Below are 54,772 nucleotides of genomic sequence, written 5' to 3'. Positions count from 1 at the left end.
GAGCGCCGGCGACGACATACGCGTAACGGCGAACAACGCGGCATATGAAGCCGGTGCCGTGCTGCTGACCGGCGAGTTCAACAGCCCGGGCCTTTATACGATCCGCAAGGGCGAACGCCTTTCCGAGCTCGTCGCGCGCGCTGGAGGACTCAGCGATCAGGCGTATCCCTATGGCGCGATATTCACGCGCAGGAGCGTCCGCGAACAGCAACAGGAAGGGTTTCAGCGCACCGCGCGAGAACTGAATACCTCGCTCCTTGCGCTTGCGGCGCAGGAGAACGTGAACGGACAATCCATTGTCGCTGCCGGCGAACTGATCCGGACCTTGTCGGAAACCCAGGCTGTGGGGCGCATGGTTGTCGAGGCCGATCCCCGCGTGCTCACGCAGCGCCCGGACCTCGATCCCATTCTCGATGGCGGCGACACGCTGCATATCCCGAAAAAGCCCACCTATGTCCTCGCGCTCGGCGATGTTTCCAATCCCGGCGCCGTTCAGTTCCAGCCGGGAAAATCGGTTTCCGAATACGTTTCCGAAGCGGGTGGGACGCAGTCGACCGCAGATGACGGCCGCGTCTTCCTGGTTCTGCCGAACGGCAGCGCGCAGCCTGTGAGGTCGAGCTTCTGGAGGCGGTCCAATGCCGTCGTGCCGCCGGGGAGCACGATCATCGTGCCGAAAAACCTGCAGCCGCTGCGAACGCTGGGGATTGTTCGCGATGTTGCAACCATTTTCGGGCAATTGGCGACAGCCGTCGCGTCCGTCGCGATTCTGGCGGACCGGAACTAGCCGCAGCGGGCACGTTGCCTGCCGCCAAACCTGTGGGAAAGAATGCATGAGCCTTGATGCTGCAACGAAAGTGGTCGTCGTCGGCCTCGGCTATGTCGGCTTGCCGCTCGCGGTGGCGCTCGCCCGTCATTTCGACACGGTGGGCGTCGATATCAATGCCGCCCGTATCGCGGCGCTGAAGCAGGGTCATGACGCGACACGCGAGATAGACAGCGAAACCCTGAAGGCCAGCAGCCTCAAATACGCGTCCGATGTGTCATCCTGCGCGGAGGCTGCATTCATCATCGTGACCGTGCCGACACCCGTCGATCGCGCCAACCAGCCCGATCTCGGGCCCGTGGAAGGCGCAACGCGCGCGCTCGCGGGTGCGATCAACGCGGCCTCGAAGCCCGTGATCGTTTATGAAAGCACGGTCTATCCCGGCGTTACCGAAGAGATATGCGGCCCGCTCATCGAAAAGGTCTCCGGTCTTCGGCAGGGGGAGGATTTTTTCCTCGGATACTCTCCTGAGCGCATCAACCCGGGCGACCGCGAACACACCGTAGACAAGATCATCAAGGTGGTTTCGGGCGAAAGCCCCGAAGTGCTCGAAAAGGTGGCGGCGCTCTACAGCAAGGTCACGACCGGCGGCGTGTTCCGCGCAGCCTCGATCAAGGCGGCCGAAGCGGCGAAGGTCATCGAGAATGCGCAGCGCGACATCAACATCGCGTTCGTCAACGAGATCACGCAGATCTTCCAGAAAATCGACCTGTCGGTATACGACGTGCTCGAAGCGGCGGGCACGAAATGGAACTTCCTGCCGTTCCGGCCGGGCCTCGTCGGCGGTCACTGTATCGGCGTTGACCCTTATTACCTCGCCTACAAGGCGCAGCAGCTCGGCCAGCTTCCGCGCGTGATCCTGGCGGGGCGTTCGATCAACGACAGCATGGGCGCTTACGTCGCGGACCGGGTGCACGACCGGTTGCGCAAGGCCGGCGATGTGCTCGTGATGGGGCTTACCTTCAAGGAGGATGTGCCCGATCTTCGCAATTCCAAAGTTGTCGATGTTATCGAGCGGTTGAAGTGGCTGGGCCACAACGTCACGGTGCATGACCCGCTTGCCGATGCCGAGGAAGCTGTTCACGAATACGGACTTACGCTCGATGTAGACGCCTTGACACGGCAATACAGTGCGGTGGTGCTGGCTGTTCCGCATGCCCAGTATCTCGCGATGGACCCGGCGGTGATCGGGGGGCTCGTGAAGGATGGCGGGCTTGTTGCCGACATCAAGGGAGCCTTGCGCGGCAAGGCCCTGCCGGCCGGTGTCGACCGCTGGCAGCTATAGGGCGCCCGTCAACCGATACCAGACAAACCCCGCGTATTCGTGAAGCGCGAGGTCTGCCTGCTCGACGTTTTCGTTGAAGGCGATGGACAGGCTGCGATCGCTGGCCTGGCGGTCCACGGGGTAGGGGATCGCATCGACGCCCGCCGCTCTCATGCAGGCCATTGCGCGGGGCATGTGAAAGCCTGACGTGACGAGCAGCACCCGCTTGCCGGGCAGGGTCTCGGCGATCCCGCGCGCGTTCTGGCAGGTGTCGAGCGTTCCGGCGATCTTCCCCACGCGGTGTTTCGCCAGACCCGCCCGCTGCCAATAGTCGGCCGTCCAGTCGATATCGCGGCGTCCGCCGTGCTCTATGCCGCCGACGATCCATATCTTCGTCTGCGGATAGGCCCGGGCGAGCGCGAGCGCTTCGCTGATCCTTTCACCGTGCGGTCCGAATTCCAGCGTGCCGGACAGCGCTGAGGCCCGCAGCCTCTCCGCGCCGGCGAGCACCACCACGGCATCGATCGGTTCCGGCAGCGCCGCGGCGCGCGGATACGCCGACTCCAGCCGCTTCATCAGCAGGTTCCCTGTCGGCAGGACCGCCAGCAGAACGACCCAGAGGGCAAGAAGCGCCACCGTTATGCGCGCAGGCCGCAGAGCGCCGCTAAGCAGGAACGCGGCGGCGAGAAGTGTCAGCCAAACAAACCAGGCCGCGGGGCCGAAAAGCGCCCAGAGCAGGTAGTTCAGCGACATCGCCCTTCAGACGCCGTGATAGGCGCGGAACCACGCGACGAACCGGGGCGCGCCCTCTTCGATCGACGTGGTCGGACGGAAGCCCAGATCGCGCTCGATCGCGGAAATATCGGCGAACGTGTCCTTCACGTCGCCGGGCTGCATCGGCTCGAATTCCTTGATCGCGGTCTTGCCCACCGCCTTTTCAAGCACCGCGATCATGTGCATCAGCTCTTCGGAACGATGGTTGCCGATGTTGTAGACGCGGTGCGGGCTGACCGATCCGCCTGCCTTGACGCTGCCGTCATCGGGCGGGGGATTGTCGAGACAGGCGACGATTCCCGAAACGATATCATCGACATAGGTGAAATCGCGGCGCATGTCGCCGCCGTTGAACACCTTGATGGGCTCGCCCTTCAGGATCGCGTCGGTAAACAGCCACATCGCCATGTCGGGCCGCCCCCAGGGGCCGTAAACCGTGAAGAACCTGAGGCCCGTCTGCGGCAGACGGTAGAGGTGGCTGTAGGTCTCGCTCATCAGCTCGTCGGCCTTCTTGGTCGCCGCATAGAGCGACATCGGCTGATCGACGCGGTCCTCCACCGAAAACGGCAGCTTCTCGTTCTTGCCGTAAACCGATGAGGATGACGCGTAGACGAGATGCTCGACGCTGTCCGTATGCCGCGCATACTCCATCACATTGAGGTGCCCCACGAGGTTCGAATGCACGTAGGCATGCGGGTTCGTGATGGAATAGCGGACCCCGGCCTGTGCGCCGAGATGCGCGATACGCTCGATTCGGTGCGGCGCGAGAGCGGCCTTCAGGCCGTCGAAATCCGCGAAGTCCTGTTCGATGAAGGTAAAACCGTTATGCCGCCGCTGGAGTTCGGCGATGCGGTCGCGCTTCAGTTTCGTGCTGTAATAATCGTTGACGTTATCGATCCCGATAACCCGCTCGCCGCGCGACAGCAGCCGTTCCGAGAGGTGGTAGCCAATGAAGCCGGCAGCTCCGGTCACGAGAAAAGTCATTGATTCATCCTGCATAAAGGCGAGCCGTTGCAGTTCGTCGCCGCATTGAGCGCAGTTAGCGTAGCGCTCGCCGGGCCGCAACGGTAAGGTCGGCGGGGGCTGATGGGAAAAGGGGCCACGGCACGATAATGACCGCGATGAGCTTGAATATGCTCTGCGCTGCCATGGGCATCGGCATTGCCTTTCTGGTCGGGCGCAACGCGGGCCGTCTCGGCAGCCTGCTGGGTCTGCTTGATTATCCCGATCCCTTCGGAGGCCGCAAGCGCCATGCGCGTGTCACGCCGCTGGTCGGCGGGGTTGCCGTCGTCGTGGCGTTCGAAGTGTCGGCTTTGCTGCTTTATCACCTGCTGGCGAAGGATTCGGCGCTGCTTGACTGGCAGATCATGTGGCTGGGCTTTGCGGTCGGCGCGATGGCGCTTGTCGGCCTCGCCGACGATCGCATGGGCTTGTCGCCGATCGTCAGGCTGGCGCTGACCGCGTTCGTTCTCATCCTGACGATCCTTGAAGTGCCCGATCTGCGGGTGAGTTTCCTGCGCTTCGCCGGGGTCGATGACCTTGTTCTGCTGCCGGCGTGGGCCTCCGTGGCGTTCACGCTCGTCTGTCTCATCGGGCTTTTGAACGCCGTTAACATGGCGGACGGCAAGAACGGCATCGTGCTCACGCTATCGCTTGTCTGGACGGCCGTGCTCTTCGCCCGCAATCCGCAGCCGTTCGATCCGCTGCTTTTCGGCATCGCCGGGAGCCTTGCGGTCATGCTCTGGTTCAACATGAAGGGCACGCTGTTCCTCGGCGACGGCGGCAGCTACGGGATTTCGGCCATTTTCGGCCTGCTCGCCATCTATGCGTACAACCACAATTTCGCGACGTTCGATGCAGGGCAGGTGGCGCTGCTGTTCCTCGTGCCGGTGCTCGATACGGTCCGGCTCATGGCCTGGCGGATCGGGCAGGGCCGAAGCCCGTTCGCGGGTGATCGCAACCACCTTCACCACTATCTGCACGCGCGCTGGGGGTGGCCTGCGGGTCTCGGCATCTATGCGACGCTTGCGGCGGTGCCGAACTTCCTCGGCGTGGCGTTCCCGGCCTACAGCCTTGCGCTGCTCGGCCTCGGCGCTTTCATGTACGCGGCGACGCTGTTCGCGGCGACGCGCGGCGGGACCGTTCGCCGCAGCATTCGCGCCTGAAACAAACGCGCGCGCAGCTCTTTCCAAAGCCGGGGCAGCGGTTATAAGGGCCGCCGCAAGCACGGCATTTGCCGTTTCAAGCATCGCATTGGGGCGTAGCCAAGCGGTAAGGCAGCGGTTTTTGGTACCGCCACGCGGAGGTTCGAATCCTCCCGCCCCAGCCAAGCGTTTCCAGGCACTTGCGCGCTTGTCTCCAGAATTATGGACATGACTGTCCGCGCAGGTCCGTGGGGGCGCTCTCGCGAATGCGAAGCGGCGACGCACTGCCCCGCTACAGCGCCTTTTCGTAGATCCGGTACGTCTTGCTGATCTTGGATTGGATGATCTCGGCGATGGATTTCATCGGGCCGTTGTCGTCGAGAACCCAACCGAGTTCGCCCTGCGTCGCGCCGTAGTCGCTCACGGCGACGCGGCGCACGTGTTCCACCATCATCAGCGCCATGAAGCTGGCGAGCCGGCTGCCCTGCAGCGTCTGGCGAACGCCCATCAGGGGCACGCGCATGCGGCGTACGCGGGGCTTGTGCAGCCGCCACAGCAGTTTCGCCCAGCCGAAGGGCAGCAATCTGCCGTCCAGATCGGCTGTCATCTCGTTGACGTCGGGCAGCGTGATCATGAACGCCACGGGCTCGCCGTCCACCTCGCAGATGCGGATCAGATCCTCGAAGACGATCGGCTTCAGCTTCTTGCCGACATACGCGACTTCCGACGGTGTCAGCGGGATGAAGCCCCAGTTGTCCGACCAGGCATCGTTCAGGATATCGAGGATCAGCGCCGCCTCTTCGGCGAAACGCGATTTGTCTACATTGCGCATGCGGATGCGGCTCGATTTCTCGGCTGCCGCGACGATGCGGTCGAACGCCGGCGGAAAGCCGGCCGCGATCGGAAGCTCGTAGGTGTAAAGATCCTTCACGCCCGCGTAGCCGCGGTTTTCGATCAGGCCTTCGTAATAGGGCAAATGGTGGCCCATCATCACCGTCGGCGGCAGTTCGAAACCGCTCACCAGAAGGCCGGGTTCGTCCCAGATCGACAGGCTGAACGGCCCGAGCGACCGGGTCATGCCCTTCGCCTTCAGCCACGTCTCGGCCGTGTCCAGCAACAGCGCCGCGACCGCCGGATCGTCGACGCATTCGAACATGCCGAACTGGCCCGTGCCCGCGCCCATGTGCTTCAGCACCAGCTGGTCGACCTGCGCGGAGATGCGGCCCACGGGTTTGCCATCCCGCCATGCCAGCCAGAATACGGCCTCGGCGTGTTCGAACCACGGATTGGATTTCGCGCCGCCGATCAGGCCTGCGACCTCCGATTTCAGCGGGGGCACCCAGTTGGGGTCGTGCGCGTACAGCGCCCACGGCAGGTCGATGAACGTCTTGCGGTCGGCCGCGCTCACGACCGGCCGGATCTCGATGCCGCCCCCCATCGCTGGAATCAGGCCGCTTTTTTCAGGCGCTGGCGAGGGTGCCCTTCGGCAACGCCGCCCGACATCTCGGATACCCACGGCCATTTCTCGGCGGCCTGCGGCGTGTAGCCCAGGTTGAACACCGTCTCGCTTTTCTCCGGGCGTTCGGCGCGCTGGTAATAGGTGCCGAGCAGCTTGTCCCACAGGAAGCTGGTGATGCCGAAGTTGCCGTCTTCGTCGTGGAAGTGGTGTTCCATGTGGCGGGTCTTCATCTCCACCAGCCACGGCATGCGCGGCTTGTAGGAGAGATGCTGGATGCAGTGGCAGAACTCGTAGAAGCAGGTGGTGAGCAGCCCGGCGCCGAAGCCCCATGCCGCGCCGCCGATGCCGCCGATCGCATAGCCCATCGGGATGGTGACGAGCGCGATGGTCGGCAGTGTCGTGTAAAGCGCGCCGAACAGCACCTCGAGGTGGTTGGGATCCTGATGGTGATCGTAATGGATGCGCTTCCACGTGCGCGCCGTCAGCGGCGACTTGAACATCCAGTTGCTGTGGAGGACGTAGCGGTGGAGCAGGAACCACGCCAGCGGATAGGCCGCAACGGCGATACCGGCGGCAGCCGCGCCGCGCAGCAGCGTCGTGGGATAGGCGACCGCGACATAAGCGCAGGCCACGGTCAGCAGCAGATACGCCTGGATCGCATAATACTGGAAATAGGCGACGACGAGCTCGCGGAACGTCATCTTCGACAGATTGTGGCTCTTGCTCCACATGCCGAGCCGATAGCCCTTGAGCACCTGCATACTGATTATCCTGCGCTTCGCGGTCTAACCGCCATCAGCTGTCTTTATTTCGCGGCAATGCGGCATATTTTGGACGGCACTGTGGTCGCCGCCGCTATTTGCCGCGCGATAGCCCGAGTCTGCGCCCGATCGCGCCGAGGCTTTGCCGTTCCTGCGCCGTGAGCACGACGCGAAGGCCGAGCCAGACCAGACTCAGGGCAGCGACGACCGGCAAGGCGATGTCGAGCCACAAGGGAAACGGCTGATGGCTGCCCAGCAGCGCCCAGATCAGCAGCGATGAACCGCCGAGGATCACGATGCCCCGCGCGAACGGCGCCGCGAACGGGTGGATGCGATCGGTGTGCCAGAGTTCCGCCAGCGCCAGCCACTCCATCACGAACGCCCCGCAGGCGACGCCCCACGCCATCGCGAGCGCGGGATCGCGGCCCCACAGCAGCCACGAGACGAGCAGCCATACGGCAACGCCGACAAGCGCGTTCGCCGTCGGCAGGATGCGGGGCCGCAGCATCTGGAGGATGCCGTTCGCCGGCCCCGCGATGGCGTTGACGCCGCGCGCGAGCGTCAGCACCACGATCAGCGCGGCCGCCGTTGCCGCTTCGGGCGGGAACAGCATCAGCATCGGCCCGGCGAGCAGCGCCAGAAGCAGCGACATCGGCAGCAGCAGGATCATCGAGAGACGGGAGGCGAAGCCGTAGACCGGGTTGATGCGATGCTTGTCGTGGATCGCCTGCTCCGCCGCGAGGGGCTGAATGACGTAATACAGGCTGTGACGCACGATGAGCGGGATCGAGGCGATCTTCCGGGCGATGCCGAAAAGGCCCGATGCGCTGGCGCCCGCAGCGCCCGGCAGAAGCATGTTGAGCAGCAGCGGCGGCATGTCGGAAAACGCCCGAACCGCGATATTGGCGGGCAGAATGCCGAGACCCGTGCCGAGCAGATCGCGCAGCACGTCCCTGTCAAACGGCGCGCGGATCAGCATGGGGACATTGTAGTAGCGGGCGAGCAGCCGCCAGCCGAGCGCCGCGGTGATCGCGAGCGAGGCGAGGTGCGCGACGACGAGGCCCATCGTCATCCAGCCGGCGAGCCATGCGGCCCCCGCCATCAGCAGGCGCACGATCTGTTCCCAGAAGATCCTGAGCCGCACTTCCGGCCCGAACGCCTTGCGCGCCCGCGAGGCGGATGTCGCCAGTTCCACGAACGTCCAGAGCGGCAGCGCCCAGGCGAACAGCGCGACGGCCAGTTCCAGCGACGCCGCATCCCTGGGCGCGGCATTGAACAGCGCCGCGACGGGCGCCGCGAAGGTGCTGACGCCGAGGGCGATGATGATGCTCGGCACCATGCCGATAACGAGCGCGGTCTTCAGTGCGCTGTGCGCGCGTTCTTCGGTTTTCGCCTGCGGGATGGTGCGCTGCATCGCGCTTGTCATGGCAAGGTCGGCGACGTTCGACACGATGTTCACAGCGGCCCACAGCGCCATGTAGATGCCGTAGGTGGCAAGGCCGAACATCCAGACATAGGCGGGCTGCGCGACCGCCTCTATCAGCGCGCCGAGCCGGGCCATCGCAACGACACCCGCGCTTCTCACCACCGTTTTCTTGCTGATTCCCGTTTTGCCCGAATCGTCGGGGCGCGTCATTCCTCGGTCCTGAACAGCACGGCTTCGCCGACCAGGAAGAACAGCACGAACGCCGCCCAGCCCGCCGCCAGCGGCGGTATGGTGCCGAATTCGCCCATCGCGACCATGAAATTGTCGGCGACGAAATACGCAAAGCCAAGCACCATGCCCACGACAGCGCGCGCGAACAGCCGCCCCGACCGGGCGAGCCCGAACGCGGTGACGGCGCCGAGCAGCGGCATGAGCACGGCGGAAAGCGGCAGCGAAATCTTGTGGTAAAGCGCGACGCGCAGCGAATCCGTGCCGCGCCCGACCGATTCGAGAAGGCGTGTCTGTTTCCAGAGCGCGATGATGTCGGTTCGGTCGGGGTCCGGCGCGCGCATGGTGAAGCGATCCGGCTCGATGCCCGCGCCGAGCCGGATCTGCGCCGCGTTCGAAAGCGCACCCGTCCGCACGGTGAAGATGCGCACGTTGTCGAGGCGCCACGCATTGCCGTCGGGGCGCGCGCTTTCTGCGTTGATGATCTGGCGCAGGCGGCTGCCGTCGCGCCGATCGACGCGCACGCCGTGGAGCCGCGTTTGCGCGCCGCTTCCGGTCACGCTGTCGGCGTGAATGATCTCGCGGCCCTCGCGCACCCACACATCGGAAAGCGGATTGGTGTCGATCGTCGCGTCGTTCCGGTACTCCGCCTTCTCCCAGGCGATGAGTTCGGCGTTGGTGCGGACGAGAACGAGTTCGTTGAAGGCGAAGTGGAACAGCGAGACGCCGAGCGCGGCCGCCATCATCGGGTAGAGAATCTGGTGAGCGGAAAGCCCGGAGGCGCGAAAGATCGTGACCTCGCTGTTCTGGCTCAGCGTCGTCATCGTCACCAGCGCGCCGAGCAGCACCGAAAACGGCAGGAACTGCGAGACGAGCTGCGGCAGCCGAAGCTGCACATAGCGCAGCAGTTCGGGGTTGCCGTTGCCGTCGACGGCGAGAATCGTGTTCGATTCGGTCAGCAGATCAAGCGTTTGCAGGATCGCCACCAGGCCGATCGCGAAGGCGAGCGTCCGCAGCATGAACATGCGCGCGGTGTAGGTCGCGATGGTCGGGGAGGGCCAGAAGGTAAGCGCGCCGCTCATGCCGCCTGCGCCTTTCCGAAGCGCCGGCGCAGCAGACGCCACAGGCTGACGACCCATTTGGCGGCAATGCCCGCGCCGCGCTCGATCACGGCGATCGGCTGCCCGCCCGGCACGTTCGCAAGCACGTGGAAGAACCAGGCGCAGAGCAGGCTGAACGCGATGAAGCTGCCCCACTGGCTCAGGATGATGTCGGCCTTGCCTGCGGCGCCCGCGCGCTCCGCCGCCTCTGAAATCTCGTTGTAAACGATCAGAATCGTAAGCGCCGCGAACACGCCGACCGCCGATGTCGATCGCTTCGGCGGCACCGCGAGCGCAACCGCAAGCAGCGGGATCACCAGCACCGCGAACACCTGCACCAGCCGCCGGTGCAGGTTGGCGCGCACGGCGTTCCGGCTTTCCTCGGTGGCGGCGCCCTGGCCGAGATAGCCGACGCGGTAGAGTTCCGGGAGGGTCAACTCGTTGTCGTCGGCCTGTGCGCCGCGAATGCGGAACAGCTCGATCTGCGGAAGGTCGATCGGCAGGTCGTGCATGCGGAAGCTCAGCACGCGGGGCTGCCTGTAGCCCGGCGCGTCGTGGACGAGCGTGCCGTCGGTGAGCCTCAGCAGGATGACATCGGGGTCGTCGGTCGCCAGAAAGGTGCCGCGCGCGGCGGTGACGGAAACCGTCTTGCCGTCGCCGCTCCGGCCGCTGACGAAGATGCCGCGCAGGTCGCGGCCCTGGCTGCGGCTTTCCTCGACGCGCAGCGTCGTATTGCGCGCCACCTGCACGAACTCGCCGACGTCGATCGTCGCGCCGAGCGCGCCGGAGCGCAGCTCGAACTCCAGCCCCTCGTAGGCATAGCGGCTGATGGGCTGGATGAAGCCGACGATGATCAGCGTGAGAAGGCCGAGCAGCAGCGCGTACATATAAGGCACGCGCAGCATCCGCATGTAGCTAATGCCGACCGCGCGCATCGCATCAAGTTCGCTCGAAAGTGCGAGGCCGCGGAACGCCAGCAAAATACCCAGCAGCAGCCCGACCGGGATGCCGAGGCCCAGATACTGCGGAATCAGGTTGCCCAGCATGCGCCAGACGACCGATGCCGGCCCGCCTTCGTTGACCACGAAGTCGAACAATTTCAGCATCTTCTCCAGCAATAGCAGCATGGCCGCGATCATCAGTGTCGCGAACAGCGGCACTGCGATCAGCCGCGCCATGTACCTGTCGAACCGAGCCAGCATCTCTTGGTTTTGTCGATCCTTGGTCAAACTTTGGCCGCAAGCGGACCCGATACCACGGGAGAGCAGCGATGCATCAACTATTTGGTGATTCGAAAAAGGGGGACGATCGAGGAGAGACATGGTGCTGAAAAATTCAAATGCGTTTTCTCGGGGGCTGATCCGTTCGCTTGTGGCGACCACGGCGGTTTTCGGCGCGTTTTCAGCGTCCGCCTCGGCTCAGACGATCATCGGCCCCGATGCGGCGGCCTGCGCTCCGGGCGCGAAAGGCCCTGCCGCGCTGATCCGCGTTTACGGATTCAAGGATCGCGAAGGCAATCTCCGCACCCAGGTTTACAGCGATAAAGCCCACGAGTTTCTTGAAAAGGGCAAGTATCTCAAGCGGATCGAACTGCCGATGACGGCATCGGGCGACATGAACATCTGCATGGCGCTGCCCCGCTTCGGCGAGTTTTCGATGGCGGTGCTCCACGATCGCGACATGAACGGCAAACTTTCCGTTTCAAAGGATGGCGTGGGTTTTTCGGGCAATCCCAAACTGGGGCTTGCCAAACCCGACTATGAAGAATCGATGTTCGTCGCGCGCAGCGGCGTCACCGTTGTCGATGTGATCCTGAACTATCGTCAGGGTCTGCTCTCCGTGAAACCTCTTGTGGCAAGGCGCGACTGATATGGCTTGTGTTGCGCTTCTTTCCAATCCGCGCTCGACCGGCAACAAAGCCGCGTTGCCGCGCATCCGTGAATTCGTGGCGCAGCATCCCAACATTTTCCACTACGAGGTGGGAGACATTTCCGAAGTGCCCGACGCGCTCGCCATGATCGCGCGCGTCAAGCCTGCCGTTCTCGTCATCAACGGCGGCGACGGCACCGTGCAGGCGGCGCTCACCGAAATCTACAACGGCCACCATTTCAAGGGTGCGGTGCCGCCGCTCGCGGTGCTGCCGAACGGCAAGACCAATCTCATCGCGCTCGATCTGGGTGCGGGCGCCAATCCGGTGGAGGCGCTCGCCAATATCCTGAAGATCGTCGAGACGGGGGTTGATCCACACGTCGTGGCGCGGCAGCTCATCGCGCTGAGCGACGGCCTTGCGGCGCGCCCCGTGTTCGGGATGTTTCTGGGTGGTGCGGGTCTTGCCGAGGCGATCCTGTTCTGCCGCAACAAGATCTACCCGCTCGGCCTGCCGAACTGGGTGAGCCACCTGATCGCCACGTTCGTGGTGCTGGTAAGCGTGCTCCTCGGCGCGGGCGCGCGCTGGAACCCCGTGAAGACGAGCCCGATGCGCGTCTCGCTGCATCGGGGCGGCGTGCCGGTCGAGGGCAGTTTCCTCGTGCTGATGGTGACGACGCTCGAACGCCTGCTGCTCAATTTCGCCACGCCGTTCAGCGACCGGGCCGGTCCCCTGAAGCTGATGGCGATCGAGCAGCGCCGGACGACCGTGCTGATGGCCCTCGTGTCCGCGCTCGCCGGGCGGCTCGGCAGCGCGCGCTTCAGCGGACTGCATCTCAGGCGCGGCGACGAGATCCGTATCGAGGGCAAGCGCGCCAGCGTGATTCTCGACGGTGAACTTTACGAGGCCGGAGAGGGGCGCTCGATCGTGCTGACGCCGACAGCACCGGTGTCCTTCCTCAACCTTGCGGCATGACGGCGCTCGTGCCGCTGGTCGCGGACGAGCTGGAAACGCCCGCCGCCCCTGAAGTCGCCGATTTTGCCAGGGCCATCGCCGGGCGCTGCGGCGGCGCGGCGCAGGCCGTGCTGTACTACGGCTCGTGCCTCAGGAGCGAAGACCTGGCGGATTCGCTGCTCGATTTCTATCTGCTCGTCGATTCCTATGATCGCGCCTACACGCGCCGGTGGATGGCGGTGGCGAACCGGCTGATTCCGCCCAATGTTTTTTATGCCGAACATGAAGGTCTGCGCGCAAAGTTCGCGGTGATGACCGTTGATGATTTCGCGCACGCCTGCTCGCCGGATTGCGACAACGCATCGGTCTGGGCGCGGTTCGCGCAGCCTTCGCGGCTTGTCTGGGTACGCGGGGATGCGGCGCGCGCGCGCGTGATCCGCGCGGTTGCCGCCGCCGCGCCGACGCTGCTCAAGACCGCGCGGCCGATGCTGGACGATGATCTCGGTGTCGAGGCGCTGTGGACCGGCGCCTTCGCGCTCACCTATGCCTCCGAACTCCGGTCCGAGCGTTCCGGGCGCGGGCGGTCGATCTTCGAAGCCGATCCGGCGCGCTACACCGCGTTCACCGCCCCCGCCATCGCCGACAGCGATCTTGCAGCGGAGCTGCGCGGCGGGACCGTGCATTTTCGCGCCGATGCCGACCGCGCGCACGGCAGACGAACGTGGGGGAAGCTGCGCCGCCGGGGCAAGCTGCTCTCCATGCTGCGGCTCGCCAAGGCCAGTTTCACGTTCAAGGGCGGCGTCGATTACATCGCGTGGAAGGTGAACCGGCACGCGGACGCCGGGATCATCGTGAAGCCGTGGCACCGCCGCTTTCCGATACTTGCCGGGCTGGTGTTCCTGCCCCAGCTGATCCGCAAGGGCGCGATACGGTAATCGCGATCGAAGGTCTCGCAGCCGCAAACCGAAGCTCGACTTCTGTTACGGCTTCGTCAAAAAAGCCGGATACATCCGTTCGGGTGATTTTTCGAAGGGAGGCCCCTATCCATACGCGAACCACCGAGATCGCTCCGGGCATCCACCGCCTGTCGACGCATGTCGCCGATGTTGCGCCGCCTGCGGGGTTCACGTTCAATCAATTTCTGATCGTGGCGGATGAACCGCTGCTCTTTCATTGCGGCCCCCGGTCGCTCTTCCCATCGGTGTCGTCAGCCGTCGCGGCGCTCATTCCGCTCGATCGCCTCCGCTGGATCAGTTTCGGGCATATCGAGGCCGATGAATGCGGCGCGATGAACCTGTGGCTTGAAGCCGCGCCCCGCGCGCAGGTCGTCTACAGCCCGCTCGGGTGCAATATCTCGGTGAGTGATCTCGCAGACCGTGCGCCCCGGTCGCTTGGCGAGGACGCGGTGATGGATCTCGGCGGCAAGCGTGTCCGGCTTGTTCCCACGCCGCATGTTCCGCACGGCTGGGAGGCGCAGATGCTCTACGAGGAAACGACCTCCACACTCTTTTGCGGGGATGTGTTCACGCAGGTCGGGGACGGCGAGGCCGTAACAGAAAGCGACATCATTCCGGCCGCCATGGCCGCAGAAGACATGTTCGGGGCAACCAGCCTGACGCCCGATACCGCGCCGACGCTGCGCCGACTGGCCGAATTGGCGCCCAGCCTGCTCGCCGTGATGCACGGCTCATCCTTCCGCGGAGACGGCGCGGAGGCGCTTCGCAGGCTGGCCGACGAATACGAGCAACGCCTGAACGTCGCCGCTACGCGTTGAGCGGAATCCCCGCGATCCCCGCCGCCTGCACGAAGCGCGCGATGATGATGTCCACCTGCTCCGCCGTGTGCTCCGCGCAGAGCGAGCAGCGCAGCAGGAACATGCCCGCAGGCGTCGCGGGCGGGCGCGCCATGTTGACGTAGATGCCGAGTTCGATCAGCGCGCTCCACATGCGCGCGCAGGCTTCCTGGCCGGGCATCAGCACCGCGATGATGGCGCTTTCCGCCGTCTCGGTGGCGATGGTGAAGCCCTTGGTTTTCAGCCCGCCATGCAGCTTGCGGCTGTTTTCCCACAGATGCTGGCGCTTGCTCTCTGCGTGCTTCAGCTTGCGGATCGACGTTGCGGCGGTCGCGACGACGCTCGGCGGCAGCGAGGCGGTGAACACGTAGGGGCGGCAGACGAGGCGCAGCACTTCGAACTTCGGGTGGTTGGAGACGACGAAGCCGCCCACCGTACCCACCGATTTCGAGAAGGTGCCGACGACGAAATCGACGTCCGCCTCCACGCCTGCGGCCTCATAGACGCCGCGCCCGTTCGGGCCGAAGAAGCCCATGCCGTGCGCTTCGTCCACCACGGTCATCGCGCCGTGTTTCTTCGCGACCGCGACCATCTCCTTCAGCGGTGCGATGTCGCCGAGCATCGAATAGACGCCTTCGAGCACGACGAGCTTGCCCGCCTCCGCAGGCAGGCGGCCGAGACGCTTGTCGAGATCCTCGACGCTGTTGTGGCGGAAGCGCACGATGTCGGCATTGCCCATCGCGCAGCCGTCGTAGATGGAGGCGTGGCTGTCCGCGTCGAGTATGATGTATTCGCCGCGGGCCGCCATCGTCGCCATCAGCCCCAGGTTCGCCTGATAGCCGGTGGAAAACACCATCGCGTGGTCGGTGCCGTAGAAATCCTTCAGCGCCTCCTCGACATCGCGGTGGCCCTGATACGTTCCGTTCAGCACCCGGCTGCCGGTGGTGCCCGCGCCGTATCGGTCGAGCGCCTCCTTGCCCGCCGCGATCACGTCGGGGTCGAAGGTCATGCCCATGTAGTTGTAGGTGCCGACCAGAATGGTCTCGCGCCCGTTCACCGTCGCCTCGGTCGGCGAGTGGACCTGCTCCATCACCAGGTTGAACGGGTCGTTGACCCCGGTTGCCAGCAGCGCGGCCTTTTCGGCGATGATGGGGTCGAATTTGTCGAAGAGGTCAGCCATCGTTCGCCTCAACCGTTCACGATACGGGCGACGGCGTCGGCGAGCTGGCCGATCGTTTCCAGTTCGGGGAGCAGGTTCATCGGCAGGATGATGTCGTATTCGTCCTCGATATTGGCGACGAGGTCCATCACCGTCAGCGAGTCCAGCTCAAGGTCGCTGGCGAAGCTCGTGTCCCCGGTAAGCGCGATGCCCCTGCGGTTCAGCGGCTCGATCAGTTCCATCAGCTTTGGAAGGATGGTCTCGCGTGTGTGCGCCATGCGTGTGTCCCGAAATGTCGTTGCGGTTCGATGCCAACAGATTGTGGCAGGGGATAGGCGGGCGGGCAGCCTAAATCCAGCCTGCATTCCTGTACCATTCCGCCGTGCGTGCGATGCCCTGCGCGGCGGGCACCTCGGGCGCCCAGATGCCGAGCGCGCGAAGGCGCGTGCTGTCGGCCACCCAATCGGGATGCGCGAGGTAGCGCGCGCGGTCGAAGCTGAGCGCGGGGAGGCGCCCGGAGAGCTTCGCGCCGAGCGTGTCGATCGCGGCGCCGAGCATCAGTGCCGCAGACGGCAACGGCACATAGATCGGCGCCTTGCCGAGCGCGGCGGCAATGTACGCGGCCATGTCGCGGTGGCTGAGCCCGCCTGCCGTCGCATCGTCGATCTCGAAGATCCCCTGGGCGGACGGGCTTTGGGCAAGGGCGAGCAGGGCGCTTGCAAGGTCCGAGACCTCGACGACGGAAAACCGCCCGCGCCCCGGCAGCAAGGCCCAGCCGCGCGCGACGAGCCTGTAGACGTTCGCCGTCTCGCGGTCGCCGGGCCCGTAGACGGCGGGCGGACGCACGATCGCGGCGTCGGGACGCGCGGTTTCGACGAGCGCGTCGGCGGCGGCCTTGGTGTTGCCGTAGATGGAGAGCGCCGGTTCGCGCGCCGCGAGCGAGGAGACGTGGACGAAACGCGGCACGTTGCGGCTCGCCTCCAGCATGGCGCGCGTGCCCTCGACATTGCCTGCCGCAAACGCGAGCGGGCTCCGCGCATTGATGACGCCCGCGACATGGATTACGGCATCTGCGCCTTCCGTGAGCCGGGCGAGCGCGCTGCCGTTTGCAAGATCGCCGGTCACCCATTCGAGCCCCGGCCGCGCCGGTTGCGCGCGGCGGGCGAGCGCGCGGACCCCGTGCCCCTTTTCGAGTGCAAGATCGATGAGTTTCGACCCGACGAAGCCGGTTCCGCCGGTGATGGCGAGCGTCGTCATACGCGGAGCGGCGTCAGGCCGCGATGTCGAACGGCTGGATCTGGCCGGAGAGGTACAGCGCGCGCGCCTTGGAGCGGCTGAGCTTGCCGGAGCTGGTGCGCGGCAGCGCGCGCGGCGGCACGAGTTCGACGATGCAGTTCATGCCGGTGATGGTGCGTACCTTGGTCTTGATCGTCTCGCGGAGTTCGGCGCGCTCTGCGGCGTCGCTGGTGCGGCACTGCACGAGCACGGCGGGCGCTTCCTCTCCGCCTTCCGTGGTGATCGAGAACGCGGCGATATCGCCTGCCTTGAAGCCCGGAAGCTGCTCGATCGCCCACTCGATGTCCTGCGGCCAGTGGTTCTTGCCGTTGATGATGATCATGTCCTTGGCGCGGCCCACGATGTAGAGCGCGCCTTCCAGCATGTAGCCCATGTCGCCGGTGTCGAGCCAGCAGCCCTGAAGCGCGGCGCGGGTGGAGATTTCGTCGCGGAAATAGCCGGTCATGATGCTGGGTCCGGCCACGAACACCTTGCCGATCAAACGGTCGCCGAGGCGGCGTCCGGCGTCGTCGCGGATCTCGATTTCCATGCCCGGAAGCGCGACGCCGCAGTTCACGATCTCGCGCATGCGGCCCGTGCCTGCGCCCCCATCTTCGCGCTCGCCCGAAAGCAGGCGCTCATCGACCAGGTCGGTCACGATACCGGCGCCCACGGGCGAGATGGTGACGGCGAGCGTCGCTTCGGCAAGCCCGTAGCTCGGCAGGAACGCGCCCGCCTTGAAGCCCGCAGGGGCGAAGGCTTCGACAAAGCTGTTCATCACGTCGGGACGAATCATGTCGGCGCCGTTACCCGCGACGCGCCAACGCGAAAGGTCGAAACGCTCGGCGACATCGGTCTGGCTGGAAACGCGGCGGGCGCAGATGTCGTAGCCAAAGGTGGGCGAATACGAGAGGCTGTGGCCTTCGTTGCGCGTGATGAGCGCCAGCCACGACAGCGGACGCCGCGCGAAATCCTCGGTGGCGAGGTAGTCGGCGGAGACCTGATTGGCGATCGGCGCCATCAGGCAGCCGACGAGGCCCATGTCGTGATAATAAGGCAGCCACGAAATGACACGGTCGTCGCGGCGCAGGTTCACGCCGACGGCATGGCCGTTCAGATTGGCGAGAAGCGCCTCATGCGTGATCTCGACGCCGTGCGGAAAGCGCGTGGAGCCGCTCGAATACTGAAGGTAGGCGATGTCGCTCTTGCGGGCGGACGGCAGCGGCGCGGGTTTCGCATCGCGCGCCGTGAAATCGAGCCAGTCGTGCGCGGTGCGGCAGCGCAGGCCTGCGGCGGCCTCCGCGACGATCGCGGAGAGGCCGGAAGGCGCAAGCACGATCTCGGGATCGCAGGACGTCAGCTGGCTGCGGATCTGGTCGACATACCCTTCGCGGCCGCCGAACGAGGTGGGCAGCGGCAGCGGCACGGGCAGCGCGCCTGCATAGATCGCGCCGAAAAACAGGCTGACGAAATCCGCGCCCGTCTCGGCGATCAGCGCCACGCGGTCGCCCGGCTTGATGCCCGCAGCAATCAGCCGGTATGCGTTTGCGGTGGCATCGGCCTTGAGGTCGGCGAAGGTCATGACCCGCGCAAGCCGCGCCCGCGCATCGAAGAAATTGAGGCCGCGCTTGCCCTGCGCCGCATAATCCAGCGCCTCGCCCAGCGTGTTGAAGTCCGCAAGGCGGCGCGGCAGATCATCGAGCGTCGGCGTTGGGGCCGTCACCGTGTCTTCCGCGCCGGACAGCGCCAATGCGCTTGAATCCGAAGTGCGATTCAGCAAGTCCCCGAACCTCCTCAGTTCTCTCGGCGCGGCGGCGGCTTCGCCGCTCATAAACCTCGCCAGATACACGACTCTTTGGCCACATGCAAAACAGGCCAGCGTCAGCCTTTGCAGGAATGTGACGTTCAAAATTGGGTCCGACTATGGCAGGAACATGGCGTGCGTAGCGAAAAAGACCGAAAACAGCCCCGGCCGCTGGATGAAGATGCGCTTCGCGCGCTCGCGCTGCGCCATGTCGAGCGTTATTCGACCTCCGAAGCGAAGCTCAGGACGTATCTCGCGCGCAAGCTGAGAGAGCGCGGCTGGGCGGGAGAGCGCCCTGCCGACGTGGACGGCATCGTCACGCGCTTCGCGGCGCTGGGGTATGTCGATGACCGCACGTTCGGGGAAGCCCGCGCGCGGGGGCTGGAGCGGCGCGGCTACGGCGCCCGGCGCATCGGGCAGGAGCTGCGCGCGGCGGGCCTTGCCGAGGATCTGCGCGGCGAAATCACCGATACGGTCGATGCGCACGGCGCGGCGCTCGCCTATGCGCGCCGCAAGCGTTTCGGCCCGTTTGCGCGCGAAGTGCCGGACCGGGCCGTGCGGCAGAAGCAATTCGCGGCCATGCTGCGCGCCGGCCACGATGCGCGCATCACCTCCGAAGTGCTGGACATGCGGGATATCGAACCCGATCAGATGTAGCGCGACCGCGCCGCTGCGAGGGCTTCTGGCGTGTCCACATCCATGAAGATCGCGTCGCTTTCCAGGGGCACCTCGACGATGTCGTCCGCGAACTCGGCAAGGAGCGCCTTGCCGCCGACGTCGCCGTCGATGCCGCGCAGCCGCGTGAAATAGCGCCGTCCCCACGCGACCGGGTTGCCGCGCTTGCCGTCATGCACCGGCACCGCAATACGGCCTGCGCCTGCGGCGGCGGCAAGCGTTTCGATGTGTTCCGCGGTCACGCCGGGCATGTCGCCGAGCAGCACCAGTGCCGCCGACCAGTCCGCGGGCGCGGCGGCAATTCCTGCCGCGAGCGACCGGCTCAGCCCCTCCGCGTAGCGCGCGGCGTGAACGCTCGGAAAACCGAACTGTGCTGCCGTTGCGGCAATCTCCGCCTCCGCGTGGCCGGTCACGACGATCGCCGGGAGCCCTGCGGCGCGCAGCGCGCCCAGCACATGCGCGAGGACCGGCTTGCCGCCGAGGTCCGCGAGCAGCTTGTTCGCGCCCATCCGCACGGACCGTCCGCCCGCGAGCACGATGGCGCCGACCGGGCCTCCCGCCGCCGGTTTCGGGCGCGGCTCGGGGCGGGGCACATCGGCCAGAAGCCCGCCCGCGCCCATGCGGGCAATGTCTGTCCCGGTCACGTCGAGCCCTGCCCAGAGCCGTTCCAGCACCCAGTCGAAGCCGTTGCGGCGCGGGCTTCGCGCGCAGCCGGGCAGGCCGATCACCGGCCGCGTGCCGATCCGGGCGAGGCAAAGCAGGTTGCCCGGATCAACCGGCATGCCGAGGCGCAGCACGCCGCCGCCTGCGCGTTCGATCGCGGCGGGAATCACGTCGCGCCGGTCGCTGATCGCGGAGGCGCCGCTGATGAGAACGAGGTCGGCATCCGCCGTTTCCGCCAGCACATCCGCGAGCGCGTCCGCCGTGTGCGCACAGCGCATTTCGCGCCATGCTGCGAGGCCGAGCGCGGCGCAGCGCGCTTCGGTCACCTCGGCGGTTTTGGCGAGCAGCTTGGCGGGCGTGCCGGGAAGCGTCGTCTGGATGAACGCGGCCCGCAGCGACCCGAACGGCGCCAGCCGCAGCACGCCTTCCGCGCTTGCCGCCGCGCTTTGGACGAGCGCTTCGGGAATCGCGAAGGGGATGATCTTCACCGTAGCGACGATCTCGCCCTGCGCGGCGGGTGCGAAGGGGGCGAGCGTGCCGAGCGTCACGCCCTCGTCGTGGGCGTTCACCGCATCGACGGCAGCGACGTCCACCACCAACAGCCCGGCGGCATCGGCGATGATGTTGGCGCGGCCGTGCGCGGGCGGCTGGGCGGTAAGGCCGGAGCCTGCCGAGGCGACCGCGAGCATGGCCGCCGCCGAATCCTCGTGAAGATCACCGCTTTCAAGCGCCGCCACAACCAGTTCGGAAAGCCCCGCCGCGCGGGCATCGGCGATGTCCGCCGCATCGAGGCGTTTTCCCTTGGCGATCCGCCGCCCGCCGACATGCACCGCGTGGGCGAGACAGGCGCCTTCCGCGCGTTCGAGGGGGACGGGGCCGAACTTCACGCGCCGCGCCGCACCGCGATCATCTGGGCGGCGATCGAAAGCGCGATCTCGGCGGGGTTCGCCGCGCCGATCGCAAGGCCCGCAGGGCCGTGGATCCGCGCCAGCGCAGCCTCATCGAATCCGGCGGCGGCGAGCCGTTCGCGGCGGATCGCCTGGTTCTTCCGCGATCCGAGCGCGGCGATGTAGAAGGCGGGCGAGCGCAGCGCCGCGATCAGCGCCGGGTCGTCGAGCTTGGGATCGTGCGTCAACGCGACAATGGCGCTCGCGCCGTCGGGCTTCCAGTCGGCGAGCGCCTCGTCGGGCCAGCGCGGATCGACCGCGATGTGCGCGAAGCGCTCGGCGGCGGCGAAGCTGCCGCGCGGATCGACGACGAGCGGCACATAGCCGAGCAGTTCGGCCATCGGCACCAGCGCCTGCGCGATGTGAACCGCGCCGACGATCATCAGCCGTCCGGCGGGCTCGTAAAGACGGGTGAAGCCTTCGTGTTCGCCCTCGCGGGAAACGCTATCGGCATCGGTGGTGACGCTGACGCTTTCGCCGCGCGCGAGCGCGTCGGCGAGTCGTTCGACGAGCGCGGGAGAGAAGCCCGCTTCGGAGACGGGCTGCACCAGAACGGCGATGCGGCCGCCGCAGGCCAGGCCCACCTCCCACGCGCGGGCATCGGCGACGCCGTATTCCAGGCGCCTCGGCGCGCCGTCGGCGAGCACGTCCGCAGCGGCGGCGATCACATCGCCTTCCACGCAGCCGCCGCTCACCGAACCTTCGAACAGGCCGTCGTCGCGCACGAGGAGATGCGCGCCCGTGCGGCGCGGCGCGGAGCCCCATGTCTCGATCACCGTCGCGATTGCCGCGCTGTGTCCGCCGGTGATCCAGCCGCGCAGGGTTGCGATCAGCGCGGCGGTGTCGTCTCCGCTCACAGCACGAGCCAGAGCACCAGCGCGGCGACGAGCGCGATCACGAGGCCGCCCCATATGGCGGGGGGCAGGCCCCGCGTTTCATCGGTTCCCTCGGCGAGATCGGTTTCGGGGGGTGCGACCGGCGCAGGTTCCGCCGTCGTTTCACCGCTCTCTACCCGCGCCTTGAACGCGGCAAAGAAGGATTCCGCATAAGCCTTTGCGGTGCCTTCGATCAGCCGCGCGCCGAGCTGGGCGAGCTTGCCGCCCACGGTCGAGCTTGCCTGCCAGGTGAGTCGCGTGCCTTCCGGGGCGTCGTCGAGCCGCACGGAGGCCTTGCCCTTGGCGAAACCCGCGACGCCGCCCTTGCCTTCGCCGGAGATCACATAGGCGTTGGGAGGGTCGATTTCCGAGAGCTCGACTGCGCCTGTAAACTTCGCGCGCACCGGCCCGACCTTGGCGTTCATCGTGCCTTCGAAACGGTTTTCCCCTGCACGCTCAAGCCGTTCCACACCGTCGATGCAGGCGGCGAGAACCTCGGGGTCGTTGAGCGCCGCCCAGACCCGTTCGCGGGGCGCCGCGATGAGGGTCTCTCCGTTCAGTTCCATGGGCGTAAATCCTTTGTCTTGTCGCTTTGAAAATTAACTATATAGTTCGTCGTTACGGGGTTTTGTGGTAGCGTTCTTTCTCGAAAAATTAAATGTGCGTCGGAGGGGGTAATGGCCGAGCACGCGTTGCTGCCAGAAGGTGAGCACGTGTCCGACCTTGCCGAAGTCGCCGAGGAATGCCGCGTCGATGGCACGGTAAAGTGGTTCGATGCGGTACGGGGATATGGCTTCATCGTTCCCAGTGATGGGAGCGGGGATGTGTTGGTACACTTTTCCACGTTGCGCGAAGTCGGTCGCCGCACGCTTCCCGAAGGTGCGACAGTCGTTTGCACGGCTGTCGCGCGGGAACGCGGTCGGCAGGCGCGACGTATCCTTGAGCTGGATCTGACGACGGCGATCGGGCCCGATCCCGAACTCGTCGTGCAGCGCGCGGCGTCGCGCGTCGATCCGATGCAGCTGATAGAGGATGCCGGCGATTACGAGCGCCTCGAAGTCAAATGGTTCAACCGCCTGAAAGGGTACGGATTTCTCACGCGAGGTGAGGGGTCGCCCGATATCTTCGTTCACATGGAAACCGTGCGCCGTGCGGGCATCATCGAGCTGATACCGGGCCAGCATGTGTTGGCGCGCATCGCGGAAGGCGACAAGGGGCCGCTCGCCGTTGCCATCGGGGTCGGAGAGGCATAGAGCCGCTTTTCATGAATGCTGTTCGTTATCGGTCGCTTCTCGCGGTCTTTCTGCTCGCGGGCACTGTCTGGGGCTGCGGGGGCGCGCCCTCTGCCGCCACGCGGGAACCCGTCGCCCAGGACGTCGCCGCCCAAGAACCCGCCGTCCAGAAACTGCCGACCGTTCCGCTCACGATCGTCACGAACGACGGCAAGCGGCATGTTTACACGGTCGAGGTCGCACGAACGCCGGACCAGCAGGCGCAGGGCCTCATGTACCGGCGCACGATGGCGAAGGATGCGGGCATGATCTTCCCGTTTCCCGCGCCGCGCCCGGCCGCGTTCTGGATGCACAACACCTACATCGCGCTCGACATGGTGTTCCTGCTTGCCGACGGGCGTATCGAGAGCATCCTTGCCGATGTCCCGCCGCTCAATGAAGCGCAGCGCCGCTCGCTCGGGCCGGTCGCCGCCGTACTGGAATTGAATGCCGGAGAGGCCGCGCGGATCGGCGCGACGCCCGGCGATCTTGTGGAATACGACCTTCGGGACTTGCAAGGCGGCACGGAATAAGGCTCTAAGGCGCCAACCGAAGTCAGCGGAGCCGGGAATGGGTCTGTTCAAATCGATTTTCACCTGGTGGGACGGCCCGACGTGGGGCACGCGCTATGTGACGCGTTTCCATGGCGAAGAGGTCGGCCATGATGCCGAAGGCAATCGCTATTTCCGCAAAGCCGGCAAACCGGGCAAGGGCATCGAGCGTCGCTGGGTGATCTACGACGGTCTCAACGAGGCGAGCCGCGTGCCGCCCGAGTGGCACGGCTGGCTGCACAAATCGACCGACGTTTTGCCGAGCGAATCGCAGCCGCGCAAAACGTGGGAAACGCCTCACCACGCGAACCTCACCGGCACTGCGGCAGCGTGGCAACGGCCCGGTACGCTCGCCAACGCGGCGCCGCGGGCGCGCGCAACGGGCGACTATGAAGCATGGAGCCCCGAGGAAGCATGACCGCGCTGTTCCGGCAGAATCTGATCGAGGCGATCGTCGGCGCAATCGTCGTCGGTATCGCGGTGGTGTTCGTCCTGTTTTCGTATCAGCGCACGTCCGGGAACGTGGGCGCGGATCGCTACCGCGTCTCGGCGCTGTTCCCGAATGCAACGGGCGTCGCGGTCGGCACGGATGTGCGCGTCTCCGGCATCAAGGTCGGCTCGGTCGTCGATCAGACGCTCGATCCCGAGACATTCCAGGCGCGGCTCGGCCTTTCGATCGATCAGCGCATCGCGCTTCCGCTCGACAGCAGCGCCGCGATCACGTCCGAAGGCATTCTCGGCGGCAGTTATATTTCCCTGACGCCGGGCGGCGACAGCGAGACGATGCGCGAAGGCGACGAGATCATCGATACGCAGGGCTCGGTCGATCTGATGACGCTGATCGGCGGGTTCATCAACCAGTCCGGTGGCCAGGACGACAAGGCGGGCGATGCCGCGCCTGCGGAGCCTGCCGCACCGTGATCCGCAATGCGGCCCGCGCCGCGCTCGGCATGGTGCTGTTCGCCGCGCCGGTCTCCGCGCAGCCCGTCCCTGCAGCAGAGCCGACGCCCAGGGCGGCGACCGCAAAGCTGCCGACACCCAACGCTGAACGTGTCCTCGTGATCGGCGTGCTCGACAAGGTGAGCAGTGAAACCCGCGATCTGACGCTGAAACCCGGCGAAACCGTGCGCTTCGGCAAGCTCCGTATCTCGGCGCGCACGTGCGAGGCGTCGCCGCCGTGGCAGCGCCCGCATACCGGCGCGTTTCTCCAGATCGACGGGCCTGTCCGCGACAATACGGTGAAGCGCCTGTTTTCCGGCTGGCTGTTCGCCGAAAGCCCGTCGCTCAACAGCTTCGACAATGCCCGCTACGATGTCTGGGTCAGAAGCTGCGCGATGCGCTTCCCCGAAACCGGGCCGCGTACGGTCGTGGTCGGCAAGTCTGCGCCTGCGCCTGCACCTGCGCCGGCCGCCGCTGCCCCCGCGCCTGCACCTTCGGCGCATTCCGAAAACTGAGTCGCTCAGCCGCTTGCGCGCAGAAGCCCCGCGATGCGCGCGCCTGAAATGTCCGGCTCGCCGCGCGTCAGCGCGCCGAAGTCCGCATTCGCAACCCCCGTCGCAGTGCCCAGTAACTGAAGATAGGCTTCGCGGCGAATCTCCACCGCGCCGAGGCTGGCGAGGTGTCCGGTCATGAACTGGCAGTCGAGCAGCCGGAAGCCGCCGAAGCGCATCCGGGCGATCAGGTGCGCGAGCGCGGCCTTCGATGCGTCGGTGCGGCGGCTGAACATGCTTTCGCCGAAAAACGCGCCGCCGATCCGCACGCCGTACAGGCCGCCGACAAGCGTTTCGGCGTCCCAGCATTCAATGCTGTGCGCGTGGCCGATACGGTGCAGATACGTATAGGCTTCGCGGATCTGGCGATTGATCCATGTGTCGGCGCGGTCCGGCGCGGGCTGCGCGCAGGCATCGATCACCGCCTCGAACGCGCGGTCGACGCTATGGGTGAAACGCCCCTGCTTCAGCGTTTTGCCGAGGCTGCGCGACAGGTGAAAGCCTTCGAGCGGCAGAATGGCGCGCTCGCGCGGCTCCACCCAGAAGACATCTTCGGCATCGCGACTTTCCGCCATCGGGAAGATGCCGATCGAATAGGCCCTCAGCAGAAGCTCCGGATCGAGCGCCGCGCCGCGTTTCTGCCGCGAGCTCATGCGAGCGACGCGCGCCCGCCCGCGTGGCGCACGAGCCGCCCCGCGAGTTCGAGTTCCAGAAGCACGGTCTGCACCACGGCGGGCGGTTCGCCCGACAGGCGCACGAGTTCGTCGATCGCCACCGGGGTAAGGCTGAGCAGCGCGGTCACGGCGCTGCGCGCGTTGTCGTCGGCATCCGTCGGGGGAGGGGCCGTGAAGCGGCTGCCGCCCGCCCCGAGGCGCACGCCGCCGAACGGCGTGATCGTCTCGGCAATGTCGGCGGCGGACTGCACGAGCGTCGCGCCGTCGCGGATCAGCTGGTTGCAGCCCTGCGCGCGCGGATCGAGCGGGAAGCCGGGCACCGCCATCACCTCGCGGCCCTGCTCGCCCGCGAAACGCGCCGTGATAAGCGAGCCGGAACGCGGCGCGGCCTCGACCACGACGATCCCTGCAGAAAGCCCGGAAATCAGGCGGTTGCGGCGCGGGAAATGGCGCGCCTGCGGCTCGGTGCCGATCGGCTGTTCGGCAACGACGAGGCCGCGTTCGTAAAGCGCGGCGTAAAGTTCGGCGTTTTCGGGCGGATAGATGTTGTCGATGCCGCCCGCGATGACGCCGATCGTGCCGCCGGTGATCGCGCCCGAATGCGCCGCGGCATCGATACCGCGCGCGAGGCCGGAAACGACGACGATGTTCGCGGCGGCAAGATCGGAGGCGAGGCCGCGCGCAAACCGGATCGCCGCCGCCGACGCATTGCGCGCGCCGACGATGCCCACGGTGCGGCGGTGCGCGAGCGCGATGTCGCCGCGTATCGCCAGCACGGGCGGGGCATCCTCGGTTTCGGCAAGACGCGCGGGATAATTGCTGTCGCCGAGAAACACGAAGCGCGCGCCCGCCGCTTCGGTTGCCTCTATCTCGCGATGCACGGCCCCGATGTCGGCGATCCTGAAGGCCCGCCCGCCGCCGCGCCGCGCAAGTTCGGGCAGCGCGTCGAGCGCCGCCGATGCGCTGCCGTAGCGCGCGGTGAGGTGCCGGTAGCTCACGGGGCCGACGTTTTCGCTGCGAATCAGGCGCAGCTTTGCGATGTGTTCGATGTCGCTGCCCGGCCGGTCAGCCATTGCGATCGGGCGCATCCTTGCGTCCGCCGATCTTGCCCTCGGTGCCCGCGCGCAGGCGCGCGATGTTCTCGTCGTGCTTGGCGATCACCAGCACGGCCATGCCCGCGAACAGCAGCGTGGCATCCCACCGGCCCGCGAGCGCGGGCGCGAGCGGCGCGAGGGTCGCGGCCATCATCCCGGCAAGCGAGGAATAGCGCGTCACCGCCGCGATCATCAGCCACACCGCCGCGAAAACGAGGCCTGCGGGCGGATAAACTGCAAGTGCGATACCCAGCATCGTGGCGACGCCCTTGCCGCCGCGGAACATCAGCCATGCCGGGAACAGGTGGCCGACGAACGCGCCCATGCCCCCCAGGATGTCGCCGCCCTGCGCAAAGGTCTGCCCCAGCCAGACGGCGAGCGCGCCCTTGCCCGCGTCGAGCAGCAGGGTGAGCGCGGCAAGGCTCTTGCCGCCCGTGCGCAGCACGTTGGTGGTGCCGATATTGCCCGATCCGAGGCGGCGGATGTCGCCCATCCCGGCAAGCCGGGTGACGATCAGGCCGAAGGGGATCGCGCCGAGCAGATAGCCGACGGCGAACCAGGTCCAGGGGTTTGCCAGCAGAGGCGTATCGTCAAACATCGGCGCGGAACCTAGACCGAAGCCGCAGTGTTCGAAAGCCCTCTTCTCAAGCGCGCGCGAGGGCATCGCCAAAGGCGTTTCGACGCCCTAGAAGGCACCCATGACCGACCGCCTCCAGATCGCGTTCGCGCAGCTCAACCAGATGATGGGCGACCTTCGCGGCAATGCCGACGCCATGCTCGCCGCGCGCGCGGCGCAGCCGGATGCGGACCTTGTCGTCACCTGCGAACTTTCGCTCATCGGCTATCCGCCCGAAGACCTCGTGCTGAAGCCCTCGCTCGTGCAGGCGGCGGCGGCGGAGCTTGAGCGCATGGCGCAGGCCACGGCGGACGGCGGCCCGGGCATGCTCGTGGGCAGCGTGCTTCTGGAAAACGGCAAGCTCTACAACGCGATGGCGCTGCTCGACGGCGGCAAAATCACCGCGTGGACGCGCAAGCACGAGCTGCCGAACTACGGCGTGTTCGATGAAAAGCGCGTGTTCGCGGCGGGACCGCTGCCGGGCCCGATCGCGTTCCGGGGCGTCCGCCTCGGCGTGCCGATCTGCGAGGACATCTGGTTCCCGGACGTGTGCGAATGTCTTGCCGAAACCGGCGCTGAAATCCTGCTCGTCCCGAACGGCAGCCCCTACGAGCTGGACAAGGACGACAAGCGGCTTTCGCTCGCCGCGATGCGCGTGGCCGAAACGGGCCTGCCGCTCGCCTATCTCAACCGTGTCGGCGGTCAGGACGAGATCGTCTTCGACGGCGCCAGCTTCGTGATGAACCCCGACCGCCGCCTCGCCCTGCAGATGCCGGACTGGGAGGAGCGGACCACGCTCACCATCTGGTCGCGCACGCCGCAGGGCTGGGTCTGCGAGGAGGGGCACAAGCACCGCCTCGATCCCTACCCGGAAGACATCTACCACGCGATGCAGTTCGGGCTTGCCGATTACGTGAACCGCAACCGTTTCCCAGGCGTCGTGCTCGGTCTGTCGGGGGGCATCGATTCGGCGCTGTCGGCGGCGGTGGCGGTGGATGCGCTGGGCGCCGACCGCGTGTGGTGCGTGATGATGCCGTCGCGCTTCACCTCGAAGGACAGTCTCGACGATGCCGCCGAGTGCGCGCGCATGCTCGGCTGCCGTCTCGACACGATCCCCATCGAACCGGCGATCGAGGCCTTCCGCGACATGCTCGCGCCGCCGTTTGCCGATCGCGCGCCGGACACGACCGAAGAGAATATCCAGTCGCGCATCCGGGGGCTCACCTTGATGGCGCTTTCCAACAAGTTCGGCCACATGCTGCTCACCACGGGCAACAAATCCGAGATGTCGGTGGGCTACGCGACGATCTACGGCGACATGGCGGGCGGCTATTCGGTTCTGAAGGATGCCTACAAGACCACAGTGTTCGCGCTGTCGCGCTGGCGCAACGCCAACCGGCCCAAGCTCGCGCTCGGGTCCGAGGGCCCCGTGATGCCCGAGCGTGTCATCACGAAGCCGCCCACCGCCGAGCTGCGCGAAAACCAGACGGACCAGGATTCGCTGCCGCCCTACGAGGTGCTCGATCCGATTCTGCACGGGCTTGTCGAGGAAGAGCTTTCTGTCGCCGATATCGCCGCGTCGGGCTTCGACGTCGAAACGGTGGCCCGCATCGAGCGCCTGCTTTACATCGCGGAATACAAGCGCCGCCAATCGCCGCCCGGCGTCAAGATCGGCGTCCGCAACTTCGGGCGCGATCGTCGCTACCCGATCACCAACGCCTTCCGGACATCATGACCCTCACCACGCGCTTCGCCCCGTCGCCGACGGGATATCTGCATGTCGGCAATGTCCGCACCGCGCTCCACAACTGGCTGTTCGCACGCAAGCACGGCGGGCGTTTCCTGCTGCGCCTCGACGATACGGATACGGAGCGTTCGCGCGCCGAATATGCCGATGCGATCCGCGCCGATCTTGCGTGGCTGGGTCTCGTCCCCGATGCGGAATATCGCCAGTCCGACCGGCTCGGCCGCTACGATGAACAGTTCGCGGCGCTTGTCGCGGCGGGCCGCGTATATCCATGCTTCGAAACCGCCGAGGAGCTGGAGGTGCGTCGCAAGATCCAGCTCTCGCGCGGGCGCCCGCCGGTTTACGACCGTGCGGCATTGAAGCTGACGCCCGACGAGATCGCGGCGAAACAGGCGGCGGGCGCGCGGCCGCACTGGCGCTTTCGCCTGGATACGGACGCGCCGGTTCGCTGGCACGATCTGATCCGGGGCGAATCGCACATCGATCCCGCCTCGCTCAGCGATCCCGTCGTGCGCCGCGCCGACGGCTCCTACCTCTATATGCTGCCGTCGGTGATCGACGACATCGACATGGCCGTCACCCACGTCATCCGGGGCGAGGACCATGTGACGAACTCCGGCGTGCAGATCCAGATGTTCGAGGCGCTCGGCGCAAAGCCGCCCGCGTTCGCGCATGAGGCGCTGATTACCGGCACCGAAGGCGCGCTTTCGAAGCGGCTCGGATCGGCAGGCATGGCGCATTTCCGCGAGGCCGGGATCGAGCCCGTCGCCATCGCCGCGCTGCTTGCGCGTCTCGGCACGTCGGATTCGGTGGAGCCGGTCACACGTCTCGATCCGCTCGTCGCGCATTTCGATTTCGCGCACTTCGGCCGCGCCGCCGCGCGCTTCGACGAGGCGGAGCTGCGCCAGCTCAACGCGCGCATCCTGCATCAGCTTGGCTTCGATGCCGTCGCGGATCGTTTGCCGCCCGGCATGGACGCGGCTGCGTGGGAGGTGCTGCGCCCGAACCTGGAAACCCTTGCGGACGCCGCCGACTGGTGGAACGTGGTCGAAGGCCCGGTTCCGCCGTCCGCCGAGGATGCCGACTACCTCGCGCGCGCTGCGGACACGCTCGAAGCGCTGCCGTGGGATGAAGGCGTCTGGTCCGCGCTCACCGGCGCGCTCAAGGCGGCGACGGAGCGCAAGGGCAAGGCGCTGTTCCTGCCGCTTCGCCGCGCGCTCACGGGCCGCGATCACGGCCCGGAAATGGCAGGGCTGCTGCTTCTGATCGGCCGCGACCGCGCGCTCGAACGCCTGCGCGCCGCGTGATGGGCTGGCATATGCGCCGATCAGCCTCTATCTGTCCCGGCATGAGTGAAGAGAGCTTTTTCAAACGCGTCCGCGCGCGGATCGCCGCCATCGAGCGGAAGCAATGGATCATCGGCGGCCTGTCGCTGACGATGACGACCATCATCATGTACACGTTCCTCATCGAAAACCGCTTCGGCTATATGAAGCCCGATCCGATCATCGCGTACTTCAAGAATTGGGACGATGGGCGTTCGCGCGACGAAGCGCTGGCCCAGCAGGAAGAAGAGGAACGGCTGATGCAGGAACAGGCGGAAGCCGTCGCCGCGCAGCTCGATATCGCTGCGGAAGAGGCCGAGAGCGCCGCTGCGCCTGCCGAGCCTGCTGCGCCCCCTGGGCCCCCTGAACCCGCTGAACCTGCGGCGCCCGCCGAACCGCCGGAGCCCGCAAGCGAATGAGCGAGGCGGCGCGGCTGATGGATGCCGCTATCCGCCTCTCGCTGCGCGGTCTCGGTCGAACAGCGCCCAATCCCAACGTCGGCTGCCTTGTCGTCCGAAACGGTCGCATCGTGGCGCGCGGCTGGACGCAGCCCGGCGGACGCCCGCATGCCGAAATGATGGCGCTGGAGGCGGCCGGCGCCGCAGCGCGGGGCGCCGAACTCTACGTCAGTCTTGAACCCTGCGCGCATGTCAGCCCGCGCGGCCCGGCATGCGCCGATCTGATCGTCGCATCGGGTGTTTCCGCTGTTCACATCGCCATGCGCGACCCTGATCCGCGCACCGACGGGCAGGGCGCAGCGCGGCTCGGCAGCGCGGGCGTCGCGGTGACGCTCGGCACCGGGGAGGCTGCGGCGCGGCAGGCAATGGCGGGCTTCCTGTCGCGCATCGCACTTGGACGCCCGCGCATCACGTTGAAGCTCGCGATGTCCATCGATGGCCGCGTCTCGATGCCCGGCGGCGAAAGCCAGTGGATCACCGGCCCGGAAGCGCGCGCCCACGCGCATCTCCAGCGCGCGCTTGCCGACGTGATCGTCATCGGGCGCGGCACGCTTGAAGCCGATGATCCCTCACTCGATGTGCGGCTGCCGGGGCTCGAGGATCGCAGCCCGCGGCCTGCCGTGCTCAGCGCGACGCTCGATGCGATCCCGGCGTCGGCGAAATTCGCGGATCGGGATCCGCTGCTGCTGGCGTCGGTCGATGATCTTTGCGGGCTTGCCGTGAACGATGTGCTCGTGGAGGGCGGCGCGGCGACCGCGAGCACGCTGCTCGCCGCCGATCTCATCGATCGCATGCTCGTCTACCGCGCGCCCGTCGTGATCGGCGACGGCGCTCCGGGCGCGGGCCGCATCGGGCTCGAACGACTGGCCGACGCGCACGGCCGCTGGCGGCTTGCCGAAACGCGCGCGCTCGGCAACGATCGACTCGAAGTCTACGCGCGAACGCGCTAGAGGGCAGGGCATGTTTACCGGCATCATCACAGACATAGGCACCGTCGCCCGCGTGGAAGCGCGGGGCGACGCGCGACTCACCATCGCCTGCGGCTACGACATGACGGGCGTGGACATGGGCGCTTCGATCGCCTGTTCCGGCGTCTGCCTTACCGTGGTGGACAAGGGCGCAGACTGGTTCGCGGTCGATGTGTCCGCCGAAACCCTGTCCAAAACCGCCGCGCATCGCTGGCGCGAGGGCGCGCGGCTCAATCTGGAACGGGCGCTGAAGGTCGGCGACGAGCTTGGCGGTCATATCGTCACGGGCCATGTCGATGCTGTCGGCAGCGTCGAATCGATTGCGGCGGTGGGCGACAGCCACACGTTCCGCATCGCCGCGCCGAAATCGGTCGCCCCGTTCATCGCGGCCAAGGGCTCGGTGGCGCTCGACGGCGTTTCGCTCACGGTCAACACGGTCGAGGATACGGCAGACGGCATCATCGTCGCGTTCAACCTCATCCCGCACAGCGCGGCGCATACGACCTTCGGCGGCGCGGCTGTCGGGGATCCGGTCAATATCGAGATCGATGTGCTCGCGCGCTATATCGGCCGCATGCGCGACGTCGCTGCCTGACACGTCTCTGTGTAAAATGCCGGTTGCGATCACATTATGATGTGATAATCAGCATGCCATGAGCCAGATACTGATTGAAACGATTCGCGGCCTCGTCTCCAAGGGCGACCTGTCGCGTTCCGGTCTTGCCCGCGCGGCCGGGCTTCACGCCAACACGCTGCGCGATATCGATTCGCCCGAGTGGAACCCCACGGCCGAAACGCTCCGCAAACTCGAACTCTACATGGCGTCGAACAGCGATCGCCCGGCGCTCGTGCCGATCGAGGAGATCATCGAGGAAGCGCGCAACGGCCGCATGTTCATTCTGGTCGACGACGAGGACCGCGAGAACGAGGGCGATCTCATCATTCCCGCGCAGATGGCGACGCCCGATGCGATCAACTTCATGGCCACGCACGGCCGCGGCCTCATCTGCCTCGCGATGACCAAGGCGCGCGTCGATCAGCTCGGGCTCGGCCTGATGAGTCGCCAGAACGGCACCCGCCACGAAACCGCCTTCACCGTTTCGATCGAGGCGCGGCAGGGCGTCACCACCGGCATCTCGGCAGCGGACCGGGCGCGCACCGTCGCCGTCGCCATCGATGCCGCGCGCGGCTCCGACGATATCGTGACCCCGGGCCACGTCTTCCCGCTCGTCGCCCGCGACGGCGGCGTCCTCGTGCGGACGGGCCATACCGAAGCGGCGGTGGATGTCGCGCGCCTCGCCGGGCTCAACCCGTCGGGCGTGATCTGCGAGATCATGAAGGACGACGGCACGATGGCGCGCATGGACGATCTCGTCCCCTTCGCGCGCCTGCATGGTCTCAAGATGGGCACGATCCGCGATCTCATCGCCTATCGCCGCCGCTACGATCACCTCGTCGAATGCGTTGCGCAGGCGCCGTTCACGTCGGACTACGGCGGCGACTGGCGTGCGCTCTCCTATCGCAACAAGACCGACGGCTCGGTCAACGTCGTGCTCCAGAAGGGCAAGATCAGCGCCGAAGAGCCGACGCTGGTGCGGATGCACGGGGTTTCGATCTTCTCGGACGTGCTCGGCCAGCCAGGGCCGCGCAAGCGTATCCTGCAGCGCTCGATGGAAGAAATCGGCCGTGTCGGTTCGGGCGTCATCGTGCTGCTGTTCGCGCCGGAGGCGAGCAGCCTGACGCGCGAGATCGCCGGCGAACGTGACGGCGACATGGACCTGCGCTCATACGGCATCGGCGCGCAGATCCTTGCCGATCTCGGCATCCACAACATGATCCTGCTCACGAACGCCCATCGCAACATCGTCGCCATCGAAGGCTACGGCATCAACGTCGTCGGCGAACGGCCCATTCCCACCACCTGATCCTGCGGAAAGGCCTGTCATGGCACGCGTCCTCATCGTCGAAGCCCGTTTCTATTCGCATCTCAACGACATGCTGCTCGCGGGCGCGCGCGGCGCGATCGAGGCGGCGGGCCACGCTCACGAAACAATCACGGTGCCCGGCGCGCTCGAAATTCCCGGCGCCATTGCGCTCGCGGCGGAATCCGGCCGCTACGAAGCGTTTGTCGGCATCGGCGTCGTCATTCGCGGCGAGACCTATCATTTCGAAATCGTGGCGGGCGAGAGCGCGCGCGGGCTGATGGCGCTGACCATGGACGGGCTTGCGGTCGGCAACGGTATCCTCACCGTGGAGGATGAAGCGCAGGCCCTTGTTCGCGCGGATCCGCAGCAGAAGGACAAGGGCGGCGAGGCGGCGAAGGCGGCGCTCGCGCTGCTCGATCTCAAGGCCCGTTTCGGCTGACCTGTCTTTGGCGCTTGGGTTTCGGAGGCGGCGGCTCTACATAGCGCGCCATGTCCTCCCCCCCGATCTCCTCCCCCAAGGCGAAAACCCAGAGACCCTCGCGTGCGACCGCGCGCCTTGCCGCCGTGCAGGCGCTCTATCAGCGCGAGATGTCGGGCGATACGATCCCCAAGCTGCTGCGCGAGTTCCACGAACACCGGCTCGGCCGCACCATCGAGGACGAAACCTTCGCGCCCGCCGACGCGGATTTCTTCGATGATCTCGTTTCGGGCGTCGCCATGCGCGCGGCGGAAATCGACGAGCGCATCAGCGGCGCGCTCGCCGAAGGCTGGACGCTCGATCGACTCGATCGGCCGATGCGCCAGATCCTGCGCTGCGGCGTTTATGAACTGATCGCCCGGCTCGACGTGCCGCGCGCCGCCGCGATCAGCGAATATGTCGATGTCGCCAAAGCCTTCTACGAGGCGCGGGAAGCGGGATTCGTGAACGGCCTGCTCGATCGCATCGCGAAGGACGTGCGCGGCTAAGCTGGAGCAGAAATGCGCGAAGGCGAGATTATCGAGCGGCTGCTGCGCCCGATCGCGACCCACCCCGCCGCGCGCGGTCTTGCCGACGATGCGGCGGTCTGGTCGCCCCCGATCGGCCGCGAACTCGTCCTTACCCACGATGTGATCGCCGAAGGCGTGCACTATCTGCGCGCGGATGATCCCTCCGACATCGCGTGGAAGCTGGTCGCGGTGAACCTTTCCGATCTTGCCGCGAAGGGCGCGGAACCTGCGGGCGTGCTCATCGGCCTTGGCCTCGCACGACCCGACGACGCCTGGCTCGAACGCTTTGCATCCGGTCTTGCCCGCGTGCTTGCCGAATACGACACCGCGCTATTCGGCGGCGACACCACGACCGGGGCCGCCTCTGCCGTTCTCGGCTGCACTGCCGTGGGCCATGTCCCGCGCGGGAAATCCTTGTCGCGCACGGGCGCGCGGCCCGGTGATGATGTGTACGTCACCGGCACGATCGGCGACGCCGGGCTCGGCCTCGCGATCGCGCGCGGCGAAGCGCCTGCCGATCCCGCGCTGCTGCGCCGCTACCGGCTGCCCGTGCCGCGTCTCGCGATGGGGCAGGGGCTCGCGGATGCGGGCGCGCATGCGGCGATGGACGTATCGGATGGTTTGCTCATCGATGCGTCGCGGATGGCGAAAGCGTCCGGCGTGCGGATCGAGGTCGCGCTTGCCGACGTTCCGCTCTCCGATGCCGCCGCCGCGCGTCTTGCGCCGGGCGACGCGGGCCGTCTCGCCGCCGCGACCTCGGGAGACGACTACGAACTCCTGATCGCGGCGCCGCCGCAAAGCCGCGCCGCGCTCTTTACGCTTTCGGAAACCGTGCGGCTCGGGCTCACGCATGTCGGCCGCGTCGTGGCGGGCGAGGGGTTTTCGGTGATCGGCGAGGACGGCGGGCCGGTGACGGTGCCGCGACTGGGATACGAACACGGGGCCTGACGGCGGTTCCCGTCTGAAATCCGTAGCTTGCCTGTTGCCATTCCATTTGCAATGCTCCGCGCCGACAGAAGTCAAACTTGGGGAAACACGCCTGCCTGCCGGCAGCGGCGGGTAAGGCGAGCAGTAGGGGTTCGTTCATGGACGTTGTCGTCGTCGCCATAGTGTGCGGCCTTGCGGCCGTGCTTTACGGCATTGTCACCGCGAAGAGCGTAATAAGCGCCTCGCCGGGCAATGCCAAAATGCAGGAGATCGCAGGCGCCATTCAGGAAGGCGCAGCCGCCTTTCTTGCCCGCCAGTATCGTACCATCGCCGTCGTCGGTGTCGTTGTCGCGGCGCTTGTCGGCTATTTTCTCGGACTGACCTCGGCGATCGGCTTCGTGCTGGGTGCCGTGCTTTCGGGCCTGACCGGCTTCATCGGCATGAACATCTCCGTCCGCGCCAACGTGCGCACCGCCGAAGCGGCGCGTGCCGGGCTCCAGCAGGGTCTCACGATGGCGTTCCGCGCCGGCGCGGTCACGGGTCTTCTCGTGGCCGGCCTCGCGCTCCTCGCGATCGCGGGCTTCTTCTACTACCTCGTGAACATCGCCGGTAATGCGGCGAACAGCCGTCTCGTCATCGATGCGCTCGTCGCGCTCGCCTTCGGCGCCTCGCTGATCTCGATCTTCGCGCGTCTCGGCGGCGGCATCTTCACAAAGGCCGCCGACGTCGGCGCCGATCTCGTCGGCAAGGTCGAGGCGGGCATTCCCGAGGACGACCCCCGCAACCCGGCCGTGATCGCGGACAACGTCGGCGACAACGTCGGCGATTGCGCGGGCATGGCGGCCGATCTTTTCGAAACCTATGTCGTCACCGTGGGCGCCACGATGGTGCTCACTGCGCTGCTCGTCACGGGCCTCACCGCGCCGCAGCTCTACGGTCTCATGGGCCTGCCGCTCATCATCGGCGGCGTGTGCATCATCACCTCGATCATCGGTACGTTCTTCGTCCGCCTCGGCAAATCGCAGAACATCATGGGCGCGATGTACAAGGGCTTCGCGGTCTCGGCGATCCTCGCCATTCCGGCGCTCTGGTACGTCACCGACATGTCGCTGGGCAGCATGGATGCGGAGATCGGCGGCTTTACCGGCCGCGCGCTCTTCTACTGCATGATGATCGGCCTTGCCGTTACCGGCCTCATCGTCTGGATCACGGAGTATTACACCGGCACGGATTTCCGCCCGGTCCGCTCCATCGCCAAGGCGTCCGAAACCGGCCACGGCACCAACGTCATCCAGGGCCTCGCCATCAGCCTGGAGGCGACTGCCATGCCCACGCTCGTGATCTGTGCGGGCATGCTCGGCAGCTATGCGCTCGCAGGGTATATCGGCATCGCTTTCGCGGCGACGGCGATGCTGGCGCTGGCGGGCATGGTCGTGGCGCTCGACGCCTACGGCCCTGTCACCGACAACGCCGGCGGCATTGCCGAGATGGCGGGTCTGGACAAGGATGTGCGCCAGCGCACGGACGCGCTCGACGCCGTCGGCAACACCACCAAGGCCGTCACCAAGGGCTACGCGATCGGTTCGGCGGGTCTTGCCGCACTGGTGCTGTTCGGCGCCTACACGGCCGACCTCGCCACTTTCTTCGGCGATGTGCAGGTCGATTTCGCCCTCTCCAACCCCTACGTCGTGGTCGGCCTTCTGCTCGGCGCGCTGCTCCCGTACCTGTTCGGTGCGATGGGCATGACGGCGGTGGGCCGCGCGGCGGGCGATGTGGTGAAGGACGTTCGCGACCAGTTCGCCACCAACAAGGGCATTATGGAGGGCACCAGCCGTCCGGATTATGCCCGCACGGTCGATCTCGTCACCAAGGCGGCGATCAAGGAGATGATCATCCCCTCGCTGCTGCCGGTTCTGGCGCCGATCGTCGTGTACTTCGTCATCACGGCGCTCGCGGGCCAGGCGCAGGGCTTCGCGGCGCTGGGCGCTCTGCTCCTCGGCGTCATCGTGTCGGGCCTCTTCGTGGCGCTCTCGATGACCTCGGGCGGCGGCGCGTGGGATAACGCCAAGAAGTACATCGAAGACGGCCACCACGGCGGCAAGGGTTCCGAAGCCCACAAGGCTGCCGTCACCGGCGACACCGTCGGCGACCCGTACAAGGATACGGCAGGCCCGGCGGTAAACCCGATGATCAAGATCACGAACATCGTGGCGCTGCTGCTCCTCGCGAGCCTTGCCGCGCACTGATCCGAATCATCGCGCTATAGAAAACCCCGCCGGAGCGATCCGGCGGGGTTCTTTTTTTTTGCTCTGTCGAGGAAACCCTTACTGATCGCGGCTCGGGCCGGGGCTCATCGCGCCGACCGCGCCGATGTTGCCGAAGATGTCCGCGAAGAAGCCCGAGTCGCGGCCGTAAACCGGCGTCTTGTCGCCCGACGGCATCACCTGAACGATCTGATCGAGCGTCTGGTCGCGGTTCACGCCGGTCACGTTGCCGGCGCTATCGAAGGTGATCTTCAGCATGTCCTGCGACGTCGGCTTCGACGGCAGGAATGCAAGCTGGCTCGTCGTGCGGGCGACGTAATACCAGCTGTTCTCGTCCCACTTGGAAATGAAGGTCGGGCGCCCGAGCGTTTTTTCCACCGAGGCACGGTTATCAACCCCCGGCGAGATCGCGGCGATCAGCTCCTGATCCGCCAGAAAGCCCTGCCGGTCGGTAATCCGCGTGCATGCGCCGAGCGCGACGACGATCGCAAGCGTTCCGACAACCCGTTTCACCGACATGGATACTCCTGACCCTGGACTGATCCCGACCTCCGCGCATTGACCTCGCGGCGTTGCCACTCAATATGCATGTTGCAGCGGCCCCGCAAGCTGGAGCCACGCCCCTTCGCTAGCGCGCACACGATGAAACAGGACTGAACGATGTTGAAATGGCTGCAAAGGCGGCGCTCCGCCCGCGATGGAGAGGTCCGCGCTGCGGTGCTTTACGACGACCTTGTCGGGATCGCACGGCGTCCGGACTGGTATGAATCAGGGGGCGTGCCCGACAGTGTCGACGGCCGCTTCGACATGGTCATTCTTGCGCTCTCGCTGATGCTGGTGCGCCTGGAACGCGACGAAGCCGATCCGCGCGCGCGTGCGCTTTCCAGCCTGCTCGTCGAGCGTTTTGCGGCCGACATGGACGGCAGCTTCCGCGAGATCGGTGTGGGCGACATGGTGATCGGCAAGCACATGGGCCATGCCATGCAGGCGCTCGGCGGACGGCTCGGCAGCTATCGCGATGCGCTTGCGGCGGATGCAGATCCGGCGCTGCTGCGCGCGGCGCTTGCCCGCAATCTGCTGCGCGGCGAGGATGTCGCGACGGACAGGCTGGATCGGCTTGAGCAAAACGTGCGCGACGAATGGGCGCGCCTTGTCGCGCGTCCGCTTTCGGAGATTCTGGCGGAGATTCTGGCGGAGAATCGGGGATGAGCGAGTTCATGCGCATGCTGGCGCTCGACGAGATCGGCGCGGGGGTCGAGCGCCGTATCACGGCGACTCCCCAGGAGCGCGCCGCGCTCGCCGCGCGCTTCGATCTGCTGTCACTCGATCGGCTTGAAGCGGACCTGACGGCGACACCGACGCCCGGCGGCGTGCGGGTGAAGGGGCGTGTCGAAGCCGAAGCGGTGCAGGCCTGCGCCACGTCGGGAGAGGACGTTCCGGCACGGATCGACGAGCCGGTCGAGCTGCTTTTCCTGCACGACGTCGGGCAGGAGGGTGAGGAGGTCGAGCTTCGTCAGGCGGACTGCGACGTGCTCCCCATCGAAGGCCGCAGCATCGATATCGGAGAGGCCGCCTCGCAGACGTTCGGCCTCGCGCTCGATCCCTATCCCCGCGCGGATACGGACGCCGTGGCGGCGGCGCGCAGAAAACTCCTGAGCGAGGAAGAGGCCGCCGCGCGCGAATCCGCTGAAAAGGCCAATGCAAACCCGTTCGCGGTGCTCAAGCGCAATCGCTGAAAAGAAGTGCAAGACCGGAAGGCTGGCTCCCGGTCTTGCATGAGATCAGAGATCTGGGACTCTGGTGTGGACGAGAGCCGTTGCCCACATGGGCTGCATTGCAAGCGGCGTGCCGGAAATGCTGCCGCATACCATCCGCAAGCGGCGCCAATCCCTTGGATAGTTAATGAAAAGGGCGCCCGCACGGACGCCCTTTCAAACTGTAAACCCCGCCGACAGCCGTGCCGTGGCGAAAGGCCCGATCAGAACGGCACGTCGTCGTCGAGATCGTCGTCGAAGCTCGGTCGGCTGCCCTGGCGCGATCCGCCACCGCCACCGCCACTGCTGCCGCCATTGCCCGCGCCGCCGCCGAAATTGCCGCCGCCGCCACCACCGCCGCCGCCTTCACTGCGGCCGTCGAGCAGCGTCAGTTCGCCGCGATAACGCTGGAGCACGACCTCGGTGCTGTAGCGGTCCGCGCCCGACTGGTCCTGCCACTTGCGCGTCTGGAGCTGGCCCTCGATGTAAACCTTGCTGCCTTTGCGCAGATACTGCTCGGCAACGCGCGCGATGTTTTCGTTGAAGATCACGACCGTATGCCACTCGGTCTTCTCGCGCCGTTCGCCGCTCGCCTTGTCCGTCCAGTTTTCGGAGGTGGCGATGCGCATGTTCACGACCTTGCCGCCGCTGCCCATTGTGCGCGTTTCCGGGTCCGCGCCGAGATTGCCGATCAGTATGACCTTGTTGACGCTGCCCGCCATGCTTTTCCCTTGTCGTGGAGATCAGCCGATGAGTGCCCGGCTGATCCAGTAAGTGATCCCGGCCATGACATAGGCAAGAGCGAAGAGGTACGCAAACATGAACAGCGGCCACTTCCACCCGTTCGTCTCGCGCTTCACCACGGCGAGCGTCGAGATGCACTGCGGGGCGAAGACGACCCACGTGAGGAAGGCGAGCGCGGTCGGCAGCGGCCAGGCCGTGCGCAGCCGCTCGACAAGGCTTTGCTGCAATGCGTCTTCATCATCGGTCTGCAGGCTGTAGATCGTTCCGAGCGCCGCGACGGAGACCTCGCGCGCGGCGAGTGTCGGCAGCATCGTCATGCTGATTTCGTGATTGAAACCGATCGGCGCGAACACCACTTCGAGCGCGCTGCCGATGCGCCCGGCGATCGAATATTCGATCGCCGATTCGTCCGAACCTTCCGGCGGCACCGGATAGCTCGCGAACGCCCACAGCAGGATCGTCGAAGCGAGGATGATGCCGCCCGCGCGCTTCATGAACACGAGGCCGCGCTGCCACAGGCCGATGACGAGATCGCGCAGCACCGGCCACTGATATTTCGGCATTTCCATCATGAAGCCGCTCGCCGCGCCGCGGGCGACCGTGCGCCGCAGCACCAGCGCGGCAACCATCGCGCCCACGATGCCGAAGACATAGAGCCCGAAGAGAACAAGGCCCTGCAGGTTCGCAAAGCCGACCCTCTCGTCGGGAATGAACGCCGCGATCATCACCGCATAGACCGGAAGCCGCGCCGAGCATGTCATCAGCGGCGCGATCAGGATCGTGGTCAGCCGGTCCTTCGGATCCTCGATGCTGCGTGTCGCCATGATGCCCGGAATCGCGCAGGCGAAGGAGGAGAGCAGGGGGATGAAGGCGCGACCGTTCAGGCCCACATAGGCCATCAGCCGGTCCATCAGGAACGCCGCGCGCGTCATGTAGCCCGATTGTTCGAGCACCAGGATGAACGCGAACAGGATCAGGATCTGCGGCAGAAACACGACAACCCCGCCGACTCCGGCAAGAACGCCGTCGACGATCATCGATTGCACCCAGCCTTCGGGAATCGCGCTTGCGGCGGCCCCCTGCAGCGCGCCGATGCCGTCTTCGATCCACGTCATCGGCGCTTCGGCCCATGCGAACACCGCCTGAAACATGATGAACAGCAGCGCGGCGAGGATCAGCGGCCCGAACACGGGATGAAGCGCGATGGTGTCGATACGCCGCGTCGCGGCCCCGGCGCCGCCCGAAAGCGTCGTCACGCCGTCCGCGATGCGCTGCGCCTCGTGCTGCAGCGCGCGGATATCCGCGCCCGGTCCCGCATGCACGGCCTCGCGCGTCAACATGGCGGCGGTTTCCTGCCCCAGATCGACAAGCCCGCGCCGCCGTACCGCCACGGTCGGCACGACGGGGAGACCCAGCAGCGCTGAAAGCCGTGCCGTGTCGATTTTCGTGCCGTCGCGGTCCGCAAGGTCGATCATGTTGAGCGCGACCACCATCGGCCGTCCGAGCTGCGCCAGTTCCAGAACGAACCGCAGGTGGTTGCGCAGGTTGGTGGCGTCCACCACGCAGATGATCGCATCGGGCGCCCGCTCGATGCCGTGCTCGCCCATCAGCACGTCGCGCGTGACCTGCTCGTCGGGGGAGTGGGGGCTCAGGCTGTACGTTCCCGGCAGATCGACGATCTCGACATGCGTGCCGCCGGGAAGCTGCATGGAGCCGGCCTTGCGCTCCACGGTGACGCCCGGATAATTGCCGACCTTCTGCCGCGCGCCGGTCAGCGCGTTGAAAAGCGATGTCTTGCCGGCGTTGGGGTTCCCGACCAGCGCCACCATCGGCGCCGCGATGGCTGCGCTCATTCGGCGGCCTCGGCCTGTATGTCAGACGTGACAAGGCGAACATCCAGCAGTCGCGTGGCGGCCTTGCGCAGGGCGATGACATTGCTGCCGACGCGCAGAGCGATGGGGCAGCCGCCGATCAGCCCGCGGTGCAAAAGCTCGATCTCGACGCCTTCATCGAAGCCCATCTCGCGAAGCCGCACCGATTCGGCGGCATCTGCCCCGGTTTCCCTGATGGTGACGACACTGGCGGTCTGCCCGGCCTTGAGATCTTCGATCCGCATGAACACCCTGATCTGCCCGTATTGTTGCGAGCGATTATCATGTTCATTCGGTCTTGGCTAGGCGACAGGATATCGCAGTCGACCGAGGAAGCGGGAAAGGCGCGGACGGTGGCTCGCCTGTTCGCGGAAGCGCGCCTTCATCTTTTCCACCTGCATGATTGTTTCGATCCGCCGGTCGAGGAAGGCGAACGTCTCCGTATCGTTCTCGCTCTCGTCCTGCAGCCAGAACAGCAGCGTTGCGGCGTACACGGCGCCGAGCGACATGCGCTTGGTGTAATAGTTGAAATCGGTCGCGGAATCCCCTGCGGCGCGCCACATCGCGTCCGCGCTGCGCCAGAGCGTGCGCGCGGAGAACGCGGCGTGCTGCGGCTGCGCGAGCACGGCGAGCGCGCGGCGAACGGCTTCCTTGTGCGGGCGCGCCTGTTCGATGCGGATGCGGATTGCGGTCGTGATACGGTCGCGGATTTTCAGGGTGCCGCCGCCGCGCCGCTCCAGTTCGGTCGCCATGTCGCGATCGGCCTTTTGGATCCACGCATCGATCATGTCGGCCGCGCCGCCGGAAAACACCAGCCTCGCGCGATCCGCGGGGATGCCGACGGTGATCGCCGCAGCGTCGAGCGCCGTCTCGCTCCAGCCGTCGAAGGCCACGTTGGGCAACAGCGCTTCGATCAGCACGGGGCGAAGCTCGTCGAGTGTCATGTCTGCGGGCGTGGTGGCGTCGGTCATACGTGCGTGATACACCAGCCTTGGCCATGCGTCAGCCCTTGCTGCATGGGTGCGAATCTGTTAGATCGCCCGCTCTTTCCGCCGAGGCTTGCCTCCGGCGGCTTGTTTTATTGTGCCGGACGGACGGCAAAACTGGATTGGAGTAGACGGCCGCATGCAAATCATCGTTCGCGACAACAATGTCGATCAGGCCCTGCGCGCGCTCAAGAAAAAGCTGCAGCGCGAAGGCGTCTACCGCGAGATGAAGCTGCGTCGTCATTACGAGAAGCCTTCAGAGAAGCGCGCCCGCGAGAAGGCTGCCGCCATCCGCCGCGCCCGCAAGCTGGAACGCAAGCGCGCCGAGCGCGACGGCGTCCGCTAGGCTGTCCTTCGGCCCCGCCAGAGGGTCGATTTTGTTCAGGTTTCGGTTCTGGAGTGTGCGCTGATGGCGACTGTAGCGACGCGCGATGGCGGCCTTGGCCGTTGGGTTCTGCTCATCGCGGTTCTTCTCGTCGGCATGGGCGCGCTCGCATGGGCCGGAACCCAGAAATTCGCGGTATCTTCCAATATGCAGACGACAGCCTCAGGCCTGATGTACGAAGTGATTCGAGAGGCCGAAGGGCAGAAGCCCACGGCCGACGATGTGGTGCTCGTGCATTATGAAGGCCGCCTGCTCGACGGCACGAAGTTCGATTCGAGCTACGATCGCGGTCAGCCCGCCGCCTTCCCGGTGAATGCCGTCATTCCCGGTTGGCAGGAAGGCATCCAGCTGATGTCGAAGGGCTCGAAGTACCGCTTCCGCATCCCCCCGCAGCTCGCTTACGGCCCCGAAGGCGCAGGCGGCGTCATCCCGCCGAACGCGACGCTCGAATTCGACGTCGAACTCCTCGAAGTGGCCCCGCGCGAAGCGCTCGAACAGGGCATGCCGCCCCAATAAATCCTCTCCCTCGATGGGAGAGGAAACGAGACTTGCCGGTGAAACCGGCTAGTCGCAGTCGGTGAGGGTGGCAGCACCGCCGATCGTATCCACCACCCCGTCCAGATTATCCACGACCTCCGCGTTCCAGAACCGCAGCACGCGATAACCTTCGCCCTCAAGAAACCGGCTCCGCTCGGCATCTGCGTCGACCCGGAACGCATGCCCCTCGCCGTCGAGTTCGACAATCAGCCGCGCGCGGTGGCTCGCGAAATCGACGATGTAGGGCCCGAGCGGCACCTGCCTGCGGAATTTCGGTCCGGGCAGCCGTTCCCGAAGCGCGCTCCACAAAATCCGCTCGAACACGGTCGCCTCACGCCGCAATCGCCGCGCGCGGGGAACAGCACCTTCCATCGGATAGCGTTTCACCCGGCCCACCCTCACCCTCCCACCGCTGACGCGGCGGGCCCCTCCCTCTCCCATCAAGGGAGAGGGCTACACAATCCTCTCCCTTGATGGGAGAGGATACGAAGCCTTGGCCGCAGGCCATAGGCGAAGTTGGTGAGGGTGGCGGCCCGCTACTCGTCCCCGTCCCGCAGCGACAGCCACGCCCGGTCCCCGCGCAGCGCGGTGAACCAGCTCACGGGGTTCCAGAAACGCTGACTGCCGTCGAGCGAGAAGGTCGTGAACTCGGCGCGCCCGATGACGTTCTCGATCGGCAGCATGCCGAGGCCGCCTTCCTCGGGCGAAAAGCGGCTGTCGGCCGAACGGTCGCGATTGTCGCCCATCAGGAACACGTGGCCCTGGGGCACGAGCACCGGCGGTGTGTCGTCGGCGTAGCTGAACAGCAGGTCGATCACGGCATAGCTATGTCCGCCGGGCAGGGTTTCGATGAAGCGCGGATAGCGGCAGAACGGCGCCCCTCCGGCCTCGACGACACGAAACTCCGGCCGCGCGCAGGGCATGTTCTCGCTTTCGGGGATCATCGTCGGCGCGGCCGGGCGCTTCGGCACGGCGGTGTTGTTGAGGTAGAGCACGCCCTCCTGCATCTGCACCGTGTCTCCGGGCAGGCCGATCACGCGCTTGATCCAGTCCTTCTGATCGCTCGGCGCCTTCACCACCACGATGTCGCCGCGCTCGGGCATCTTGCCCCAAAGCCGCCCCTCCATCTTCGGAAGCACGGGCACGAACGGCGACAGATAGGAAAAGCCGTACGCGTATTTCGCAACGACGAGACGGTCGCCCACCAGCAGCGAGGGCACCATCGATTCCGATGGGATATAGAAGGGCTTGGCGACGAACGACCAGATGCCCATCACCGCCGCGCCGAGCAGAACCGCGTAGCGCAGCTCCTTTTTCCAGTCGATGCCGGGTGGCTTCACGCTCACAGCGGCCTTGCCGTTATCAGCACCATCGCCTGCGCCCAGGGGTGGTCGTCGGTCAGCGTCAGGTGGATGTCGAGCATGTGTCCCTCGGGCGTGATCTCGGTAAGCCGCGCCGCCGCGCCGCCGGTCAGCGCCAGCGTCGGCTGGCCGGTGGGAAGGTTGATAACGCCCATGTCGCGCATGAAAACGCCCCGGCGGAAGCCGGTGCCGAGCGCCTTCGAGCAGGCTTCCTTCGCGGCGAAGCGCTTGGCGTAGGATGCGGCGCGCGTCAGCACGCGGCGCTCGGAACGGGCGATCTCGATGTCGGTGAAAACGCGGTTGATGAAGCGCTCGCCGAACCGGTCGAGGCTCGACCGGATTCGCTCGATATTGCAGAGATCAGAGCCGAGGCCGACAACATGTACCAGGATCAGGCTCCCGCGCGGGCTTCGTTCATCAGGCGCCGCATTTCACGGATTGCCGCGTCAAGGCCGATGAACACCGCCTCGCCGACAAGAAAGTGCCCGATGTTGAGCTCGGCCACTTCGGCGATCGCCGCGATCGGTGCGACATTGTCGAAACGAAGCCCGTGCCCGGCATGAACTTCCAGGCCGCGCTTCGCCGCGAGTGCCGCGCCGGCGACCAGCCGCTCAAGCTCTTCGTCGCGCGACATGCCTTCGGTCAGCGCGTAGCGGCCGGTGTGGAGTTCGACAACGGCGGCGCCGATCACGGCGGAGGCTTCGATCTGCTCGGGGTCCGGCTCGATGAACAGGCTCACGCGGCAGCCGCGCGCGGAAAGCCGCTCCACGAACGTCCGCAGGTTCGGCTGATTGCCGACGACATCGAGCCCGCCTTCGGTCGTCTGTTCCTCGCGCCGCTCCGGCACGATGCACACGGCGTGCGGGGCGTGGCGCAGCGCGATGTCCAGCATCTCCTCCGTCGCCGCCATTTCCAGATTGAGCGGCAAGTCGATCTCGGCGGCGAGCCGCGCGATATCGTCGTCGCTGATGTGCCGCCGGTCTTCGCGCAGGTGCGCGGTGATGCCGTCCGCGCCTGCGGCAGCGGCGATCGTCGCGGCTTTCACGGGGTCGGGATGCACCCCGCCCCGCGCGTTGCGGATGGTGGCGACGTGGTCGATGTTCACGCCGAGGCGCAGCGTGCTCATGCGGCCGCCCTCGATCCGGGTTTCACGGCGGGCATCGCGGCGAGGTCTTGCGGCAGCTTGTCGGCGCTGTAGGTGGGCACGTCGAGCCGGATCAGCGGGTAGAGCGGCACGCCGATGTCGGCGGCGCCGTTCGAGCGGTCGACGAGGCAGCCGCCCGCGATCACCGTGCCGCCTGCCGCTTCGATCGCGGCAATGGCTTCGCGCGACGAGAGCCCCGTCGTCACCACGTCTTCCATCATCAGCACCTTCGTGCCCGGCTCCAGCCGGAAACCGCGCCGCAGCTCGAACGTGCCCGAGGGGCGCTCGACGAACATCGATTCGACGCCGAGCGCGCGCGCGACCTCGTAGCCGATGATGAGCCCGCCCATCGCGGGCGCCACAACCGCTTCGATCTGCCCGCGCGCATCGGCCGGAATCTTCGCGACCAGCGCCTTCGCCAGCCGCTCTGCGCGCGCCGGGTCGGTCAGCACGCGCGCGCACTGCAGATACCTGGGCGACCGCAGGCCCGAAGAGAGGATGAAATGCCCTTCCAGCAGCGCCTCGGCGGCGCGGAATTCCCCAAGAATCTCTTCGTCTGTCATGCCTTCATGCGCTCCACGGATGTCACGGCGTCGGTTGCCCTTAACGCACCGATGATATTCGTGAGATGCGCCAGATTGTCCACCTCCACATCGACGACGAACGTGTGGAAATCGCGGTCGCGGTGGTGCGTGCGCATGTTCACGATGTTCGCGCCCTGCTTGGCGAGCACGCCCGTCATGGTGGCGAGGCTGCCCGTCTCGTTGCGCAGCACGGCGGAAAGCCGCACGACCGCGCCTTCGTTGTCGTCCCCCCAACCGAGATCGAGCCATTCGCGCCCGTCCGCGTCGGCGAGCGTCGAGCAGTCGATCGTGTGCACGTCGATGCTGCCGCTCTGCCGCCGGATGCCGATGATGCGATCGCCCGGAATCGGGCTGCAGCACTGCGCGAGGTGCACGGAGACGCCCGGCGTCAGGCCCTTGATCGAAAGTTTCGCCTTCGGGTTGCGCTTCGCCCGCCGTTTGGCGCGCGCGTTGAGGATGCGGCCGGGCAGCAGCGCGTCGATCACCGCGTCGTCCTCGATCCTGTGCGCGGCGAGCGCCATCACCAGGTCGTCGCGGTCCTGCAGGCCGAGACGGCCGAGCGCGTCCTTGATCGCCGTGTCGTTCAGCTTCACGTCGAGCCGCTTGATGATGTCCGCGAGCAGGCGTTCGCCGAGCGCGGCCTGCTCCTCGTGCTCCTTGTGGCGGATGAAGCGCCGGATCGCGGCGCGCGCCTTCGCCGTCACCACAAAACTTTCCCACGTCGCGTCCGGCTGCTGCCGCGCGGAGCGCAGGACTTCCACCTGATCGCCGTTCGCAAGCGTGACGCGCAGCGGCACGACGCGCCCGTTCACCTTGGCGCCCACGGTGGTCTCGCCGATCTTGGAGTGCACGGCATAGGCGAAGTCCACCGGCGTCGCGCCGCGCGGCAGCTGGATCAGTTCGCCCTTGGGGGTGAAGCAGAACACCTGGTCCTGATAGAGGCCGAGCTTGGCGTTCTCCATCAGCTCCTCGGGGCTGCCCGCCTGATCGAGGATTTCGAGGAGGTCCGAAAGCCACGGATAGCGTTCGGATGCGCGCGCGTTCTCGTCCTGCTTGTAGGCCCAGTGCGCGGCGAGGCCCATTTCGGCCTGCTCGTGCATCCCGCGCGTGCGGATCTGGATTTCCACGCGCATCTGCTCGCCGTGAATGATCGTCGTGTGCAGCGATCGGTATCCGTTGCGCTTGGGCGTCGAGATGAAATCCTTGAAACGGCCCGGCACCATCGGCCAGCGCTGATGGATGACGCCGAGCGCGCGATAGCAGTCGTCGGGCTTGTCCACGATCACGCGGAACGCGATCACGTCGGAAAGCTGTTCGAAGGGAATGTGCCGTTCCTGCATCTTGCGCCAGATCGAGAAGGGGCGCTTTTCGCGGCCCGCCACGTCGGCATCGACGCCGTGGCTGCCGAGCACGTCGGTAATCTCGCTGCTGATCCGGGTCAGCTGGTCGCCGCCCGCCGCGCGCAGCCGTTCGAGCCGCGTCGTGATGGACTGGTAGGCTTCGGGTTCGAGTTCGCGAAACGCGATCTGCTTCATCTCGTCCATGAACTCGTACATGCCGATCCGCTCGGCGAGCGGCGCATAGATGTCCATGGTTTCGCGCGCGATGCGCTTGCGCTTCTCGGGATCCTTGATGAAGTGCAGCGTGCGCATGTTGTGCAGCCGGTCGGCGAGCTTCACCAGCAGCACGCGGATGTCGTCGGACATCGCGAGAAGGAACTTGCGGAAGTTCTCGGCGGCGCGTTCGCTTTCGGTCTGCGCCTCGATGCGCGACAGCTTGGTGACGCCGTCCACCAGCCGCGCGACGTTCTTGCCGAACAGCGCTTCGATCTCTTCGGGGGTCGCGACCGTGTCTTCCAGCGTGTCGTGCAGGATGGCGGTGGCGATCGTCTCGTCGTCCAGCTTCAGGTCGGTCAGGATGCCCGCCACCTCGATGGGGTGCGAGAAATAGGGGTCGCCGCTCGCGCGAAGCTGGCTGCCGTGCGCCTTCACGGAAAACACATAGGCGCGATTCAGCAATTCCTCGTCCGCGTCCGGATCGTAGGCCTTTACCTTCTCGACAAGTTCGAACTGCCTGAGCACATGCGCCTTTCCGCTTTCCTCCCGATCCTATGTGGGGGCAGGGGGGCGTGCGGGGCAAGGGAAGAGTTCGGTTCCGCCCTTGCAAAACGAAAACGGCGGGGGCAGGCCCCGCCGTTTCAGGTCACTGGCTTGTTCCGATCAGTCGTAGTCGGGAACGATCGGCGTCGGCTTGGGCGGAGCGGCGGCGGTCAGGCGCAGGGCCTCCGCGCTTTCGGCAAGGCTGCCGATCTCGTCCACGGTGTCCTCGTCGTCCACGATCACGCGCTGCATGCCCGAAACCAGCGCTTCGTTAAGCTGCGCAGGCTTCACGGTCTGCTCGGCGATTTCGCGCAGCGCGACAACCGGGTTCTTGTCGCGGTCGCGATCGATGGTCAGCTCGGCGCCGCTGGAAATCTGGCGGGCGCGCTGGCCGGCAAGCAGCACCAGCTCGAAACGGTTGGGAATCTTGTCGACACAATCTTCGACGGTGACGCGCGCCATCGGGCAAACTCCAGCGAAAAATCGGGAAATTCTTGAAGGCCGCGATGTAGGCGCGCACGCAACAGGAGTCAAGGAAAAGCCCCGATCCTGACTTTTCAGCGCCTTGCATGGCGCGCGGCGGATGCTATGCGGGACGCGAATGTCCGCCCTGGAGATCATCGCTGCATTGCTTGGCCTCGCCAACGTCGCGCTGCTCGTTCGGCGCAGCGTGTGGAATTATCCCTTCTGCATCGCGATGGACCGCTTCACGGATGCGGCGGCGGCATGATGAGGCCTGCCAATGTCGTCCTCCACGGGCCTGAAAGCACCGGAAAGTCGGCCCTCGGCGCGCGGCTCGCGGCGCATTACGATACAAGGCTGATCCCCGAATACGGGCGTCTCTACTGCGAGGTGCGCGGCAGCGAGACGGATGCCGAAGACCTTGTCGCGATCATGCACGGCCACGTCGCGCTCACGGAGGCGGCGCGGGAGCAGGCGGCCTCGCGCGGCGCGGCGCTCGTGATTTCGGATACCGACCCGCTGATGACGGCGGCCTGGGCGATGATGGGCCTCGGGCACCGGCTGCCTGCGCTCGATGCCTTCACCGATGTCGGCGATCTTTACCTCCTGATGGCGGACGATATTCCGTGGGTGGACGACGGCGTCCGCCTGCATAAATCGCCGGAGGCGCGGGCGCGTTTCATGGCGCTGTCGCGGGCGGAGCTGGAACGGCGCGGCGTGCCGTGGGTGCTGATCTCCGGGGATGCGGAGCAGCGCTTTGCCGCGGCGGTCGCGGCGATTGCCTCCGCCGGGATCGCATGACGCCGCTTTGCGTCCTTCATATCGATGCGCACATGCTGGTGATCGACAAGCCCGCCGGGCTTGCCGTGCATCCGGGGCCCAGAACGCCGCGCAGCCTTGAAGGCCGGCTCGGCGAACTCGCCTTCGGCTTTCGCCGCCTGCCGCAGCCCGCGCACCGGCTGGACCGCGACACCTCGGGCTGCCTCGTCCTCGCCCGGCACCCCAAGGCGTTGAAACGTCTCGGCGGCTTGTTCGCGGACGGGCGGATCGCCAAGACCTATCTCGCGCTTCTGGACGCAGTGCCGGAGCAGGGCGAAGGCCGCATCGAGGCGCCGCTCGCGAAGGTGTCGAGCGCGGCGGCAGGCTGGCGCATGGTCGTGGACCCGGCGGGCAAACCCGCCGCCACGCGCTGGCGTCTGCTCGCCGCGCACGAAGGGCAGGCGCTGGTGGTGTTCTTCCCCGAAACCGGCCGCACGCACCAGATCCGCATTCACGCGGCGCATGGGCTCGCGCCGATCGTGGGCGATCCGATCTACGGCGGCGGCGAGGGGGCGATGCGGCTGCATTCGGCGGGCGTCGTCATCCCCTACCGTGACGAAGCGCCGGTTTCCGCAAGCGCGCCGCTCCCGGCGGACTGGCCGCTCTGGGCGCGCGATGCCGCAAATGAAAAGGGGCCGCCCTTTCAGGCGACCCCTTCCGCGTGACGAGACTGTAAGTCTTAGGCCTTGCGGCGACGACGGGCTGCCCCCAGCCCGAGGATGCCGAGACCCAGCAGCGCGAGCGCTGCAGGCTCCGGAACCTCCGAGGGAGGACCGTCCGGATCGTCGATGATCACGTCGCCGATTTTCACGCCGTCCCAGGCGAGACCGGAGTCGAATAAGCTATCACCCCAGTTTGTGACGCCGAAGACAAGGCTGTAAGTGCCTGCGTCCTGGATTGTGTAAAGCGACTGAATCCAGCCCGTGTAGCCGCAGCCCGCAGCGTAGCAACTTCCGGAGTTTCCGCCGAGCCCGGCCCAGGCGGGTCCGCCCGGGATGATCGGCGTCGCATCAGGCACCAGGTCCACGCCGGGGTCGATGCCGGGCAGGTCGAAGCCGGGAACGGTGTCGCCGCTCGGCGTCGTGCGCGCGGTGAACAGGATGATGTCCGCGCCTGCGCCCGGCCGCAACGCGACCCACGCATAATCCGCGTACCCGGATCCGTCCGATGTGATGTAGTTGAAGTGGAAATCAAGAACTTCGCCTGCGGCAGCGGAGAAAGAGTCCGTTACATAAGTTGAGCCGGTCGTGCCGCCGATACCGGGAAGGCCGCCGACGCCGGAAAGGCCTCCGTCGGTGGTGATGTAGCGATAGTTGCCGCCTTCGGGGGACTCGGTGACGACGCCGTTGGCGCCGAGTTCGCCGCCCGCGCCGGACAATACGGGAGCAGCGTGTGCGGCGCTCGCCATGGCGAGCGCAGCGCAGGCTGCCAGCAAGGTGGTGGTCTTACTCATGATCATATCCCCTCTGTTGTTACATACGCCGGTGAAGCAATAGCCGGCGGACACAAACGTCGAAGCGATAGAAGCATAACGCGTGCCAAATTTTCCGCCGCGCGGCCATGTCGCGGAATTCCGCCATATTTTTTCATTTCGAAAGCGGCTTGAGAATTTTGCGGAGTCGAGCTGTGTAAAATATGGCGACACTTGATCCGCCCGTGCTTGCTCAAAGTCGCGCGCGCCCGTAATTGCCCTTTCCCATGACCGATCTCGCGCACATCCGTAATTTTTCCATCATCGCCCACATCGACCACGGCAAGTCGACGCTGGCCGATCGCCTTATCCAGCGCACCGGAGGGCTCACCGACCGCGAGATGTCGGAGCAGGTGCTCGACAACATGGATATCGAGCGCGAGCGCGGCATCACCATCAAGGCGCAGACCGTGCGCCTCAACTACACCGCGAAGAACGGCGAGACCTACGCGCTGAACCTCATGGACACGCCGGGCCATGTCGATTTCGCCTACGAGGTCTCGCGCAGCCTCGCCGCGTGCGAGGGCGCACTCCTCGTGGTGGACGCCGCGCAGGGCGTCGAGGCGCAGACGCTCGCGAACGTCTACCAGTCGATCGAGCACGACCACGAGATCATCTCCGTCATCAACAAGATCGATCTGCCCGCCGCCGATCCCGAGAAGGTGAAGGCGGAGATCGAGGACATCATCGGCCTCGATGCCTCGGAGGCCGTGCTCGCCAGCGCCAAGTCCGGCATCGGTATCGACGACGTGCTCGAAGCCATCGTCAACAAGATCCCGCCGCCCAAGGGCGACCGCGACGCGCCGCTCGAAGCGATGCTCGTCGACAGCTGGTACGATCCGTATCTCGGCGTCGTCATCCTCGTGCGCGTCGTGAACGGCGTCATCCGCAAGGGGCTGAACATCAAGTTCATGGCCGGCGGCACCGAGCATCTGATCGACCGTGTCGGCTGCATGCGCCCCAAGATCGAAACGCTCGACGAGATCGCGGCGGGCGAGATCGGCTTCATCACCGCGCAGATCAAGGATATTTCCGAAACCCGCGTCGGCGACACCATCACCACCGTGAAGAACCCCGCGAAGGCGGCGCTGCCCGGCTTCAAGGAAGTGCAGCCCGTGGTGTTCTGCGGCCTGTTCCCGGTGGACGCTGCGGATTTCGAAAAGCTGCGCGACAGCATCTCGAAGCTGCGCCTCAACGACGCCTCGTTCAGCTTCGAGATGGAAACATCGGCGGCGCTCGGCTTCGGCTTCCGCTGCGGCTTCCTCGGCCTGCTGCATCTGGAGATCATTCAGGAGCGGCTCACGCGCGAGTACGACCTCGATCTCATCACCACCGCGCCCTCGGTCGTCTACCGTATGCACATGACCGACGGGGCGGTGCAGGAACTGCACAACCCGGCCGATTATCCCGACGTGGTGAAGATCGATTATGTCGAGGAGCCGTGGATCGAGGCGGTGATCTATGTGCCCGACGAATATCTCGGTTCGATCCTCAAGCTCTGCCAGGATCGGCGCGGCATCCAGAAGAACCTCACCTACGTCGGCGGCCGCGCGCAGGTGACGTACGAGCTGCCGCTGAACGAAGTGGTGTTCGATTTCTACGACCGCCTGAAATCGATCAGCCGCGGCTACGCCAGCTTCGATTATCACCAGATCGGCTACCGCGAGGGCGACCTCGTCAAGATGTCGATCCTCGTCAACAACGAGCCTGTCGACGCGCTCAGCATGATCGTCCACCGCGTCGCCGCCGAAGCGCGCGGCCGCCACATGTGCGAGCGGCTGAAGGATCTCATCCCCCGCCACCTGTTCAAGATCCCGATCCAGGCGGCGATCGGCGGCAAGGTCATCGCGCGCGAAACGATCGCCGCGCTGCGGAAAGACGTCACCGCCAAGTGCTACGGCGGCGACATCAGCCGCAAGCGCAAACTTCTCGACAAGCAGAAGGAAGGCAAGAAGAAGATGCGCGAGTACGGCTCGGTCAGCATCCCGCAGGAAGCCTTCATCGCCGCGCTGCGCATGGGCGACGAGGGGTAGGCGGCCCCCCCGAAAGACTCGCGCAATAGGAAAACCTGTGTCAGCGAGGGAGGCGATGGCGCTTCAGTCCCTCCCGCGCAGAAAAAATCGGGCTTTGCCTCCACTTTCTCCACTTCGTCCCGTTTCGGGACAGTGGGATCAGTGTGGACCGGCGTGCAAAAGGGACCCCGTTAGCGGGGTGATCGGCGTCCAATAGGGACCCCTCATTTCGATGGTTTAGGCAGCGGCCTGGTTT

At 66.3% G+C, this 54,772-nt stretch carries 59 protein-coding genes, 1 tRNA gene and 2 pseudogenes (1 of these 62 cut by a window edge); 32 read left to right on the top strand and 30 right to left on the bottom strand.

Annotated elements, in window-relative coordinates:
• Together GGQ98_RS10660 and GGQ98_RS10655 are read left to right on the top strand one after the other, a co-directional pair.
• Positions 1-784 carry the 3' end of an SLBB domain-containing protein gene (locus tag GGQ98_RS10660; protein ID WP_184069265.1) on the top strand. The gene continues 2,039 nt to the left of window position 1, outside the view, so the window shows 784 of its 2,823 coding nt (coding positions 2,040-2,823); its start codon lies off the left edge, out of view; the stop codon is at positions 782-784.
• 46 nt (positions 785-830) lie between these two features.
• A complete protein-coding gene (locus tag GGQ98_RS10655) occupies positions 831-2,108 on the top strand; it encodes a nucleotide sugar dehydrogenase (protein ID WP_184069263.1) in 1,278 nt (425 codons plus the stop codon).
• Here GGQ98_RS10655 and GGQ98_RS10650 read toward each other — a convergent pair.
• On the bottom strand, positions 2,103-2,840 hold the full coding sequence (locus tag GGQ98_RS10650) for a YdcF family protein (protein WP_184069261.1): 738 nt from the start codon (positions 2,838-2,840) through the stop codon (positions 2,103-2,105). The genes GGQ98_RS10655 and GGQ98_RS10650 overlap by 6 nt on opposite strands.
• 6 nt (positions 2,841-2,846) lie before the next feature.
• The gene (locus tag GGQ98_RS10645; RefSeq protein ID WP_184069259.1) at positions 2,847-3,845 is read right to left on the bottom strand and encodes a GDP-mannose 4,6-dehydratase; all 999 of its coding nucleotides are present in this window, start codon (positions 3,843-3,845) and stop codon (positions 2,847-2,849) included.
• A 149-nt stretch (positions 3,846-3,994) separates the two neighbouring features.
• Here GGQ98_RS10645 and GGQ98_RS10640 point away from each other — a divergent pair, with 149 nt between their 5' ends.
• On the top strand, positions 3,995-5,026 hold the full coding sequence (locus GGQ98_RS10640) for an MraY family glycosyltransferase (RefSeq protein ID WP_184069257.1): 1,032 nt from the start codon (positions 3,995-3,997) through the stop codon (positions 5,024-5,026).
• Between the two features lie 89 nt (positions 5,027-5,115).
• A tRNA-Gln gene (locus tag GGQ98_RS10635) sits at positions 5,116-5,190 on the top strand.
• Between the two features lie 107 nt (positions 5,191-5,297).
• Here GGQ98_RS10635 and GGQ98_RS10630 read toward each other — a convergent pair.
• The 5 genes from GGQ98_RS10630 to GGQ98_RS10610 form a co-directional block, all read right to left on the bottom strand.
• The gene (locus GGQ98_RS10630; protein ID WP_184069254.1) at positions 5,298-6,443 is read right to left on the bottom strand and encodes an N-acetyltransferase; all 1,146 of its coding nucleotides are present in this window, start codon (positions 6,441-6,443) and stop codon (positions 5,298-5,300) included.
• 8 nt (positions 6,444-6,451) lie between these two features.
• Positions 6,452-7,225 carry a sterol desaturase family protein gene (locus tag GGQ98_RS10625; protein WP_184069251.1) on the bottom strand — a complete coding sequence of 258 codons (774 nt, stop codon included), beginning with the start codon at positions 7,223-7,225 and terminating at the stop codon, positions 6,452-6,454.
• A 94-nt stretch (positions 7,226-7,319) separates the two neighbouring features.
• Positions 7,320-8,861, bottom strand: coding sequence for a lipopolysaccharide biosynthesis protein (locus GGQ98_RS10620; RefSeq protein ID WP_184069249.1), 1,542 nt, complete (start codon positions 8,859-8,861; stop codon positions 7,320-7,322).
• The gene (gene lptG, locus GGQ98_RS10615) at positions 8,858-9,961 is read right to left on the bottom strand and encodes an LPS export ABC transporter permease LptG (RefSeq protein ID WP_184069246.1); all 1,104 of its coding nucleotides are present in this window, start codon (positions 9,959-9,961) and stop codon (positions 8,858-8,860) included. Before lptG ends, GGQ98_RS10620 begins: the two co-directional genes overlap by 4 nt.
• Positions 9,958-11,181 (bottom strand): LptF/LptG family permease, encoded by a 1,224-nt coding sequence (locus GGQ98_RS10610; protein WP_184069243.1) that lies wholly within the window; start codon positions 11,179-11,181, stop codon positions 9,958-9,960. The genes lptG and GGQ98_RS10610 overlap by 4 nt, the downstream gene beginning before the upstream one ends.
• A 121-nt stretch (positions 11,182-11,302) precedes the next feature.
• On the opposite strand from GGQ98_RS10610, the gene GGQ98_RS10605 reads away from it, so the two are divergent.
• From GGQ98_RS10605 to GGQ98_RS10590, 4 genes are all read left to right on the top strand, one after another.
• Positions 11,303-11,848: a DUF2141 domain-containing protein gene (locus GGQ98_RS10605; protein WP_341534193.1), complete on the top strand. Its 546-nt coding sequence runs from the start codon at positions 11,303-11,305 to the stop codon at positions 11,846-11,848.
• A 1-nt stretch (position 11,849) separates the two neighbouring features.
• Entirely contained in the window at positions 11,850-12,821 is a 972-nt protein-coding gene (locus tag GGQ98_RS10600) for a diacylglycerol/lipid kinase family protein (protein ID WP_184069237.1), read from the top strand.
• Positions 12,818-13,735: a hypothetical protein gene (locus GGQ98_RS10595; protein ID WP_184069235.1), complete on the top strand. Its 918-nt coding sequence runs from the start codon at positions 12,818-12,820 to the stop codon at positions 13,733-13,735. The genes GGQ98_RS10600 and GGQ98_RS10595 overlap by 4 nt, the downstream gene beginning before the upstream one ends.
• A gap of 83 nt (positions 13,736-13,818) precedes the next feature.
• Complete coding sequence (locus tag GGQ98_RS10590; protein WP_341534192.1) at positions 13,819-14,574, top strand: oxygen-binding di-iron domain-containing protein; 756 nt, start codon at positions 13,819-13,821, stop codon at positions 14,572-14,574.
• Here GGQ98_RS10590 and spt read toward each other — a convergent pair.
• The 4 genes from spt to GGQ98_RS10570 all read right to left on the bottom strand — a co-directional run bounded on the left by spt (position 14,564) and on the right by GGQ98_RS10570 (position 18,806).
• Entirely contained in the window at positions 14,564-15,772 is a 1,209-nt protein-coding gene (gene spt, locus GGQ98_RS10585) for a serine palmitoyltransferase (protein ID WP_184069232.1), read from the bottom strand. The genes GGQ98_RS10590 and spt overlap by 11 nt on opposite strands.
• A gap of 8 nt (positions 15,773-15,780) precedes the next feature.
• Entirely contained in the window at positions 15,781-16,029 is a 249-nt protein-coding gene (locus GGQ98_RS10580; RefSeq protein WP_184069229.1) for an acyl carrier protein, read from the bottom strand.
• A 70-nt stretch (positions 16,030-16,099) separates the two neighbouring features.
• Positions 16,100-17,008: an NAD-dependent epimerase/dehydratase family protein gene (locus tag GGQ98_RS10575; protein ID WP_184069226.1), complete on the bottom strand. Its 909-nt coding sequence runs from the start codon at positions 17,006-17,008 to the stop codon at positions 16,100-16,102.
• Positions 17,009-17,021: 13 nt separating this feature from the next.
• Complete coding sequence (locus GGQ98_RS10570) at positions 17,022-18,806, bottom strand: fatty acyl-AMP ligase (protein ID WP_243451820.1); 1,785 nt, start codon at positions 18,804-18,806, stop codon at positions 17,022-17,024.
• Between the two features lie 159 nt (positions 18,807-18,965).
• Here GGQ98_RS10570 and GGQ98_RS10565 point away from each other — a divergent pair, with 159 nt between their 5' ends.
• Entirely contained in the window at positions 18,966-19,487 is a 522-nt protein-coding gene (locus GGQ98_RS10565) for a RecX family transcriptional regulator (protein WP_184069221.1), read from the top strand.
• On the opposite strand, the gene GGQ98_RS18815 is transcribed toward GGQ98_RS10565, so the two are convergent.
• The 3 genes from GGQ98_RS18815 to GGQ98_RS10550 are packed head-to-tail and all read right to left on the bottom strand — an operon-like array spanning position 19,478 to position 22,556.
• Entirely contained in the window at positions 19,478-21,055 is a 1,578-nt protein-coding gene (locus GGQ98_RS18815; protein ID WP_184069218.1) for an NTP transferase domain-containing protein, read from the bottom strand. The genes GGQ98_RS10565 and GGQ98_RS18815 overlap by 10 nt on opposite strands.
• Positions 21,052-21,972 (bottom strand): XdhC family protein, encoded by a 921-nt coding sequence (locus GGQ98_RS10555; protein ID WP_424141357.1) that lies wholly within the window; start codon positions 21,970-21,972, stop codon positions 21,052-21,054. Before GGQ98_RS10555 ends, GGQ98_RS18815 begins: the two co-directional genes overlap by 4 nt.
• Positions 21,969-22,556 carry an SRPBCC family protein gene (locus GGQ98_RS10550; RefSeq protein ID WP_184069214.1) on the bottom strand — a complete coding sequence of 196 codons (588 nt, stop codon included), beginning with the start codon at positions 22,554-22,556 and terminating at the stop codon, positions 21,969-21,971. Before GGQ98_RS10550 ends, GGQ98_RS10555 begins: the two co-directional genes overlap by 4 nt.
• Positions 22,557-22,667: 111 nt before the next feature.
• Here GGQ98_RS10550 and GGQ98_RS10545 point away from each other — a divergent pair, with 111 nt between their 5' ends.
• From GGQ98_RS10545 to GGQ98_RS18935, 5 genes and pseudogenes are all read left to right on the top strand, one after another.
• Entirely contained in the window at positions 22,668-23,243 is a 576-nt protein-coding gene (locus GGQ98_RS10545) for a cold-shock protein (protein WP_184069211.1), read from the top strand.
• 11 nt (positions 23,244-23,254) lie between these two features.
• Positions 23,255-23,794, top strand: a complete 540-nt coding sequence (locus GGQ98_RS10540) for a DUF192 domain-containing protein (protein WP_184069208.1) — start codon at positions 23,255-23,257, stop codon at positions 23,792-23,794.
• Positions 23,795-23,831: 37 nt separating this feature from the next.
• Positions 23,832-24,230, top strand: a complete 399-nt coding sequence (locus tag GGQ98_RS10535) for an NADH:ubiquinone oxidoreductase subunit NDUFA12 (RefSeq protein WP_184069205.1) — start codon at positions 23,832-23,834, stop codon at positions 24,228-24,230.
• The gene (mlaD, locus tag GGQ98_RS10530; RefSeq protein ID WP_184069202.1) at positions 24,227-24,733 is read left to right on the top strand and encodes an outer membrane lipid asymmetry maintenance protein MlaD; all 507 of its coding nucleotides are present in this window, start codon (positions 24,227-24,229) and stop codon (positions 24,731-24,733) included. Before GGQ98_RS10535 ends, mlaD begins: the two co-directional genes overlap by 4 nt.
• A 29-nt stretch (positions 24,734-24,762) precedes the next feature.
• A pseudogene (locus GGQ98_RS18935) lies at positions 24,763-25,083 on the top strand (DUF2155 domain-containing protein); the annotation flags it as partial.
• A gap of 35 nt (positions 25,084-25,118) precedes the next feature.
• On the opposite strand, the pseudogene aat reads toward GGQ98_RS18935, so the two are convergent.
• From aat to plsY, 3 genes and pseudogenes are all read right to left on the bottom strand, one after another.
• Positions 25,119-25,955 (bottom strand): annotated as a pseudogene (gene aat, locus GGQ98_RS10520) (leucyl/phenylalanyl-tRNA--protein transferase).
• Positions 25,952-27,049 (bottom strand): DNA-processing protein DprA, encoded by a 1,098-nt coding sequence (gene dprA / locus GGQ98_RS10515; protein WP_184069196.1) that lies wholly within the window; start codon positions 27,047-27,049, stop codon positions 25,952-25,954. Before dprA ends, aat begins: the two are co-directional and overlap by 4 nt.
• Positions 27,042-27,668 (bottom strand): glycerol-3-phosphate 1-O-acyltransferase PlsY, encoded by a 627-nt coding sequence (gene plsY, locus GGQ98_RS10510; RefSeq protein ID WP_184069193.1) that lies wholly within the window; start codon positions 27,666-27,668, stop codon positions 27,042-27,044. The genes dprA and plsY overlap by 8 nt, the downstream gene beginning before the upstream one ends.
• Positions 27,669-27,768: 100 nt before the next feature.
• Between plsY and GGQ98_RS10505 the strand changes: the two genes are divergently transcribed.
• The 10 genes from GGQ98_RS10505 to GGQ98_RS10460 all read left to right on the top strand — a co-directional run bounded on the left by GGQ98_RS10505 (position 27,769) and on the right by GGQ98_RS10460 (position 38,269).
• On the top strand, positions 27,769-29,421 hold the full coding sequence (locus GGQ98_RS10505) for an NAD+ synthase (RefSeq protein WP_184069189.1): 1,653 nt from the start codon (positions 27,769-27,771) through the stop codon (positions 29,419-29,421).
• Positions 29,418-30,740: a glutamate--tRNA ligase gene (gltX, locus tag GGQ98_RS10500; protein WP_184069187.1), complete on the top strand. Its 1,323-nt coding sequence runs from the start codon at positions 29,418-29,420 to the stop codon at positions 30,738-30,740. The genes GGQ98_RS10505 and gltX overlap by 4 nt, the downstream gene beginning before the upstream one ends.
• A gap of 41 nt (positions 30,741-30,781) precedes the next feature.
• Complete coding sequence (locus tag GGQ98_RS10495) at positions 30,782-31,177, top strand: hypothetical protein (RefSeq protein ID WP_184069184.1); 396 nt, start codon at positions 30,782-30,784, stop codon at positions 31,175-31,177.
• Positions 31,174-32,166 carry a bifunctional diaminohydroxyphosphoribosylaminopyrimidine deaminase/5-amino-6-(5-phosphoribosylamino)uracil reductase RibD gene (gene ribD / locus GGQ98_RS10490; protein WP_184069181.1) on the top strand — a complete coding sequence of 331 codons (993 nt, stop codon included), beginning with the start codon at positions 31,174-31,176 and terminating at the stop codon, positions 32,164-32,166. Before GGQ98_RS10495 ends, ribD begins: the two co-directional genes overlap by 4 nt.
• Positions 32,167-32,176: 10 nt before the next feature.
• A complete protein-coding gene (locus tag GGQ98_RS10485; RefSeq protein ID WP_184069178.1) occupies positions 32,177-32,779 on the top strand; it encodes a riboflavin synthase in 603 nt (200 codons plus the stop codon).
• 58 nt (positions 32,780-32,837) lie between these two features.
• Entirely contained in the window at positions 32,838-34,109 is a 1,272-nt protein-coding gene (gene ribB, locus GGQ98_RS10480) for a 3,4-dihydroxy-2-butanone-4-phosphate synthase (RefSeq protein WP_184069175.1), read from the top strand.
• A 19-nt stretch (positions 34,110-34,128) separates the two neighbouring features.
• Entirely contained in the window at positions 34,129-34,548 is a 420-nt protein-coding gene (ribH, locus tag GGQ98_RS10475) for a 6,7-dimethyl-8-ribityllumazine synthase (RefSeq protein WP_184069172.1), read from the top strand.
• A gap of 50 nt (positions 34,549-34,598) precedes the next feature.
• Positions 34,599-35,075 (top strand): transcription antitermination factor NusB, encoded by a 477-nt coding sequence (gene nusB / locus GGQ98_RS10470; RefSeq protein ID WP_184069169.1) that lies wholly within the window; start codon positions 34,599-34,601, stop codon positions 35,073-35,075.
• A gap of 12 nt (positions 35,076-35,087) precedes the next feature.
• Positions 35,088-36,044 carry a thiamine-phosphate kinase gene (gene thiL / locus GGQ98_RS10465; protein ID WP_184069166.1) on the top strand — a complete coding sequence of 319 codons (957 nt, stop codon included), beginning with the start codon at positions 35,088-35,090 and terminating at the stop codon, positions 36,042-36,044.
• Positions 36,045-36,181: 137 nt separating this feature from the next.
• Positions 36,182-38,269 carry a sodium-translocating pyrophosphatase gene (locus GGQ98_RS10460; protein ID WP_184069163.1) on the top strand — a complete coding sequence of 696 codons (2,088 nt, stop codon included), beginning with the start codon at positions 36,182-36,184 and terminating at the stop codon, positions 38,267-38,269.
• Positions 38,270-38,347: 78 nt separating this feature from the next.
• Here GGQ98_RS10460 and GGQ98_RS10455 read toward each other — a convergent pair whose 3' ends face one another.
• The gene (locus tag GGQ98_RS10455; RefSeq protein ID WP_184069160.1) at positions 38,348-38,806 is read right to left on the bottom strand and encodes an outer membrane protein assembly factor BamE; all 459 of its coding nucleotides are present in this window, start codon (positions 38,804-38,806) and stop codon (positions 38,348-38,350) included.
• A gap of 141 nt (positions 38,807-38,947) precedes the next feature.
• Between GGQ98_RS10455 and GGQ98_RS10450 the strand changes: the two genes are divergently transcribed.
• Both GGQ98_RS10450 and GGQ98_RS10445 read left to right on the top strand, forming a co-directional pair.
• A complete protein-coding gene (locus GGQ98_RS10450; RefSeq protein ID WP_184069157.1) occupies positions 38,948-39,496 on the top strand; it encodes a ubiquinol-cytochrome C chaperone family protein in 549 nt (182 codons plus the stop codon).
• On the top strand, positions 39,493-40,023 hold the full coding sequence (locus GGQ98_RS10445; protein WP_184069154.1) for a YceD family protein: 531 nt from the start codon (positions 39,493-39,495) through the stop codon (positions 40,021-40,023). Before GGQ98_RS10450 ends, GGQ98_RS10445 begins: the two co-directional genes overlap by 4 nt.
• Before the next feature lie 242 nt (positions 40,024-40,265).
• Here the strand turns inward: GGQ98_RS10445 and ssb are convergent, their stop codons facing one another.
• The 4 genes from ssb to GGQ98_RS10425 are packed head-to-tail and all read right to left on the bottom strand — an operon-like array spanning position 40,266 to position 43,627.
• Positions 40,266-40,763 carry a single-stranded DNA-binding protein gene (gene ssb / locus GGQ98_RS10440; RefSeq protein WP_184069151.1) on the bottom strand — a complete coding sequence of 166 codons (498 nt, stop codon included), beginning with the start codon at positions 40,761-40,763 and terminating at the stop codon, positions 40,266-40,268.
• Between the two features lie 21 nt (positions 40,764-40,784).
• On the bottom strand, positions 40,785-42,638 hold the full coding sequence (gene feoB, locus GGQ98_RS10435) for a ferrous iron transporter B (protein WP_184069148.1): 1,854 nt from the start codon (positions 42,636-42,638) through the stop codon (positions 40,785-40,787).
• Positions 42,635-42,901: a FeoA family protein gene (locus GGQ98_RS10430; protein WP_184069146.1), complete on the bottom strand. Its 267-nt coding sequence runs from the start codon at positions 42,899-42,901 to the stop codon at positions 42,635-42,637. The genes feoB and GGQ98_RS10430 overlap by 4 nt, the downstream gene beginning before the upstream one ends.
• Positions 42,902-42,958: 57 nt before the next feature.
• Positions 42,959-43,627, bottom strand: coding sequence for a COQ9 family protein (locus GGQ98_RS10425; RefSeq protein WP_184069143.1), 669 nt, complete (start codon positions 43,625-43,627; stop codon positions 42,959-42,961).
• Between the two features lie 154 nt (positions 43,628-43,781).
• Here GGQ98_RS10425 and rpsU point away from each other — a divergent pair, with 154 nt between their 5' ends.
• A complete protein-coding gene (gene rpsU, locus GGQ98_RS10420; RefSeq protein WP_184069128.1) occupies positions 43,782-43,988 on the top strand; it encodes a 30S ribosomal protein S21 in 207 nt (68 codons plus the stop codon).
• 63 nt (positions 43,989-44,051) lie between these two features.
• Complete coding sequence (locus GGQ98_RS10415; RefSeq protein WP_184069125.1) at positions 44,052-44,543, top strand: FKBP-type peptidyl-prolyl cis-trans isomerase; 492 nt, start codon at positions 44,052-44,054, stop codon at positions 44,541-44,543.
• A 48-nt stretch (positions 44,544-44,591) separates the two neighbouring features.
• Here GGQ98_RS10415 and GGQ98_RS10410 read toward each other — a convergent pair whose 3' ends face one another.
• The 7 genes from GGQ98_RS10410 to rpoZ form a co-directional block, all read right to left on the bottom strand.
• Positions 44,592-44,960 (bottom strand): endonuclease domain-containing protein, encoded by a 369-nt coding sequence (locus GGQ98_RS10410; RefSeq protein WP_341534190.1) that lies wholly within the window; start codon positions 44,958-44,960, stop codon positions 44,592-44,594.
• Between the two features lie 140 nt (positions 44,961-45,100).
• Entirely contained in the window at positions 45,101-45,910 is an 810-nt protein-coding gene (gene lepB / locus GGQ98_RS10405) for a signal peptidase I (protein WP_341534189.1), read from the bottom strand.
• Positions 45,907-46,314 (bottom strand): holo-ACP synthase, encoded by a 408-nt coding sequence (gene acpS / locus GGQ98_RS10400; RefSeq protein WP_184069296.1) that lies wholly within the window; start codon positions 46,312-46,314, stop codon positions 45,907-45,909. Before acpS ends, lepB begins: the two co-directional genes overlap by 4 nt.
• Positions 46,315-46,316: 2 nt before the next feature.
• On the bottom strand, positions 46,317-47,051 hold the full coding sequence (locus GGQ98_RS10395; protein WP_184069122.1) for a pyridoxine 5'-phosphate synthase: 735 nt from the start codon (positions 47,049-47,051) through the stop codon (positions 46,317-46,319).
• Entirely contained in the window at positions 47,048-47,632 is a 585-nt protein-coding gene (gene pyrE / locus GGQ98_RS10390) for an orotate phosphoribosyltransferase (RefSeq protein WP_184069119.1), read from the bottom strand. Before pyrE ends, GGQ98_RS10395 begins: the two co-directional genes overlap by 4 nt.
• Positions 47,629-49,734, bottom strand: coding sequence for a RelA/SpoT family protein (locus tag GGQ98_RS10385; protein WP_184069116.1), 2,106 nt, complete (start codon positions 49,732-49,734; stop codon positions 47,629-47,631). The genes pyrE and GGQ98_RS10385 overlap by 4 nt, the downstream gene beginning before the upstream one ends.
• A gap of 138 nt (positions 49,735-49,872) precedes the next feature.
• Complete coding sequence (gene rpoZ / locus GGQ98_RS10380) at positions 49,873-50,214, bottom strand: DNA-directed RNA polymerase subunit omega (protein WP_184069113.1); 342 nt, start codon at positions 50,212-50,214, stop codon at positions 49,873-49,875.
• A 139-nt stretch (positions 50,215-50,353) separates the two neighbouring features.
• On the opposite strand from rpoZ, the gene GGQ98_RS10375 reads away from it, so the two are divergent.
• Genes GGQ98_RS10375 through GGQ98_RS10365 form a run of 3 tightly spaced genes read left to right on the top strand, consistent with a single transcriptional unit; the run spans position 50,354 to position 51,698 of the window.
• Positions 50,354-50,482 carry a hypothetical protein gene (locus GGQ98_RS10375; protein WP_424141356.1) on the top strand — a complete coding sequence of 43 codons (129 nt, stop codon included), beginning with the start codon at positions 50,354-50,356 and terminating at the stop codon, positions 50,480-50,482.
• A complete protein-coding gene (locus tag GGQ98_RS10370) occupies positions 50,479-51,015 on the top strand; it encodes an AAA family ATPase (RefSeq protein ID WP_341534188.1) in 537 nt (178 codons plus the stop codon). Before GGQ98_RS10375 ends, GGQ98_RS10370 begins: the two co-directional genes overlap by 4 nt.
• Entirely contained in the window at positions 51,012-51,698 is a 687-nt protein-coding gene (locus GGQ98_RS10365) for an RluA family pseudouridine synthase (RefSeq protein WP_184069110.1), read from the top strand. Before GGQ98_RS10370 ends, GGQ98_RS10365 begins: the two co-directional genes overlap by 4 nt.
• Before the next feature lie 14 nt (positions 51,699-51,712).
• Here the strand turns inward: GGQ98_RS10365 and GGQ98_RS10360 are convergent, their stop codons facing one another.
• On the bottom strand, positions 51,713-52,486 hold the full coding sequence (locus GGQ98_RS10360) for an NF038132 family protein (RefSeq protein ID WP_207791348.1): 774 nt from the start codon (positions 52,484-52,486) through the stop codon (positions 51,713-51,715).
• A 245-nt stretch (positions 52,487-52,731) separates the two neighbouring features.
• Between GGQ98_RS10360 and lepA the strand changes: the two genes are divergently transcribed.
• Positions 52,732-54,537: a translation elongation factor 4 gene (lepA, locus tag GGQ98_RS10355; RefSeq protein WP_184069107.1), complete on the top strand. Its 1,806-nt coding sequence runs from the start codon at positions 52,732-52,734 to the stop codon at positions 54,535-54,537.
• Positions 54,538-54,772: the final 235 nt, after the last annotated feature.

It is taken from the genome of Sphingosinicella soli, assembly GCF_014199685.1.
Classification (GTDB): Bacteria; Pseudomonadota; Alphaproteobacteria; order Sphingomonadales; family Sphingomonadaceae; genus Sphingosinicella; species Sphingosinicella soli.
The sequence above is the reverse complement of the archived record's forward strand: the minus strand, read 5'-3'. Positions and strand labels throughout refer to the sequence as shown.

Coding starts and splice junctions, on each gene's coding strand:
- GGQ98_RS10640 (WP_184069257.1), top strand. CDS start 3,995: ATGCTCTGCGCTGCCATGGGCATCGGCATTGCCTTTCTGGTCGGGCGC.
- spt (WP_184069232.1), bottom strand. CDS start 15,772: ATGGCTGACCTCTTCGACAAATTCGACCCCATCATCGCCGAAAAGGCC.
- GGQ98_RS10550 (WP_184069214.1), bottom strand. CDS start 22,556: ATGGAACTGAACGGAGAGACCCTCATCGCGGCGCCCCGCGAACGGGTC.
- GGQ98_RS10580 (WP_184069229.1), bottom strand. CDS start 16,029: ATGGCGCACACACGCGAGACCATCCTTCCAAAGCTGATGGAACTGATC.
- mlaD (WP_184069202.1), top strand. CDS start 24,227: ATGACCGCGCTGTTCCGGCAGAATCTGATCGAGGCGATCGTCGGCGCA.
- GGQ98_RS10545 (WP_184069211.1), top strand. CDS start 22,668: ATGGCCGAGCACGCGTTGCTGCCAGAAGGTGAGCACGTGTCCGACCTT.
- GGQ98_RS10655 (WP_184069263.1), top strand. CDS start 831: ATGAGCCTTGATGCTGCAACGAAAGTGGTCGTCGTCGGCCTCGGCTAT.
- GGQ98_RS10450 (WP_184069157.1), top strand. CDS start 38,948: ATGTTGAAATGGCTGCAAAGGCGGCGCTCCGCCCGCGATGGAGAGGTC.
- GGQ98_RS10370 (WP_341534188.1), top strand. CDS start 50,479: ATGATGAGGCCTGCCAATGTCGTCCTCCACGGGCCTGAAAGCACCGGA.
- thiL (WP_184069166.1), top strand. CDS start 35,088: ATGCGCGAAGGCGAGATTATCGAGCGGCTGCTGCGCCCGATCGCGACC.
- GGQ98_RS10460 (WP_184069163.1), top strand. CDS start 36,182: ATGGACGTTGTCGTCGTCGCCATAGTGTGCGGCCTTGCGGCCGTGCTT.
- nusB (WP_184069169.1), top strand. CDS start 34,599: ATGTCCTCCCCCCCGATCTCCTCCCCCAAGGCGAAAACCCAGAGACCC.
- dprA (WP_184069196.1), bottom strand. CDS start 27,049: ATGGCTGACCGGCCGGGCAGCGACATCGAACACATCGCAAAGCTGCGC.
- feoB (WP_184069148.1), bottom strand. CDS start 42,638: ATGAGCGCAGCCATCGCGGCGCCGATGGTGGCGCTGGTCGGGAACCCC.
- GGQ98_RS10620 (WP_184069249.1), bottom strand. CDS start 8,861: ATGACGCGCCCCGACGATTCGGGCAAAACGGGAATCAGCAAGAAAACG.
- GGQ98_RS10535 (WP_184069205.1), top strand. CDS start 23,832: ATGGGTCTGTTCAAATCGATTTTCACCTGGTGGGACGGCCCGACGTGG.
- GGQ98_RS10425 (WP_184069143.1), bottom strand. CDS start 43,627: ATGACCGACGCCACCACGCCCGCAGACATGACACTCGACGAGCTTCGC.
- GGQ98_RS10650 (WP_184069261.1), bottom strand. CDS start 2,840: ATGTCGCTGAACTACCTGCTCTGGGCGCTTTTCGGCCCCGCGGCCTGG.
- GGQ98_RS10485 (WP_184069178.1), top strand. CDS start 32,177: ATGTTTACCGGCATCATCACAGACATAGGCACCGTCGCCCGCGTGGAA.
- GGQ98_RS10600 (WP_184069237.1), top strand. CDS start 11,850: ATGGCTTGTGTTGCGCTTCTTTCCAATCCGCGCTCGACCGGCAACAAA.
- ribB (WP_184069175.1), top strand. CDS start 32,838: ATGAGCCAGATACTGATTGAAACGATTCGCGGCCTCGTCTCCAAGGGC.
- GGQ98_RS10445 (WP_184069154.1), top strand. CDS start 39,493: ATGAGCGAGTTCATGCGCATGCTGGCGCTCGACGAGATCGGCGCGGGG.
- GGQ98_RS10395 (WP_184069122.1), bottom strand. CDS start 47,051: ATGAGCACGCTGCGCCTCGGCGTGAACATCGACCACGTCGCCACCATC.
- gltX (WP_184069187.1), top strand. CDS start 29,418: ATGACCCTCACCACGCGCTTCGCCCCGTCGCCGACGGGATATCTGCAT.
- GGQ98_RS10365 (WP_184069110.1), top strand. CDS start 51,012: ATGACGCCGCTTTGCGTCCTTCATATCGATGCGCACATGCTGGTGATC.
- ribD (WP_184069181.1), top strand. CDS start 31,174: ATGAGCGAGGCGGCGCGGCTGATGGATGCCGCTATCCGCCTCTCGCTG.
- GGQ98_RS10625 (WP_184069251.1), bottom strand. CDS start 7,225: ATGCAGGTGCTCAAGGGCTATCGGCTCGGCATGTGGAGCAAGAGCCAC.
- rpoZ (WP_184069113.1), bottom strand. CDS start 50,214: ATGGCGCGCGTCACCGTCGAAGATTGTGTCGACAAGATTCCCAACCGT.
- GGQ98_RS10360 (WP_207791348.1), bottom strand. CDS start 52,486: ATGAGTAAGACCACCACCTTGCTGGCAGCCTGCGCTGCGCTCGCCATG.
- GGQ98_RS10540 (WP_184069208.1), top strand. CDS start 23,255: ATGAATGCTGTTCGTTATCGGTCGCTTCTCGCGGTCTTTCTGCTCGCG.
- plsY (WP_184069193.1), bottom strand. CDS start 27,668: ATGTTTGACGATACGCCTCTGCTGGCAAACCCCTGGACCTGGTTCGCC.
- lepA (WP_184069107.1), top strand. CDS start 52,732: ATGACCGATCTCGCGCACATCCGTAATTTTTCCATCATCGCCCACATC.
- ribH (WP_184069172.1), top strand. CDS start 34,129: ATGGCACGCGTCCTCATCGTCGAAGCCCGTTTCTATTCGCATCTCAAC.
- rpsU (WP_184069128.1), top strand. CDS start 43,782: ATGCAAATCATCGTTCGCGACAACAATGTCGATCAGGCCCTGCGCGCG.
- GGQ98_RS10630 (WP_184069254.1), bottom strand. CDS start 6,443: ATGGGGGGCGGCATCGAGATCCGGCCGGTCGTGAGCGCGGCCGACCGC.
- pyrE (WP_184069119.1), bottom strand. CDS start 47,632: ATGACAGACGAAGAGATTCTTGGGGAATTCCGCGCCGCCGAGGCGCTG.
- lptG (WP_184069246.1), bottom strand. CDS start 9,961: ATGAGCGGCGCGCTTACCTTCTGGCCCTCCCCGACCATCGCGACCTAC.
- GGQ98_RS10375 (WP_424141356.1), top strand. CDS start 50,354: ATGTCCGCCCTGGAGATCATCGCTGCATTGCTTGGCCTCGCCAACGTC.
- GGQ98_RS10430 (WP_184069146.1), bottom strand. CDS start 42,901: ATGCGGATCGAAGATCTCAAGGCCGGGCAGACCGCCAGTGTCGTCACC.
- GGQ98_RS10505 (WP_184069189.1), top strand. CDS start 27,769: ATGACCGACCGCCTCCAGATCGCGTTCGCGCAGCTCAACCAGATGATG.
- GGQ98_RS10595 (WP_184069235.1), top strand. CDS start 12,818: ATGACGGCGCTCGTGCCGCTGGTCGCGGACGAGCTGGAAACGCCCGCC.
- GGQ98_RS10610 (WP_184069243.1), bottom strand. CDS start 11,181: ATGCTGGCTCGGTTCGACAGGTACATGGCGCGGCTGATCGCAGTGCCG.
- GGQ98_RS10575 (WP_184069226.1), bottom strand. CDS start 17,008: ATGACGACGCTCGCCATCACCGGCGGAACCGGCTTCGTCGGGTCGAAA.
- GGQ98_RS10495 (WP_184069184.1), top strand. CDS start 30,782: ATGAGTGAAGAGAGCTTTTTCAAACGCGTCCGCGCGCGGATCGCCGCC.
- ssb (WP_184069151.1), bottom strand. CDS start 40,763: ATGGCGGGCAGCGTCAACAAGGTCATACTGATCGGCAATCTCGGCGCG.
- GGQ98_RS10645 (WP_184069259.1), bottom strand. CDS start 3,845: ATGACTTTTCTCGTGACCGGAGCTGCCGGCTTCATTGGCTACCACCTC.
- GGQ98_RS10455 (WP_184069160.1), bottom strand. CDS start 38,806: ATGTCGGTGAAACGGGTTGTCGGAACGCTTGCGATCGTCGTCGCGCTC.
- GGQ98_RS10415 (WP_184069125.1), top strand. CDS start 44,052: ATGGCGACTGTAGCGACGCGCGATGGCGGCCTTGGCCGTTGGGTTCTG.